At 59.9% G+C, this 54,996-nt stretch carries 59 protein-coding genes (2 of these 59 only partly in view); 37 read left to right on the top strand and 22 right to left on the bottom strand.

Features of this window, described 5'->3' with window-relative positions; translation table 11 throughout:
* The 6 genes from J2Y90_RS06620 to J2Y90_RS06595 form a co-directional block, all read left to right on the top strand.
* A protein-coding gene (locus tag J2Y90_RS06620) for an acetyl-CoA hydrolase/transferase family protein (RefSeq protein ID WP_253497691.1) crosses the window boundary here: on the top strand, window positions 1-1,202 show its 3' portion. It extends 292 nt beyond the left edge of the window; 1,202 of the gene's 1,494 nt are visible here — the last part of the coding sequence; the start codon falls outside the window, past its left edge; it ends in the stop codon at window positions 1,200-1,202.
* A 320-nt stretch (window positions 1,203-1,522) separates the two neighbouring features.
* Window positions 1,523-1,738: a DUF1127 domain-containing protein gene (locus J2Y90_RS06615; RefSeq protein ID WP_007911656.1), complete on the top strand. Its 216-nt coding sequence runs from the start codon at window positions 1,523-1,525 to the stop codon at window positions 1,736-1,738.
* Window positions 1,739-2,071: 333 nt separating this feature from the next.
* Entirely contained in the window at window positions 2,072-2,389 is a 318-nt protein-coding gene (locus J2Y90_RS06610) for a DUF2388 domain-containing protein (RefSeq protein WP_253497688.1), read from the top strand.
* 108 nt (window positions 2,390-2,497) lie between these two features.
* Entirely contained in the window at window positions 2,498-2,815 is a 318-nt protein-coding gene (locus J2Y90_RS06605; protein ID WP_253497685.1) for a DUF2388 domain-containing protein, read from the top strand.
* 27 nt (window positions 2,816-2,842) lie between these two features.
* Window positions 2,843-3,163 (top strand): DUF2388 domain-containing protein, encoded by a 321-nt coding sequence (locus J2Y90_RS06600; protein WP_253497682.1) that lies wholly within the window; start codon window positions 2,843-2,845, stop codon window positions 3,161-3,163.
* Window positions 3,160-5,121, top strand: coding sequence for a DUF7844 domain-containing protein (locus tag J2Y90_RS06595; protein WP_253497679.1), 1,962 nt, complete (start codon window positions 3,160-3,162; stop codon window positions 5,119-5,121). The genes J2Y90_RS06600 and J2Y90_RS06595 overlap by 4 nt, the downstream gene beginning before the upstream one ends.
* A gap of 57 nt (window positions 5,122-5,178) precedes the next feature.
* On the opposite strand, the gene trpA is transcribed toward J2Y90_RS06595, so the two are convergent.
* Both trpA and trpB read right to left on the bottom strand, forming a co-directional pair.
* On the bottom strand, window positions 5,179-5,988 hold the full coding sequence (gene trpA / locus J2Y90_RS06590; protein WP_253497677.1) for a tryptophan synthase subunit alpha: 810 nt from the start codon (window positions 5,986-5,988) through the stop codon (window positions 5,179-5,181).
* Entirely contained in the window at window positions 5,988-7,220 is a 1,233-nt protein-coding gene (gene trpB / locus J2Y90_RS06585; RefSeq protein ID WP_253497674.1) for a tryptophan synthase subunit beta, read from the bottom strand. Before trpB ends, trpA begins: the two co-directional genes overlap by 1 nt.
* Window positions 7,221-7,333: 113 nt before the next feature.
* Here trpB and J2Y90_RS06580 point away from each other — a divergent pair, with 113 nt between their 5' ends.
* Complete coding sequence (locus tag J2Y90_RS06580) at window positions 7,334-8,251, top strand: LysR family transcriptional regulator (RefSeq protein ID WP_253497671.1); 918 nt, start codon at window positions 7,334-7,336, stop codon at window positions 8,249-8,251.
* On the opposite strand, the gene J2Y90_RS06575 is transcribed toward J2Y90_RS06580, so the two are convergent.
* Window positions 8,224-8,550, bottom strand: a complete 327-nt coding sequence (locus J2Y90_RS06575) for a DUF883 family protein (protein ID WP_039757078.1) — start codon at window positions 8,548-8,550, stop codon at window positions 8,224-8,226. The genes J2Y90_RS06580 and J2Y90_RS06575 overlap by 28 nt on opposite strands.
* Before the next feature lie 166 nt (window positions 8,551-8,716).
* Here J2Y90_RS06575 and J2Y90_RS06570 point away from each other — a divergent pair, with 166 nt between their 5' ends.
* Both J2Y90_RS06570 and J2Y90_RS06565 read left to right on the top strand, forming a co-directional pair.
* Window positions 8,717-8,932 carry a dodecin gene (locus tag J2Y90_RS06570; protein ID WP_039757080.1) on the top strand — a complete coding sequence of 72 codons (216 nt, stop codon included), beginning with the start codon at window positions 8,717-8,719 and terminating at the stop codon, window positions 8,930-8,932.
* Between the two features lie 129 nt (window positions 8,933-9,061).
* Complete coding sequence (locus tag J2Y90_RS06565; RefSeq protein WP_042608985.1) at window positions 9,062-9,286, top strand: DUF1161 domain-containing protein; 225 nt, start codon at window positions 9,062-9,064, stop codon at window positions 9,284-9,286.
* A 164-nt stretch (window positions 9,287-9,450) separates the two neighbouring features.
* Here J2Y90_RS06565 and J2Y90_RS06560 read toward each other — a convergent pair whose 3' ends face one another.
* Window positions 9,451-10,452, bottom strand: coding sequence for an LLM class flavin-dependent oxidoreductase (locus J2Y90_RS06560; RefSeq protein WP_056791299.1), 1,002 nt, complete (start codon window positions 10,450-10,452; stop codon window positions 9,451-9,453).
* A 240-nt stretch (window positions 10,453-10,692) separates the two neighbouring features.
* On the opposite strand from J2Y90_RS06560, the gene J2Y90_RS06555 reads away from it, so the two are divergent.
* The gene (locus tag J2Y90_RS06555) at window positions 10,693-11,124 is read left to right on the top strand and encodes an OsmC family protein (RefSeq protein ID WP_101159624.1); all 432 of its coding nucleotides are present in this window, start codon (window positions 10,693-10,695) and stop codon (window positions 11,122-11,124) included.
* A gap of 234 nt (window positions 11,125-11,358) precedes the next feature.
* A complete protein-coding gene (locus J2Y90_RS06550) occupies window positions 11,359-11,598 on the top strand; it encodes a DUF1161 domain-containing protein (protein WP_253497667.1) in 240 nt (79 codons plus the stop codon).
* Window positions 11,599-11,602: 4 nt separating this feature from the next.
* Here the strand turns inward: J2Y90_RS06550 and J2Y90_RS06545 are convergent, their stop codons facing one another.
* Together J2Y90_RS06545 and J2Y90_RS06540 are read right to left on the bottom strand one after the other, a co-directional pair.
* On the bottom strand, window positions 11,603-12,022 hold the full coding sequence (locus tag J2Y90_RS06545) for a hypothetical protein (RefSeq protein ID WP_253497664.1): 420 nt from the start codon (window positions 12,020-12,022) through the stop codon (window positions 11,603-11,605).
* Between the two features lie 40 nt (window positions 12,023-12,062).
* On the bottom strand, window positions 12,063-12,485 hold the full coding sequence (locus tag J2Y90_RS06540; protein WP_253497662.1) for a hypothetical protein: 423 nt from the start codon (window positions 12,483-12,485) through the stop codon (window positions 12,063-12,065).
* A 58-nt stretch (window positions 12,486-12,543) separates the two neighbouring features.
* Here J2Y90_RS06540 and J2Y90_RS06535 point away from each other — a divergent pair, with 58 nt between their 5' ends.
* Window positions 12,544-13,620 carry an aminopeptidase gene (locus J2Y90_RS06535; protein ID WP_253497659.1) on the top strand — a complete coding sequence of 359 codons (1,077 nt, stop codon included), beginning with the start codon at window positions 12,544-12,546 and terminating at the stop codon, window positions 13,618-13,620.
* A gap of 99 nt (window positions 13,621-13,719) precedes the next feature.
* Here J2Y90_RS06535 and J2Y90_RS06530 read toward each other — a convergent pair whose 3' ends face one another.
* A complete protein-coding gene (locus J2Y90_RS06530; protein WP_253497656.1) occupies window positions 13,720-14,370 on the bottom strand; it encodes an HAD family hydrolase in 651 nt (216 codons plus the stop codon).
* 28 nt (window positions 14,371-14,398) lie between these two features.
* A complete protein-coding gene (locus tag J2Y90_RS06525) occupies window positions 14,399-14,944 on the bottom strand; it encodes a gamma carbonic anhydrase family protein (RefSeq protein WP_253497654.1) in 546 nt (181 codons plus the stop codon).
* An 89-nt stretch (window positions 14,945-15,033) separates the two neighbouring features.
* Between J2Y90_RS06525 and prlC the strand changes: the two genes are divergently transcribed.
* The 3 genes from prlC to J2Y90_RS06510 all read left to right on the top strand — a co-directional run bounded on the left by prlC (window position 15,034) and on the right by J2Y90_RS06510 (window position 19,513).
* Window positions 15,034-17,085, top strand: coding sequence for an oligopeptidase A (gene prlC, locus J2Y90_RS06520; RefSeq protein ID WP_253497651.1), 2,052 nt, complete (start codon window positions 15,034-15,036; stop codon window positions 17,083-17,085).
* The gene (locus J2Y90_RS06515; protein ID WP_016772316.1) at window positions 17,082-17,372 is read left to right on the top strand and encodes a YheV family putative zinc ribbon protein; all 291 of its coding nucleotides are present in this window, start codon (window positions 17,082-17,084) and stop codon (window positions 17,370-17,372) included. Before prlC ends, J2Y90_RS06515 begins: the two co-directional genes overlap by 4 nt.
* 113 nt (window positions 17,373-17,485) lie before the next feature.
* Window positions 17,486-19,513 (top strand): M3 family metallopeptidase, encoded by a 2,028-nt coding sequence (locus J2Y90_RS06510; protein ID WP_253497649.1) that lies wholly within the window; start codon window positions 17,486-17,488, stop codon window positions 19,511-19,513.
* A gap of 5 nt (window positions 19,514-19,518) precedes the next feature.
* Here the strand turns inward: J2Y90_RS06510 and J2Y90_RS06505 are convergent, their stop codons facing one another.
* Window positions 19,519-20,166 (bottom strand): phosphatase domain-containing protein, encoded by a 648-nt coding sequence (locus J2Y90_RS06505; protein ID WP_253497646.1) that lies wholly within the window; start codon window positions 20,164-20,166, stop codon window positions 19,519-19,521.
* A 278-nt stretch (window positions 20,167-20,444) separates the two neighbouring features.
* Between J2Y90_RS06505 and J2Y90_RS06500 the strand changes: the two genes are divergently transcribed.
* From J2Y90_RS06500 to J2Y90_RS06490, 3 genes are read left to right on the top strand one after another with little or no spacing between them, the layout of a single operon-like run.
* On the top strand, window positions 20,445-21,191 hold the full coding sequence (locus tag J2Y90_RS06500) for a gluconate 2-dehydrogenase subunit 3 family protein (RefSeq protein WP_253497642.1): 747 nt from the start codon (window positions 20,445-20,447) through the stop codon (window positions 21,189-21,191).
* A 2-nt stretch (window positions 21,192-21,193) separates the two neighbouring features.
* Entirely contained in the window at window positions 21,194-22,978 is a 1,785-nt protein-coding gene (locus J2Y90_RS06495) for a GMC family oxidoreductase (protein ID WP_253497639.1), read from the top strand.
* A 12-nt stretch (window positions 22,979-22,990) separates the two neighbouring features.
* Window positions 22,991-24,292: a c-type cytochrome gene (locus J2Y90_RS06490; RefSeq protein ID WP_253497636.1), complete on the top strand. Its 1,302-nt coding sequence runs from the start codon at window positions 22,991-22,993 to the stop codon at window positions 24,290-24,292.
* 80 nt (window positions 24,293-24,372) lie between these two features.
* On the opposite strand, the gene J2Y90_RS06485 is transcribed toward J2Y90_RS06490, so the two are convergent.
* Window positions 24,373-24,675 (bottom strand): hypothetical protein, encoded by a 303-nt coding sequence (locus J2Y90_RS06485; protein WP_253497633.1) that lies wholly within the window; start codon window positions 24,673-24,675, stop codon window positions 24,373-24,375.
* Window positions 24,676-25,183: 508 nt separating this feature from the next.
* Here J2Y90_RS06485 and J2Y90_RS06480 point away from each other — a divergent pair.
* The 6 genes from J2Y90_RS06480 to J2Y90_RS06460 all read left to right on the top strand — a co-directional run bounded on the left by J2Y90_RS06480 (window position 25,184) and on the right by J2Y90_RS06460 (window position 30,580).
* A complete protein-coding gene (locus J2Y90_RS06480; protein ID WP_253505082.1) occupies window positions 25,184-26,176 on the top strand; it encodes a colicin E3/pyocin S6 family cytotoxin in 993 nt (330 codons plus the stop codon).
* 14 nt (window positions 26,177-26,190) lie between these two features.
* Window positions 26,191-26,430, top strand: a complete 240-nt coding sequence (locus J2Y90_RS06475; RefSeq protein ID WP_253497630.1) for a pyocin S6 family toxin immunity protein — start codon at window positions 26,191-26,193, stop codon at window positions 26,428-26,430.
* A 103-nt stretch (window positions 26,431-26,533) separates the two neighbouring features.
* The gene (locus J2Y90_RS26590) at window positions 26,534-26,767 is read left to right on the top strand and encodes a pyocin S6 family toxin immunity protein (RefSeq protein ID WP_367399435.1); all 234 of its coding nucleotides are present in this window, start codon (window positions 26,534-26,536) and stop codon (window positions 26,765-26,767) included.
* Window positions 26,768-26,937: 170 nt separating this feature from the next.
* Window positions 26,938-27,996 (top strand): PA0069 family radical SAM protein, encoded by a 1,059-nt coding sequence (locus J2Y90_RS06470; protein ID WP_253497627.1) that lies wholly within the window; start codon window positions 26,938-26,940, stop codon window positions 27,994-27,996.
* Window positions 27,997-28,234: 238 nt separating this feature from the next.
* A complete protein-coding gene (locus J2Y90_RS06465; RefSeq protein WP_064365244.1) occupies window positions 28,235-28,963 on the top strand; it encodes a carbonic anhydrase in 729 nt (242 codons plus the stop codon).
* 90 nt (window positions 28,964-29,053) lie between these two features.
* On the top strand, window positions 29,054-30,580 hold the full coding sequence (locus J2Y90_RS06460) for a SulP family inorganic anion transporter (protein WP_253497624.1): 1,527 nt from the start codon (window positions 29,054-29,056) through the stop codon (window positions 30,578-30,580).
* Window positions 30,581-30,715: 135 nt separating this feature from the next.
* Here the strand turns inward: J2Y90_RS06460 and J2Y90_RS06455 are convergent, their stop codons facing one another.
* The gene (locus tag J2Y90_RS06455) at window positions 30,716-31,366 is read right to left on the bottom strand and encodes a hypothetical protein (protein ID WP_253497621.1); all 651 of its coding nucleotides are present in this window, start codon (window positions 31,364-31,366) and stop codon (window positions 30,716-30,718) included.
* 369 nt (window positions 31,367-31,735) lie between these two features.
* On the opposite strand from J2Y90_RS06455, the gene coxB reads away from it, so the two are divergent.
* From coxB to J2Y90_RS06435, 4 genes are all read left to right on the top strand, one after another.
* A complete protein-coding gene (coxB, locus tag J2Y90_RS06450; RefSeq protein ID WP_076564850.1) occupies window positions 31,736-32,863 on the top strand; it encodes a cytochrome c oxidase subunit II in 1,128 nt (375 codons plus the stop codon).
* Between the two features lie 82 nt (window positions 32,864-32,945).
* Window positions 32,946-34,532: a cytochrome c oxidase subunit I gene (gene ctaD, locus J2Y90_RS06445; protein ID WP_253497618.1), complete on the top strand. Its 1,587-nt coding sequence runs from the start codon at window positions 32,946-32,948 to the stop codon at window positions 34,530-34,532.
* 117 nt (window positions 34,533-34,649) lie between these two features.
* Window positions 34,650-35,201 carry a cytochrome c oxidase assembly protein gene (locus J2Y90_RS06440; protein WP_039757111.1) on the top strand — a complete coding sequence of 184 codons (552 nt, stop codon included), beginning with the start codon at window positions 34,650-34,652 and terminating at the stop codon, window positions 35,199-35,201.
* Window positions 35,202-35,226: 25 nt separating this feature from the next.
* Complete coding sequence (locus J2Y90_RS06435; RefSeq protein ID WP_253497614.1) at window positions 35,227-36,114, top strand: cytochrome c oxidase subunit 3; 888 nt, start codon at window positions 35,227-35,229, stop codon at window positions 36,112-36,114.
* Between the two features lie 9 nt (window positions 36,115-36,123).
* Here the strand turns inward: J2Y90_RS06435 and J2Y90_RS06430 are convergent, their stop codons facing one another.
* Complete coding sequence (locus J2Y90_RS06430) at window positions 36,124-36,327, bottom strand: twin transmembrane helix small protein (RefSeq protein WP_016772330.1); 204 nt, start codon at window positions 36,325-36,327, stop codon at window positions 36,124-36,126.
* Between the two features lie 70 nt (window positions 36,328-36,397).
* On the opposite strand from J2Y90_RS06430, the gene J2Y90_RS06425 reads away from it, so the two are divergent.
* The 5 genes from J2Y90_RS06425 to J2Y90_RS06405 are packed head-to-tail and all read left to right on the top strand — an operon-like array spanning window position 36,398 to window position 40,306.
* Window positions 36,398-37,138 carry an SURF1 family protein gene (locus J2Y90_RS06425; protein ID WP_253497612.1) on the top strand — a complete coding sequence of 247 codons (741 nt, stop codon included), beginning with the start codon at window positions 36,398-36,400 and terminating at the stop codon, window positions 37,136-37,138.
* Window positions 37,104-37,697, top strand: coding sequence for a hypothetical protein (locus tag J2Y90_RS06420; RefSeq protein WP_065616461.1), 594 nt, complete (start codon window positions 37,104-37,106; stop codon window positions 37,695-37,697). Before J2Y90_RS06425 ends, J2Y90_RS06420 begins: the two co-directional genes overlap by 35 nt.
* A 10-nt stretch (window positions 37,698-37,707) precedes the next feature.
* Window positions 37,708-38,787, top strand: a complete 1,080-nt coding sequence (locus J2Y90_RS06415; RefSeq protein WP_253497609.1) for a COX15/CtaA family protein — start codon at window positions 37,708-37,710, stop codon at window positions 38,785-38,787.
* Window positions 38,775-39,674, top strand: a complete 900-nt coding sequence (cyoE, locus tag J2Y90_RS06410; RefSeq protein ID WP_253497606.1) for a heme o synthase — start codon at window positions 38,775-38,777, stop codon at window positions 39,672-39,674. Before J2Y90_RS06415 ends, cyoE begins: the two co-directional genes overlap by 13 nt.
* Window positions 39,671-40,306 (top strand): SCO family protein, encoded by a 636-nt coding sequence (locus tag J2Y90_RS06405; RefSeq protein ID WP_253497603.1) that lies wholly within the window; start codon window positions 39,671-39,673, stop codon window positions 40,304-40,306. Before cyoE ends, J2Y90_RS06405 begins: the two co-directional genes overlap by 4 nt.
* Window positions 40,307-40,587: 281 nt before the next feature.
* Here the strand turns inward: J2Y90_RS06405 and J2Y90_RS06400 are convergent, their stop codons facing one another.
* The 3 genes from J2Y90_RS06400 to J2Y90_RS06390 form a co-directional block, all read right to left on the bottom strand.
* A complete protein-coding gene (locus J2Y90_RS06400; protein WP_253497600.1) occupies window positions 40,588-41,358 on the bottom strand; it encodes a MetQ/NlpA family ABC transporter substrate-binding protein in 771 nt (256 codons plus the stop codon).
* 65 nt (window positions 41,359-41,423) lie between these two features.
* On the bottom strand, window positions 41,424-42,134 hold the full coding sequence (locus J2Y90_RS06395; RefSeq protein ID WP_253505079.1) for a methionine ABC transporter permease: 711 nt from the start codon (window positions 42,132-42,134) through the stop codon (window positions 41,424-41,426).
* 5 nt (window positions 42,135-42,139) lie between these two features.
* Window positions 42,140-43,147, bottom strand: a complete 1,008-nt coding sequence (locus J2Y90_RS06390; RefSeq protein WP_016772338.1) for a methionine ABC transporter ATP-binding protein — start codon at window positions 43,145-43,147, stop codon at window positions 42,140-42,142.
* 262 nt (window positions 43,148-43,409) lie between these two features.
* On the opposite strand from J2Y90_RS06390, the gene katE reads away from it, so the two are divergent.
* The gene (gene katE, locus J2Y90_RS06385) at window positions 43,410-45,551 is read left to right on the top strand and encodes a catalase HPII (RefSeq protein ID WP_253497597.1); all 2,142 of its coding nucleotides are present in this window, start codon (window positions 43,410-43,412) and stop codon (window positions 45,549-45,551) included.
* Window positions 45,552-45,631: 80 nt separating this feature from the next.
* Here katE and J2Y90_RS06380 read toward each other — a convergent pair whose 3' ends face one another.
* From J2Y90_RS06380 to J2Y90_RS06365, 4 genes are read right to left on the bottom strand one after another with little or no spacing between them, the layout of a single operon-like run.
* On the bottom strand, window positions 45,632-46,345 hold the full coding sequence (locus J2Y90_RS06380; RefSeq protein WP_253497594.1) for a PA5502 family lipoprotein: 714 nt from the start codon (window positions 46,343-46,345) through the stop codon (window positions 45,632-45,634).
* Window positions 46,346-46,382: 37 nt separating this feature from the next.
* Entirely contained in the window at window positions 46,383-47,171 is a 789-nt protein-coding gene (gene znuB, locus J2Y90_RS06375; protein WP_016772340.1) for a zinc ABC transporter permease subunit ZnuB, read from the bottom strand.
* A complete protein-coding gene (gene znuC / locus J2Y90_RS06370; RefSeq protein ID WP_101159662.1) occupies window positions 47,164-47,949 on the bottom strand; it encodes a zinc ABC transporter ATP-binding protein ZnuC in 786 nt (261 codons plus the stop codon). The genes znuB and znuC overlap by 8 nt, the downstream gene beginning before the upstream one ends.
* Window positions 47,949-48,431, bottom strand: coding sequence for a Fur family transcriptional regulator (locus tag J2Y90_RS06365; protein ID WP_042608298.1), 483 nt, complete (start codon window positions 48,429-48,431; stop codon window positions 47,949-47,951). Before J2Y90_RS06365 ends, znuC begins: the two co-directional genes overlap by 1 nt.
* A 66-nt stretch (window positions 48,432-48,497) precedes the next feature.
* Between J2Y90_RS06365 and J2Y90_RS06360 the strand changes: the two genes are divergently transcribed.
* Window positions 48,498-49,418, top strand: a complete 921-nt coding sequence (locus J2Y90_RS06360) for a zinc ABC transporter substrate-binding protein (protein ID WP_253497591.1) — start codon at window positions 48,498-48,500, stop codon at window positions 49,416-49,418.
* 91 nt (window positions 49,419-49,509) lie between these two features.
* On the opposite strand, the gene J2Y90_RS06355 is transcribed toward J2Y90_RS06360, so the two are convergent.
* Together J2Y90_RS06355 and J2Y90_RS06350 are read right to left on the bottom strand one after the other, a co-directional pair.
* Window positions 49,510-50,463 (bottom strand): homoserine kinase, encoded by a 954-nt coding sequence (locus tag J2Y90_RS06355; RefSeq protein WP_253497588.1) that lies wholly within the window; start codon window positions 50,461-50,463, stop codon window positions 49,510-49,512.
* 53 nt (window positions 50,464-50,516) lie between these two features.
* A complete protein-coding gene (locus J2Y90_RS06350; RefSeq protein ID WP_253497586.1) occupies window positions 50,517-50,807 on the bottom strand; it encodes a DUF2782 domain-containing protein in 291 nt (96 codons plus the stop codon).
* A 74-nt stretch (window positions 50,808-50,881) separates the two neighbouring features.
* Here J2Y90_RS06350 and polA point away from each other — a divergent pair, with 74 nt between their 5' ends.
* Window positions 50,882-53,686 (top strand): DNA polymerase I, encoded by a 2,805-nt coding sequence (gene polA / locus J2Y90_RS06345; protein ID WP_253497583.1) that lies wholly within the window; start codon window positions 50,882-50,884, stop codon window positions 53,684-53,686.
* Between the two features lie 407 nt (window positions 53,687-54,093).
* Here the strand turns inward: polA and yihA are convergent, their stop codons facing one another.
* Entirely contained in the window at window positions 54,094-54,738 is a 645-nt protein-coding gene (gene yihA, locus J2Y90_RS06340; protein ID WP_253497580.1) for a ribosome biogenesis GTP-binding protein YihA/YsxC, read from the bottom strand.
* Between the two features lie 191 nt (window positions 54,739-54,929).
* On the opposite strand from yihA, the gene J2Y90_RS06335 reads away from it, so the two are divergent.
* Window positions 54,930-54,996: the start of a c-type cytochrome gene (locus J2Y90_RS06335; RefSeq protein ID WP_253497577.1), read on the top strand. 239 nt of this gene lie beyond the right edge of the window; only the first 67 of its 306 coding nucleotides appear in the window; the start codon lies at window positions 54,930-54,932; its stop codon lies beyond the right edge, outside the window.

Here is a 54,996-nt window from a genome sequence, read left to right as displayed (position 1 = left end):
TCAACGCCGGCGAAGTGATGTTCATCGACCAGCATCTCTCGGAAACGGTCGAGCAGTTGCGCAACCAGCAATTGAAGCTGCCGGACATCGCCGTCATCGAGGCAGTCGCCATCACCGAGCAAGGCCATATCGTGCCGACCACGTCGGTAGGCAACTCGGCCAGCTTCGCGATCTTCGCCAAACAAGTGATCGTCGAGATCAACCTGGCGCACAACGCCAACCTCGAGGGCCTGCATGACATCTATATCCCGACGTATCGCCCGACGCGGACGCCAATTCCGCTGGTAAAAGTCGATGATCGCATCGGCAGCACGGCAATTCCGATTCCGCCGGAGAAGATCGTTGCGATTGTCATCACTCAGCAGTCGGACTCGCCGTCCACGGTGTCAGTACCGGATGTCGACACTAATGCGATCGCTGAGCACTTGATTACCTTCTTCAAGCAGGAGGTCGCGGCCGGGCGCATGACCAACAAGCTCGGCCCGCTGCAGGCCGGGATCGGCAATATCGCCAACGCGGTGATGTGTGGCTTGATCGACTCGCCGTTCGAAGACCTGACCATGTACTCCGAGGTGCTGCAGGACTCGACCTTCGACCTGATCGATGCCGGCAAGCTGAGCTTCGCCTCGGGCAGCTCGATCACCCTGTCCGAGCGGCGCAACAGTGATGTGTTCGGCAACCTGGAGAAATACAAGGACAAACTGATCCTGCGCCCGCAGGAGATTTCCAATCACCCGGAAGTGGTGCGACGCCTGGGTATTATCGGCATCAACACTGCGCTGGAGTTCGACATCTACGGCAACGTCAACTCTACCCATGTCTGCGGTACGCGGATGATGAACGGCATCGGCGGCTCCGGCGATTTTGCGCGCAATGCGCACTTGGCGGTATTCGTGACCAAGTCGATCGCCAAGGGTGGCGCTATTTCCAGTGTGGTTCCGATGGTCAGCCACGTCGACCATACCGAGCATGACGTCGACATTCTGGTGACCGAGGTCGGGCTCGCCGATTTACGCGGCCTGGCGCCACGGGAGCGTGCGCGGGTGATCATCGACAACTGCGTGCATCCGGACTTTCGCCAGGCACTGAATGATTACTTCAGCGCGGCTTGCGCAATTGGCGGTCATACCCCGCATATTCTGCGCGAAGCACTGAGCTGGCATATGAAGCTGGAAGAAACCGGGCGCATGCTTGCGGTGTAACTCATACAGATAATCACCGATGTAAACACAGTTTGCATCGGCGGGTATCTGCAAGGCGCCGGATCGACAAAAACTGTACTGCTGTACCGGTCATTTCCTACAGGAAATCCTTACTTACAACCGATTTACGAGGCGAAATGCACCAATCAAGTGCAGACAGGTACAGTTTGCCCGATTTCGACCCGTACACCATTCATAAACAGTTAACTGGTCACTCACAATACAGGTGAACTGTATCTACAGAGGCTAGGCAAACGAGAGGATCATGGGCACCAGTCAAACCACTACCTGATCCCGCCACAAGCGGAAGGATGTCAACCATGGAACGTACACTCAGTTCCGAACTGTTCTTCGAAGACAAAGCTGTAAACACCCAGGCTTCCCTGCCTCTGCGCGTTATCGCCAACCTGATGCTGTGGCAGCGCCGCATCTCCAGCCGCCATCAACTGGCCCGTCTGGATTCGCGTCTACTGGCTGACGCCGGTATCAGCGAAGCACAACGCTACGAAGAGCTGAGCAAGCCGTTCTGGCGCTAAGCAGCGTCGCTGGCTCTGGTCGTCAGACCCACCGCCAGCAACCCGAATTGCACAAACAGAACCCGTCGTGGGAAACCTCGACGGGTTTTGTCGTTTAAGGGGCCACAAACGCCCTAAACCGCATAACTCTACGATGACCGGTACAATTTACAAAATCATCAAAAACAACCAGTACAGCTATCCAGAACCGTTCGAGCTCAGTGGCCACCACTGGGCGAACCGCATTTGGCAGCCTAATATCCATGGAGAACGTGGCGAACGTTGCGCAACAGGCGTCTGACTCCTCAGATACCGAGCCACCTCTCACTACGGTTTATCCAAAGGAGTTACATCATGATCCGTCTTCGTCTGCTCAGTGCCGCCGCCCTGCTGGCCGTGGCTGCCAACGCCAGCGCTACCAGCTTCATCGTCACCACCGACTCGATTGTCGGCGCGCTGAAAGCTTCATCCGACGCCACTTCCGATGTGACCTCCTCGTTCCGTGACGACAAGATCGTACTTGCCGCCCGTGACGACGCCGCCAGCTTCGTGGCCAGCGAAGGTGATATCCGTGGTGTGAAACTGGAAAGCGCGCTGGATCACATCCGCCATCAGGTGCCACAACTCAATGCCACCGACGCTCAATTGGCTCAAGCGATTCTGACCCTCTGATCGCCGGCTGCATTGCGGGACACGGCAGCCGTGTCCCGATGTTTCAACGCTGGCTCTGGTCCGGGCATTTGCGCTAGCCTTCAGGCTCGTTAACAGTTGTCGAGTCCCATGCGCTTTCTTCCAAATCTGCTCATCTGTTCTGCTTTATTCACTGCCTGCTGGGCGATGTCTGCCAACGCCTTCGATGCTTTCAATGCTTCGACCCAAGGCACGGTCGTCAGTGGTTACGCCACCAGCATGGTGTCTTCTGCGCCGTTCGACCGTAAACTGCTGCTCGCCGCCCATGACGACGCGGCCGCCTTCGTCGCCAGTGACGGTGAATGGCGAGGGGCACGGCTGGAATCGGCGCTGCATTACCTGCGCAAAACCCGGCCGAAACTTCATGCCAGCGACCTTGAACTGGCAGAGGCAATTCTCGTCCAATAGTTATCCTTTTCCTTCCGGAGTCGTTCCATGCGTAGCCCGCTGATTGCTGCCGCCCTTGGCCTGTTTGTGTTGGCCGACATGGCCCAGGCGCACACCCTGGTAGCCACCAGTAACATCATCGTTCGTGCCTCCCAGCGCACCATCGATTTCACCTCCGATACCACCACGTCGATTCGCGATTCGAAAATCATCCGCGAGGCCCACGACGACGCCGCCAGTTTCGTCGCCAGCAACGGCGACATCCGTGGCGCGCACCTCGAAGCTGCCCTTAACACCTTGCGTACTCGCGTGCCGGAAGCCCGCGACGCCAGCGATCAGGTACTCGCCGAAGCCATCCTCGCACTGTGAGGTCCGTTGGCGCCTGGCTGCTGGCCGGGGCGTTGTTGCTGCTTGGCAACAGCGCCCACGCCAGCCTGCAATTGCGGCTCAAGACCGACGGTCTGAGCCCGGCTCAACAACAGGCCAGTCAGGCGCTGATCGATGAGGCCATGCAGAAGCTGCCGCCGAGTTTCATCGAGCGGCTGGATCGGCGCATTAATGTCGGCTGGACCGACGACATGCCTGCCAACGCGTACGGGCAGGCGACGCTGGTTGCCGAGCTCGATCTGAATCGCAAGCTGCTCGCCGGTCTCACCGACGGCAGCGCGGCCAAAGAAAAAACCAATCGCCCCCACGGCACTGTGCGCCAGGAACTGCTGGCCACGGTGCTGCACGAAATCACTCATATCTACGACCGCGCGCGTTTATGGCCTACTGCCGAACGCACGTTGATCCAACGCTGCACCCGACGCTTCAACAGTGCCGGGCTGATTGGCATACCCGACGAGTGTCGCGGGCAGAATGGTCGGCGCTTCACCCTCAGCGACGACCCGCGCCTGCTCGATCTGGCCGGGTGGCAGCAATACGTCGGCCGCCGTGGCGAGCGTGAACAACAAAACCGCCAGATCGCCCGCAGCCCGGACCTTTACGAAATTTCCAGCCCCAAGGAATTCGTAGCGGTCAACATGGAGTACTTCCTCCTCGACCCGAGCTACGCCTGCCGCCGCCCGGCGCTGTATCGCTACTACAAGGAACATTTCGGTTGGGCGCCCCCCGCGCAGGACACCTGCAGCAAGAGTTTCGCCTTTCTCAATGCGGGCAATGACTTCGCCAAGCAGCCTCTGGGGCAAGTCGATCCGGAACGGGTCTACGCTGTCGATTACCTGCTGGCCGAGGCCAACCAGAACTGGGTGAGCCGCTGGGGCCACAGCATGTTGCGTTTGGTGATCTGCGCCCCCGGTCGTCCGCGCGGCCCTGATTGCCGTCTCGACCTCGATCAGCACCTGGTCCTGTCCTATCGCGCCTTCGTTGGCGACGTGCAGCTGTCGAGCTGGGACGGACTGGTCGGCAAATACCCGTCGCGGCTGTTCGTGCTGCCGCTGGCGCAAGTGATCGACGAATACACCAAGACCGAGCTTCGCAGCCTCGCTTCGGTGCCGCTGAACCTGTCTCGCGAGGAAATCGAAGGCGTCGTCGAACATGCCGCCGAGATGCACTGGAGCTACGACGGCAACTACTTCTTCCTCTCCAACAACTGCGCGGTCGAAGGCTTGAAACTGTTGCGCAGCGGCAGCAATAACAACCAGCTCGTCGGCCTCGACAGCATCATGCCCAACGGTTTGCTGGAAGTGCTCAAGGGCCGGGGCCTGGCCGATACCAGCGTGCTCGACGATCCGAAAGAAGCCTTGCGTCTGGGTTATCGCTTCGACTCGTTCCGCGATCGCTATCAGGCGATGTTCGATGTGCTGAAGAAGCAGCTGCCAATCAAGCAGACCACTGTCGAAGAATGGCTGTCACTCAGCGCTGAACAACGCCGCGAATGGTTCGATCGCGCCGACCTGCGCACCAGTGCGGCGCTGTTGCTGCTCGAGCAAGCCAGTTTCCGCCGGCAGTTGCTGCTGGCCCAGGACGAGGTCAAACAACGCTACCTCGGCGCCCGCGAGCTGGAAAACGGCGGCATGGACAAGGCCAACGCGACCTTGCAGGAGATCCTCGCCAACAGTGGTTTCCTCAGCCGCCCGGCGGAACTGCTCGACTCCAAGGGTTACGGACTGCCCCAGCCGAGCGAGTTTGGCCGACTGGAAGCGGAAAGCAGCCAGCGGCAGAAGAAGCTGCTGGCCCTGTCCGGCGATCTCGATACCGAGGTGCGCAAGCTGCTTGAACCCAAGCGGGCGGCCGAGATTGCCGCCAGCGAGGCCAACGTCAAGCAGATTGGCGAGCATTTGCGCAAACTGCACAAGGCTTCGGGCGGACTGCAATTGCCCTGAGCACAAAAAAAGGCTTCAGAACGTCTGTTCTGGAGCCTTTTTTTATTCCCTTCGGCTTTAACCGCGAGCGTTGCGCACGCCTTGCGACAGCGCTGAACACAGACTCAACACGCCATCGATCGCCTGCTCAGGCGTATCGGCGCTGGCGATGTGATCGATCAATGCTGACCCCACCACCACACCGTCGGCAAGACGCGCGATGGCAGCAGCCTGCTCCGGCGTACGGATACCAAAACCGATACTGATCGGCAGATCGGTATGCCGACGCAGACGCGCAACTGCTTCTTCCACATGTTCCAGGGTCGCCGCACCGGCGCCAGTGACACCGGCCACCGACACGTAATAGACAAAACCGGAGCTGCCGTTCAGCACGCGCGGCAAACGCGCGTCATCGGTGGTCGGCGTGGTCAGGCGGATGAAGTCCAGACCGGCAGCCTGCGCCGGGTCGCACAGTTCTTCGTTGTGCTCTGGCGGCATGTCGACCACGATCAAGCCATCGACGCCAGCCTCTTTGGCGTCGGCAATAAAGCGCGGCACGCCGTACATGTGAATCGGGTTGAAATAGCCCATCAATACCAACGGCGTGTCGCTGTTCCCTTCACGGAACTCGCGAACCATTTGCAGGGTTTTCGCCAGATTCTGTTTGGCGCCCAGGGCGCGAATGTTGGCCAACTGAATCGCCGGGCCATCGGCCATCGGATCGGTGAACGGCATGCCCAGTTCGATCACGTCGGCACCCGCCGCCGGCAAGCCTTTGAGAATTGCCAGCGAAGTGTCGTAGTCAGGATCACCGGCGGTGACAAAGGTCACCAGCGCGGCGCGGTTCTGTTGCTTGAGGTCGGCAAAGCGGGTTTGCAGGCGGCTCATCAGTGTTTCTCCTGCTGCGACTGTTGCATATGGTGCATCACGGTTTGCATATCCTTGTCGCCACGACCCGAGAGGTTGACCACCATCAGGTGATCCTTCGGCAGCTGCGGTGCGCGTTTGAACACTTCGGCCAGGGCGTGGGCGCTTTCCAGCGCAGGGATGATCCCTTCCAGACGGCAGCATTTGTGGAACGCCTCAAGGGCTTCGTCGTCAGTCACCGAGGTGTACTGGACGCGGCCGATGTCGTGCAACCACGCGTGTTCAGGGCCGATACCCGGATAGTCGAGGCCGGCGGAGATCGAGTGGGCGTCGATGATCTGACCATCGTCGTCCTGCAGCAGGAAGGTGCGGTTACCGTGCAGCACACCCGGCACGCCGCCGTTGAGGCTGGCCGCATGCTTGCCGGTTTCGATGCCGTAACCGGCCGCTTCGACGCCGATGATTTCCACGCTCTGGTCGTCGAGGAACGGGTGGAACAGGCCCATGGCGTTGGAGCCACCACCGATGCACGCCACCAGACTGTCCGGCAGACGACCTTCCTGAGCCTGCAACTGATCGCGGGTTTCCTTGCCGATGACGGCCTGGAAGTCGCGGACCATTGCTGGATAAGGGTGTGGGCCGGCCACGGTGCCGATCAGGTAGAAGGTGTTGTCGACGTTGGTCACCCAGTCCCGCAGGGCTTCGTTCATCGCGTCTTTCAGGGTGCCGGTGCCGGCCACTACCGGGATCACTTCAGCGCCCAACAGCTTCATGCGGAAGACGTTGGCCTGCTGACGTTCGATGTCGGTGGTGCCCATGTAGATCACGCAGTCCAGACCGAAACGCGCAGCGACAGTGGCCGTGGCCACGCCGTGCATGCCGGCACCGGTCTCGGCGATGATGCGCTTCTTGCCCATGCGCCGCGCCAGCAGGATCTGGCCGATGCAGTTGTTGATCTTGTGCGCGCCGGTGTGGTTCAGCTCTTCACGCTTGAGATAGATCTTCGCGCCACCGCAGAACTCGGTCAGGCGTTCGGCGAAATACAGCGGGCTCGGACGTCCGACGTAGTCGCGCTGGAAGTAGGCCAATTCTTCTGTGAAGGCCGGATCTTCCTTGGCCGCTTCGTACTCGCGGGCCAGGTCGAGGATCAACGGCATCAGGGTTTCCGCGACATAACGGCCACCGAACGCACCGAACAGGCCGTTGGCGTCAGGGCCGTTACGCAGATCAGAGGTGTTCGAAGTCTGGGTCATGGGTCGCTCCAGGTGAATTCGGTGAGAAGACAATGACGTCCACTCTACCCCTGACGTTCTGGACTGAAAACCGATAAGATCGCCACAACCTGTCAGGAAAACTCACAGATACCATGAGCCACGACCTTCCCCCGCTTAACGCCTTGCGCGCGTTCGAGGCCACCGCCCGCCTGAGTAGCGTCAGTCAGGCTGCCGAGCAGTTGCATGTCACCCACGGCGCAGTCAGCCGCCAGCTCAAGGTGCTCGAAGAGCATCTCGGCGTGAGCCTGTTCGTCAAGGACGGACGTGGCTTGAAACTCACAGATGCCGGCGTGCGCCTGCGTGATGCCAGCGGTGAGGCGTTCGATCGGTTGCGCAGTGTTTGTGCGGAATTGACCCAAAACACTGCCGATGCGCCGTTCGTGCTCGGGTGTTCGGGGAGCCTGTTGGCGCGCTGGTTTATTCCGCGCTTGGGTCGGCTGAATGCCGATCTGCCGGATTTGCGTTTGCACCTGTCTGCCGGTGAAGGCGATCTCGATCCTCGACGCCCGGGACTGGATGCCTTGTTACTGTTCGCCGAGCCGCCGTGGCCGGCCGACATGCAAGTCTATGAACTCGCAGCGGAGCGCATCGGCCCGGTCATGAGCCCGTTGTTCAGCGGTTATCGAAAGCTGCAAACCGCTCCGGCCGCAAAACTGCTCGACGAACCGTTGCTGCACACCACTTCTCGCCCGCAGGCCTGGCCCAGTTGGGCGCAGCAGTACGGCCTCGACGCCAAGGCGTTGAAGCTCGGGCAAGGATTCGAGCATTTGTATTATTTGCTGGAAGCAGCTGTTGCAGGTCTCGGCGTAGCGATCGCGCCGGAGCCGTTGGTAATCGAAGATCTGAAGGCGGGTCGCCTGGTTGCGCCGTGGGGCTTCTGCGAAACCCCGGCGCAACTGGCGTTGTGGCTACCCAAGCGCGCCGCAGACGGGCGCGCCCGGCAACTGGCGCAGTGGCTCAAAAACGAGCTGCGCCAGCCTGATCACTCGCCGCGTTTGAACAAAAAGTAGGCAGCGAGCAGACCAATTGCACCAACAGCCACGCCGGCTGTGGTCCATGGGTGTTCCTGCGCGTAGTCACGAGTGGCAATGCCGGTCTCGCGGGTTTTCACTTTGACTTCTTCGTACGCGTCGCTGAGCAGATGACGGGAATGTTTCAGTGCACTTTCGGCATTGCTTTTCAGCGCCTTGAGGGTCTTGCGCGACTCGTCCGAAGCATCGTCTTTCAAGCTTTCCAACGATTTGAGCAGACTCTCGATCTCGGCTTCCATGCTTTGCAACGAGGCTTTACGTAAAGAGGTGTTGGCCATGGTGGCTCTCCTGCATTGGTGATGAGTGGCGTGTGTTGGTTGGGACTTCAGCACTTCGAGAAAGTGCAGAAATTCTGAACTTCGGCAGCGCAGCGGCGCCGAAATCAACAGTGCAATTGCCTGCCAGGTTCAATTTCACACGCCATTCCAACCCAAGGAGATCGCCATGAGTGACCATCACACGTACAAGAAAGTCGAGCTGGTCGGTTCGTCCACCACCAGCATTGAAGACGCAATCAACAATGCGCTGGCCGAAGCCAACAAAACCCTGCGCAATCTGGAATGGTTCGAAGTGACCGAAACCCGTGGCCACATCGAAAACGGCCAGGTGGCGCATTTTCAGGTAACGCTGAAGGTGGGCTTCAAGATTGTCGCCAGTTGAGTTTGATCCAGTCTTCTGAACTTGCGCGCTGGCCGAGTGCCATAGGGAATGGCAAAGCGCTACAAGGTGAGCGCATCGGGTGGATGACCCGATGCCCGCCTCTTTCAATCCGACCAGGGAGTGCGACCGATGAAGAAGTTCATGTTGGCAGTAGGTTTGTTGAGCCTTGCGGGTGGTGCGTTTGCAGCCGGCAAGCCCTGTGAAGAGCTGAAAAGTGAAATCGCAGCGAAGCTCGACGCCAAAGGCGTTTCCGGTTATTCGCTGGAAGTTGTCGACAAGGGTGCGGCGGCTGATGGCGAAGTAGTAGGCACCTGCGAAGGTGGCAGCAAGGAAATCGTCTACAAGCGCGGTTGATCGCGCCTGAAATACAAAAGCCGACGTGGATGCGTCGGCTTTTTTTTGGGCGATGATTTTCCCTGTAGGAGCTGCGGCACGCTGCGATCTTTTGATCTTGATTTCAAATCACGATCAAGAGATCGCAGCCTCGTTTCACTCGACAGCTCCTACAAGGGTGCGCGTTATCCCTTCATGACTTGCGCAAGCAGTTCGTAGGAATGGATGCGATCGGCGTGCTCATACAAATCACTGGTGAAAATCAGCTCGTCCGCCTGGGTTTGCTCGATCAGCACTTCAAGCTTGGCGCGGATCTTCTGTGGGCCGCCGACCATGGCAAGACCAAGGAAATCGCCCACCGCTTCACGCTCATGGGGCAGCCACAGGCCGTCCATGGTTTTCACCGGCGGACGCTGCACCAGACTCTGCCCACGCATCAGGGCAAGAATGCGCTGGTACACCGACGTGGCCAGATAATCGGCTTGCTCATCGGTATCAGCGGCCACCAGCGGCACGCCGAGCATCACGTAGGGCTTGTCGAGCACCGCCGACGGCTTGAAGTGATTGCGGTAGATGCGAATCGCCTCGTGCATGAAGCGCGGCGCGAAGTGCGAGGCGAAGGCATAAGGCAAGCCCCGCTCACCTGCCAGCTGTGCACTGAACAGACTCGAACCGAGCAGCCAGACAGGCACATTGGTGCCGGTGCCGGGCATGGCGATCACCCGTTGTTCCGGGGTGCGCGGGCCGAGATAGCGCATCAGTTCGGCGACATCTTCAGGGAAGTCATCAGCGCTGCCGGAGCGTTCGCGGCGCAAGGCGCGGGCGGTCATCTGGTCGGAGCCCGGCGCACGGCCCAGTCCCAGGTCGATCCGTCCCGGGTACAGGCTCTCAAGGGTGCCGAACTGCTCGGCAATCACCAGCGGCGCATGGTTAGGCAGCATCACCCCGCCGGAACCCACACGGATCGTCGAAGTGCCACCGGCCAGATAGCCGAGCAAGACCGAGGTGGCGGAACTGGCGATGCCGTCCATGTTGTGGTGTTCGGCAACCCAAAAGCGTGTGTAGCCGAATTTCTCGGCATGTTGCGCCAGGTCCAGCGAGTTGCGCAGCGATTGCGCCGCGCTGCCGTTTTCGCGCACCGGCACCAGGTCGAGGGTGGAAAATTTAACGTCGGACAGTTTTTTCATGAGCCTGCATCTCCGGGTGGGGAGGCAGGTTTTTCTTGCGAACGAAAACCTGCCAAATCCATAAGCGTGTTTTATGGAATGAGGGCATATACCCGAGATTCAATAGTAGCGACGAAATTTCCTACTAAAAAAGTCAACGATTCAGCCAGGCTGAACTTTGTTCCGCCGTCTATCCTCAGAAGCCTTGCTAGTAAAAACCGCGAAGGCGCGGCGTTCCGCGCCACATTTGAGGAGGCAGACATGGCTATCGTGAAAAAGGCATCGGCGCATTGGGAAGGCGACCTGAAAACCGGTCTCGGCTCGATCTCCACCGAAACCGGCGTACTCCGGGAAGCGCCGTACGGCTTCAAGGCACGCTTTGAAGGCGGCAAGGGCACCAACCCGGAAGAACTGATCGGCGCGGCCCACGCCGGCTGCTTCTCCATGGCGTTTTCGATGATTCTCGGCGATGCCGGCCTGAAGGCAGACAGCATCGACACCAACGCCGAAGTCACCCTCGATCAGGTTGAGGGCGGCTTCGCGATCACCGCAGTGAAGCTGATTCTCAAGGCGAAAATCCCGGGCGCGACTCAGCAGCAGTTTGAAGAGCTGAGCAACAAGGCCAAGGAAGGTTGCCCGGTTTCCAAGGTCCTGAATGCGAAGATCACCCTCGAGGCTTCGCTGGTCAGCTGATTCGGCGTTTGCTGGGCTGACGCTTTCGCGAGCAGGCTCGCTCCCACAGGGAATTGCATTTATTCAGATGGATGCGATCAACTATAGGAGTGAGCCTGCTCGCGATGGCAATCTCGACATCACACAAATCCGAACATGTGAGCAAAGTCAGAACCCGCTCCGCAGAAATGTGGTCGAATAATCGACAGCAGCCTCAGCGCACGCCCGTGCGCGCTGCCTCAAGGAGCTTCATCGATGAAACGTATTGGCTTGGCGATCCTTTGCAGTGCACTGGCCACGTCCGCTTTCGCAGCCCCCAAGGACTGTGAAGAGCTCAGAAAGGAAATCGAGATCAAGATTCAGGCGAAAGCAATTCCTTCCTACACCCTGGAAATCATTACGGCGGAAGAGGCGAAGCAGCACGACTCAGCCATGATCGTCGGTTCTTGCGAGTACGGCACCAAGCGAATCATCTACCAGAGAAACGACAGCTGAACCGCTAGATGATGCAGTGGAACTCGCGGTCTTCAGCAACGATTTCGCGCTTGGCATTGTACAAACGCGCGCTCGGCGTGAACGCCAACGAACGCCCTTCCAGCAGATAACGCTGGCCGGCCTCGAAGTGGTCATAGCGGATCGTCAGATAACACAGACGCTCCACTGGTCCCGTCAGCAGACTGCCACCGCCGCCAAACACTTCGAAGTCGAAACGCACCCGCAGCTCATGGCTGCCGGGGGTCACCTGGAAAAATCGGCCGTCGTTCAACCGCTGGTTGTCGAGACGTTCGGCCATCAGCAGTTTGCCGCCAGGGCTTGGCGTGGAGAAGTCGACCCAGGCCATTTGCGGGTCAACCGGGGGCAACGGCGTCTGGCAACCGGCGACAAGGCCGACAACGAGCAACAGCAGCAACGTACGCATGATGGATATCCACAGATCTGAACAGCCAGCATAGCGCCGATCAACTGCTCTGACAGCCCGCCGGTGTGCCCTGACCGACTACCTTGCGCTGTTCATCATAGAGCTTGGCCCAAGGCCGGAAGCCGATGCTGCCCGCCTGCAACTGATAGCGCTGGCCGGCGTTGAAATCCTTGAATTTCACGCTCATCTGGCAATCGCGCCACAGCGGTTCGGCATTCGGGCCGATATTGGTGGCCTCGACCGGAAATTGATAGCGCACCTTCAGTTCGTGGCTGCCGGGCTGCACTTCGAAATAGCGTTTATCGATGGCATGGGTGGCATCGACTTGCACGGCTTGCAGCGCCGTGTCGTGTTGGCGGGCGTCGAGATCGATCCAGGCTTGCGAAGGGTCGGGATCGGGCATTCCGAATCCGGCACAACCGGCCAGCGTCAGCAGGCCTCCTGTCAGCATCAACATGCGCATAGCGGTGCTCCTTGAGGCGGGATAGTCTTGGGGCAGACTTTCCGGGGAATTTCTTATTTTGATCAGGCCGTTTTCCAGCCTTGGGTTACTTGATCGCGTTTTTCCGATTTTGTTTCCGGGTGTGTTGTTTTTGTTGCTCAACGGTTGCGCCAGCGTCAGCTACTACAGCCAGCTCGCCAGCGGACAATTGCAATTGCTGCGCGCGCGGGAGCCGGTGGAGAAAGTCATTGCCGACCCGAGCCGCGACGCCAGATTGCGCGCGCACCTGGCCCAATCACAACAGGCCCGCACGTTCGCCAGTGAGCATCTGCACCTGCCGGACAACCGAAGCTATCGCCTGTACGCCGACATCGGCCGCCCGTTCGTGGTGTGGAACGTCTTCGCCACCGCAGAGTTTTCTCTCACGCCGCAAAATCACTGTTTCCCGATTGCCGGCTGCGTGGCCTATCGCGGCTACTACAGCCAGAGCGCCGCCCGTGGCGAAGCGGCGATTCAGCGCCTGCAGGGCATGGACGTGTCGATCGGCGGGGTCGAGGCGTACTCGACGCTTGGCTGGTTCAATGACCCGATCCTCAACTCGATGATGGGCTGGGGCGATGAGCGTCTGGCCACACTGATTTTTCATGAACTGGCGCACCAGCGCTTCTATGTGAAGGACGACACCGAGTTCAACGAGTCATTCGCCACGTTTGTCGAGCAGGAAGGCACGCGGCAATGGCGCGCCTTTCGCGGCTTGCCGGCGGAATCCGATGCCAGGCTCAAGCAGCGTGACCAGTTCATCGGCCTGGTGCTCGACACCCGCTCACGGTTGGAGAAGCTCTATGCGCAACCGCTGTCCGCCGAGCAGATGCGCGCGCGCAAAGCGGCCGAGTTCGAGCGCTTGCGCCGGGACTATCGGGTAATGCGCGACAGCCAGTGGGCCGGGGACAAACGCTATGACGCCTGGGTCAATGCGCCGCTGAACAATGCGCGATTGTTACCGTTCGGGCTGTATGACCAGTGGGTGCCGGCGTTTGCTGCGCTGTTCAGGCAGGTGGGTGGGGATTGGTTGAGGTTTTATGCCGAGGTTGAGCGGTTGGGGAAGTTGCCGGTTGATGAGCGCAAGGCGGCGCTGAAAACGTTGGCCAGGTTCTAAGGAATGCGGGGGCATAACGGCCCTTTCGCGAGCAGGCTCGCTCCCACATTGGATAGCGATGCCCCTGTGGGAGCGAGCCTGCTCGCGAAGGCTATTTCATCAGCGCTGCAAAAACGCCTGATGCAACGCATCCAGAGTTTCAAAGTGATAAGCCGGCGCCTCGGCATTCAACTCCTCGAAACTGCCAAACCCATAGCCCACCGCCGCCGCATCGATGCCATTGCTGCGCGCACCGATCAGGTCATGCTTGCGATCACCGATCATCAGGGTCTGCGCCGGATCCAGGCGTTCTTCCTCGAGCAGATGCGCAATCAGCTCAACCTTGTCGGTCCGCGTGCCGTCCAGCTCGCTGCCGTAGATCACTTTGAAATGCCGGGCAAAATCAAAATGCCGGGCGATTTCGCGGGCGAACACCCACGGCTTGGACGTCGCGATGTACAACTGCCGTCCCTGCCCGCTCAAGGTTTCCAGTAGCGGCGTCACCCCGTCGAACACTCGATTTTCGTAAAGTCCGGTGACCTTGAAGCGCTCGCGGTAGAAATTCACCGCTTCCCAGGCCTTGGCCTCCTCGAAATCGTAGAACTGCATGAACGCTTGCAACAGCGGAGGGCCGATGAAGTGTTCCAGTTTGCTCAGGTCCGGTTCGTCGATGCCAAGCTTGGCCAACGCAAATTGAATTGAGCGAGTGATGCCCTCACGCGGGTCGGTCAGGGTGCCATCGAGGTCGAACAGTACAGTCTGGTAATGCATGAGAATTCCTGAGCAGGTGTAGGGCAATTCAGAGCTGGTCGTAGCCTTCGGCCAGATGCAGGTCCTTGAGCTTGACGTAGTTCGCCGCGCTGTAAGTGAAGAAGGCATTTTCCTTGTCGGTCAACGCTCGCACCTGTTTCACCGGACTACCGACATAGAGGAAGCCGCTTTGCAGGCGCTTGCCTGGTGGCACCAGGCTGCCGGCGCCGATAATCACATCGTCTTCGATCACGGCGCCGTCCATGACGATACTGCCCATGCCGATCAACACGCGGCTGCCGACGGTGCAGCCATGCAGCATGACCTTGTGGGCGATGGTCACGTCATCGCCGATCAGCAAGGGAAAACCGTCCGGGTTGAACGGGCCGGCGTGGGTGATGTGCAACACGCAGCCGTCCTGCACGCTGGTGCGTGTACCGATGCGGATGCGGTGCATGTCGCCACGGATCACCGTCAGCGGCCAGACCGAGCTGTCTTCGCCGATTTCAACGTCGCCGATCACCACCGCCGAACCATCGACGAATGCGCCTTTGCTCAAACGGGGGGTGTGATTCTGATAGTTGCGAAGGGACACGATTAGTTCTCTCTCTGTCGCCGATAGCTGCGGTGAGTGTCGATTGTAATTAAGATGGGCGCATGTTTCTTCCAGCCAAGGTGCCAACCGTGAGCGTGAACAACCCTCTTTTGCAGTCCTATGACCTGCCACCGTTCTCCACGATCCGTGCCGAACACGTCCTGCCCGCCATCGAAACCATCCTCGCGGACAACCGCGCCGCCATCGCCGAGATCCTCAAGACCCAGGGCAAGAACCCGACCTGGGCCGGTCTGGTGCTGGCGATGGACGAACTCAACGATCGCCTCGGTGCGGCGTGGAGCCCGGTCAGCCATCTGAACGCCGTGTGCAACAGCGCCGAACTGCGTGAAGCCTACGAGTCGTGCCTGCCGGCCCTGAGCGCCTACTCCACCGAAATGGGCCAGAACCGCGAACTGTTCCAGGCCTATGAAGCGTTGGCCAACAGTCAAGAAGCTGCCAGTTTCGACGTCGCGCAAAAAACCATTCTGGAACACGCCCTGCGCGATTTCCGCCTGTCGGGTATCGACCTGCCGGAAGCCGAGCAGAAACGTTACGCCGAAGTGCAGAGCAAGCTGTCCGAGCTCGGCAGCCGCTTCTCCAACCAATTGCTCGACGCCACTCAGGCGTGGACCAAACACATTACCGATGAAGCCGCCCTCGCCGGCCTGACCGATTCGGCCAAGGCGCAAATGGCTGCTGCCGCCCAAGCCAAAGGCCTCGATGGCTGGCTGATCACTCTGGAATTCCCCAGCTACTACGCCGTGATGACCTATGCGCAGGACCGCGCACTGCGCGAAGAAGTCTACGCCGCCTACTGCACCCGCGCCTCGGACCAGGGCCCGAATGCAGGGCAGAACGACAACGGCCCGGTGATGGAAGAGATCCTCGACCTGCGCCAGGAATTGGCCCGACTACTGGGCTTCGGCAGTTTCGCCGAGCTGAGCCTGGCGACAAAAATGGCCGAATCCAGCGATCAGGTGCTGAGCTTCCTGCGTGATCTGGCCCAGCGCAGCAAGCCGTTCGCCGCCCAGGATCTGCAACAGTTGCGTGCATACGCCGCCGAACAGGGCTGCGCCGATCTGCAAAGCTGGGACAGTGGCTTCTACGGCGAAAAACTCCGCGAGCAACGTTACAGCGTCGCTCAGGAAACCCTGCGTGCCTACTTCCCGATCGATAAAGTCCTGAGCGGCCTGTTCGCTATCGTCCAGCGTTTGTACGGTATCGAGATCGCCGAGCAGAAAGGCTTCGACACTTGGCACCCCGACGTGCGGCTGTTCGAAATCAAGGAAAACGGCCAGCACGTCGGCCGCTTCTTCTTCGACCTGTATGCCCGCGCCAACAAGCGTGGCGGCGCGTGGATGGATGGCGCCCGCGACCGTCGCCGCACCGTCGACGGTGTGCTGCAAAGCCCGGTGGCCAATCTGGTGTGCAACTTCACCCCGGCCGACAGCGGCAAACCGGCGCTGCTGACCCACGATGAAGTCACCACCCTGTTCCACGAATTCGGCCATGGCCTGCATCACTTGCTGACCCGCGTCGAGCACGCTGGCGTGTCCGGTATCAACGGCGTGGCATGGGATGCAGTCGAGTTGCCAAGCCAGTTCATGGAAAACTGGTGCTGGGAGCCGGAAGGCCTGGCGCTGATCTCCGGCCACTACGAGACTGGCGAGCCACTGCCGCAGGATCTGCTGGAAAAAATGCTCGCGGCGAAGAACTTCCAGTCCGGTCTGATGATGGTGCGGCAGCTGGAGTTCTCGCTGTTCGACTTCGAACTGCACGCCACCCACGGCGATGGCCGCAGCGTGGCGCAAGTGCTGGAGGGCGTGCGTGACGAAGTGTCGGTGATGCGTCCACCGGCTTACAACCGCTTCCCCAACAGCTTCGCGCACATCTTCGCCGGTGGTTACGCGGCCGGTTACTACAGCTACAAGTGGGCCGAAGTGTTGTCCGCCGATGCTTTCTCCAAGTTTGAAGAGGACGGCGTGCTCAACGCTGACACCGGTCGGGCGTTCCGCGAAGCGATTCTGGCGCGCGGCGGCTCGCAGGCACCGATGGTGCTGTTCGTCGACTTCCGTGGCCGTGAACCGTCGATCGACGCGCTGTTGCGCCACAGCGGTCTGAGTGAGGACGCGGCAGCATGAGCGACGGCCCTGTGATCACCAAGAAACGCTTTATCGCCGGGGCGGTCTGCCCGGCGTGCAGCGAGCCGGACAAGTTGATGATGTGGAACGAGGACGGCGTGCCGCACCGCGAATGCGTGGCCTGCGGTTATTCCGACACCCTCAACGAGCAGGGCCTGTCGGTGCCCAAGGAGCTGGGCACACGGGTCAATACCAGCGCGCTGAAGCCTGCCGCCGATAAAAAGGTCCAGGCCGTGCAGTTCTTCCCGAACCCGAAGCTGAAGAAAAAGCCTGACGAACAACAGTGACTGCTACTGCCATCTGCCGATGATCGTCGGCAGGTGGCGGTAACTATCTACCACCTCGCCCCCGCGCTTCGTGATTAGGCTGACCCATTCAGCCCTCTCTCACGGAAGACGCCATGCCTGACACCAATCCGCTTTTACAACACTGGCAATTGCCGCCCTGGTCAGCGGTGCGCGCCCGGCATCTGATGCCGGCGATCGACCAGATTGTTGCTGACAACCAACAGATTATCGAAAACGTCATCGCCACTCAGGTCGATCATCCCAACTGGGACGATCTGGTCATCGCCATCGATGAGGCGGGCGCGCGCCTGGATGAAACCATCGCGGTCATCGAGTTCCTGACAGTAATTCATTCCGAGGATCCCGACTGGATACAGCAGAGCGCCTTGAGCAGCGTAGTCGCAGAGCAATTTTTGGCCGCAAAGCGCAGAAATCCGGCGTTGCTACAGACCTATCAGCGCCTGGCAAGCAGTTCGATAGCGGGCAGTTTCAGTGATGCACGCAAAGCCTCATTGGCGAAAACCCTGCGCGGATTCCACATGGCGGGAGCCGGGTTGCCCAACGCTCAAAGCGAAAAGCTGGCGCAATTGAACACAGAGATCGACCTCATGGAGAAACTGTTCATGAGCAATCTCAAAACTGCCAGCGCCGCCTGGAGCAAGCACATTGTCGACGTTACGTTGCTGGCGGGGCTGAGGCCCGACGTGCAGGAGCATCTGGCTGCCAATGCAAGACAGGCGGGACTCCCTGGCTGGCGACTGACACTGGAACAAAACACCTACCAGCAGATCATGACCCATGCGCAGAATCGCGCGCTGCGCGAGGAATGTTACCGAGCGTATTGCACACGTGCCTCGGATCAGGGGGCTGATGCCGGACAGTTCGACAATGAGCCGGTACTGATGGTGTTGCTGTTCTTGCGTCACGAAAAAGCCCGGACGCTGGGCTTCGACAATTTCGCCCAATTGCGCTTGCACGATCGTATGGCTACAGACACCTCGCAGGTCAGTGCATTCCTGCGTCGGCAAATAGCCCTCAACGCAGCGGCGCTGGCCGAGGAAACCGAGGAACTGCGGACTTTTGCCCGCACGCAGGGTATCGAGCAGCTCGAGCCATGGGATCAGGATTTTCTGGCGGAACAACTTCGTCGACAACACGCGGACGGCGCGCTGGATGACCTGCGCCAGTATTTCCCGTTGAACACTGCGTTGCGCAGCCTCTTGCGCTTCAGCGAGCATCTGCTCGGGATCAGAATCAGCGAACAAGCGCAGCGCGACCCCTTCGACGACCAGGTCCGACTGTTCGAAGTCAGCGAGCATGGTCAACCGATCGGCTACGTGTATATCGACCTGTTCCACCGCGAAGCTGGCAATGACTTTGCGTGGTCGGGTGTGTTGCGCAACCGTCGGGTCAATGCCGAAGGCCGGCGAACATTGCCGATTGCCTCGCTTCACAGCAACTTTACCGCCGCAGTCGCCGGCCAGGAAAACCTGCTTTCACACCAGGATCTGCGCGTACTGCTGCATGAGTTCGGACACTGCCTGCATCACGTCCTGAGCCGTTCGCCGCATTACAACCTGTCCGGCATCTCGCAGTTGAGCCGCGACGCTGCCGAATTTATCGGGCAGTTGTTTGAACAATGGGCGCACTCAGCCGAGTTTCTACGCTGGATGGCCATCCATCACAAAACCGCCGAGCGGCTGTCCGAAAACCGGATAAACGCAGCGTTGTCCGCCCTTGATGCACAACGAAGCCGGGAAACGGCCATCTTGTTGATGAGCGCGCTATTCGATTTAGAGCTACATCGCTGTCACGGTGACGGTCGCAGCATTCAGCAGGTGTTCAATGATGTGCAGCGCGAGTTTGCCCACCTGCCGATACCCGACTACTGCCGGTTCGCCAACAGTTTCGATTTTCTGGCGACCGGGTATGAGGCTTCGGTGTATGCCTATAAATGGTCCGGCGTGATGGCCAGCGAGGCGTTCAAACGCTTCGAGCGCGAGGGTGTGTTCAATGCGCAAACGGGCCGGGATCTGCGCGAGATACTGTTTTCGGGTGACATGCAGTCACTGCCCGCGGCGCTGCAAGCCTTCCTCGGTCAGCCGATCGACCCTCAGCTTTTTGCCGCGCCGCCGGGTTGAGCCGATCAGCGCTGGACATGCGCCGAGTCGAACCAGTTCTTCATGGAACACATGGCGAATGCACTGGTGCTGCATTCGCCATTGATCAAGGCTTCATGCAACCGGTCGACGTCGGCCTGCATCACGTAGCGCACGCTGTCGTGAAAGTGCTGGCTGTCGCCAAAACCGCCCTCGGTCATTTCCTTCAGGGCCTGCTCTTTGCTCCAGCCTTGCACCACCACCCGGTACATCGCCGCCATCAATCCGGTGCGGTCGGAGCCGTGCTTGCAGTGCATCAGCACCGGGCCGTCAGCCTCGGCGGACTGAATCGAGCGCAGGGCCTTGAGCACATCGCTGTCATCGACGTGATTGGTGCGATACGGCAACTGCACCTGCTTGATCGCGGGGTCAGACAGCCAGTCGCTGTCGGCTTCCGGGAGGAAATTGATCACGGTGACGACGTGCAGATGATTCAGCAGCGGCACCGCGCCACGGCTGGGCAAGGCGCTGCGATACAGGGTCGGCGACATGCGGAACAAGTTGAATCGCGCTTCGACCGGCTGCGCCCACTCGGCCGGGCGAAGTGGTGTTGCGTCGGCCGCCCGGGCGGCAATGCCATGCAACAGCGCGACAAGCGAAAAACACAAAGCGGAGAAAAATCGCACTCGAGACATGCTGGGCTGACCGTTTCGGGAGTCTTTGTTGAAGGAGTTGCAGCTTCGCCGCTCAGCGGTCAAGGCCCCGTGAGCCGGCCGTCAAAGAATCGTGAATCGTCGTCTCCCGGTGCTTTTTTCCGCTTAAGCGGTTTTTCTTGATGCTTAGCCTGCTACCATTTGTCACATGATGTTGCAGACGTGGCGCCTTTTACCGGGCCTGACCTCCGTGATCGCGACGCAAAATTCCTCGAGCTGCTCGCAGAAGCGGCTGACCTTAATGCCTGATGAGGTGCCCCATGTCTGATCAAGATCGAGACAATCCGCGGCGTGAGTTCCTGCGCAAATCCCTGACCCTGATTCCGGTGGTTACCCTCGCCGGTACCGGCCTGGGCAGCAGCGTACTGCAAGCTGCACCAGCAAGCGCACCGGCGCCTGCGGCGGCAAAACCGGCCCCTGCCGGTGCTGGTGATTATCAGCCGAGCTTTTTCACCGCCGAAGAATGGGCGTTCGTCAATGCCGCCGTCGCGCAGTTGATCCCCAGCGATGCGCAAGGCCCCGGCGCCCTCGAGGCCGGCGTGCCGGAATACATCGACCGGCAGATGAACACCCCGTACGCCGCTGGCGCGCTGTGGTACATGCAAGGCCCGTTCAATGCCGACGCTGCGCCGGAAATGGGCTGGCAGAGCAAACTGGTGCCCAAAGACATCTACCGCCTCGGCATCGCCGCCACGGATCAGTGGGTAAAAGGTCTCAGCGGAAAAACATTTGCCGAGCAAGACAGCGCTACCCGAGACGACTTGCTCAAGCAACTTGAAGCCGGCAAGCCGCAATTCGACGCCGTCCCGGCGAAGATTTTCTTCAATCTGCTGCTGCAAAACACCAAGGAAGGTTTCTTCTGCGACCCGATCCACGGTGGCAATAAAGGCATGGTCGGCTGGACCATGATCGGTTTCCCCGGCGCGCGCGCCGATTTCATGGATTGGGTGGAACGCAACGAGCAATACCCCTTCCCGGCAGTGTCGATTCGCGGCGAGAGGGCGTAAGCATGGCAACGGTAATGAAGAAGGTTGATGCGGTCATCGTCGGTTTCGGCTGGACCGGCGCGATCATGGCCAAGGAACTCACCGAAGCGGGTCTCAACGTGCTGGCGCTGGAGCGCGGGCCGATGCAAGACACTTATCCCGACGGCAACTATCCGCAGGTGATCGACGAACTCACCTACAGCGTGCGCAAAAAACTCTTTCAGGACATCTCCAAAGAGACGGTGACCATTCGCCACAGCGTCAACGATATCGCCCTGCCCAACCGCCAGTTGGGCGCGTTCCTGCCGGGCAATGGCGTCGGCGGCGCCGGTCTGCACTGGTCGGGCGTGCACTTTCGGGTCGATCCGATCGAGTTGCGCATGCGCAGCCATTACGAAGAGCGCTACGGTAAAAGTTTCATCCCCAAGGACATGACCATCCAGGACTTCGGCGTCAGCTATGAAGAGCTGGAGCCGTTTTTCGACTTCGCGGAAAAAGTCTTCGGCACCTCTGGCCAGGCCTGGACCGTGAAGGGCCAATTGGTCGGTCAGGGCAAGGGCGGCAATCCGTATGCGGCGGATCGCTCCAATCCATTCCCGCTTGAAGCGCAGAAAAACACCGTGTCCGCCCAGCTGTTCGGCAAAGCGGCTACAGAAGTCGGTTACAAACCCTACAACCTGCCTTCGGCAAATACTTCCGGGCCATACACCAATCCCTACGGCGCGCAGATGGGCCCGTGCAACTTCTGCGGCTTCTGCAGCGGCTACGTCTGCTACATGTATTCCAAGGCCTCGCCGAACGTGAACATTCTGCCGGCGCTCAAGCCGCTGGCGAATTTCGAGCTGCGACCCAACTCACATGTGCTGCGGGTCAATCTCGACAGCAGCAAATCCAAAGCCACCGGGGTCACCTACATCGACGGCCAGGGCCGGGAGATCGAGCAGCCAGCGGATCTGGTGATCCTCGGCGCGTTCCAGTTGCACAACGTACGTCTGATGCTGCTTTCCGGGATCGGCAAACCTTACGATCCGATCAGCGACGAAGGCGTGGTCGGGCGTAACTTCGCCTACCAGAACATGGCGACCATCAAGGCCTTCTTCGACAAGGACACCCACACCAACAACTTCATCGGCGCCGGCGGCAACGGCGTGGCGGTGGACGATTTCAACGCCGACAACTTCGATCACGGCCCGCACGGTTTCGTCGGCGGCTCGCCGATGTGGGTCAACCAGGCCGGCAGTCGACCGATTGCCGGCACCTCTAACCCGCCGGGCACCCCGGCCTGGGGCAGTGCGTGGAAACGCGCCACTGCCGATTACTACACCCATCAGGTGTCGATGGATGCCCACGGCGCGCATCAGTCCTACCGTGGCAACTATCTCGATCTCGATCCGGTGTACCGCGACGCCTACGGTTTGCCGCTGCTGCGCATGACCTTCGACTGGCAGGAAAACGACATCAAGATGAACCGTTTCATGGTCGAGAAAATGGGCAAGATCGCCGAAGCCATGGGCCCGAAAGCCATCGCGGTTATCGGCAAGCAAGTGGGCGACCACTTCAACACCGCCTCGTACCAGACCACCCACCTCAATGGTGGCGCGATCATGGGCACCGATTCGAAGACCAGCGCGCTGAACCGTTACCTGCAGAGCTGGGACGTGCACAACGTGTTCGTTCCGGGCGCTTCGGCCTTCCCGCAAGGACTGGGTTACAACCCGACCGGTCTGGTCGCGGCGTTGACCTACTGGTCGGCGAAAGCGATCCGCGAGCAATACCTGAAAAACCCCGGCCCGCTGGTGCAGGCTTAAGGAGCGATGACCATGAAGACTCTCGTTATCGCCACTCTCGCCGTGCTTGGCAGCGCTTCAGTTCATGCGGCTGAAGTTGATCAGAATCTGATCAAACAAGGCCAATACCTCGCCCGCGCGGGTGACTGCGTGGCCTGCCACACGGCCAAGGGCGGCAAGCCGTTCGCCGGCGGGCTGCCGATGGAAACGCCGATCGGTACGATCTACTCGACCAACATCACCCCGGACAAAACCGGCCTCGGCGATTACAGCTTCGAAGATTTCGATCAGGCCGTACGCCACGGCGTGGCCAAAAACGGCAGCACGTTGTACCCGGCGATGCCATATCCGTCCTACGCCCGTGTCAGCCAAAGCGACATGCAAGCGCTGTATGCGTACTTCATGCACGGCGTCGAACCGGTGGCGCAGGAGAACAAGGCCAGCGACATTCCATGGCCGTTGAGCATGCGCTGGCCGCTGATGGGCTGGCGCTGGCTGTTTGCACCGAAGGTCGAGGACTACCAGGCCACGGGCGACGATGCGGTGATCAATCGCGGCGCTTATCTGGTCGAAGGCCTCGGCCACTGCGGCGCCTGCCACACCCCGCGCGCGCTGACCATGCAGGAAAAAGCCCTGAGCGCGGCGGACGGTGAACATTTTCTTGCCGGCAGTGCACCGCTGGAAGGCTGGATCGCCAAGAGCCTGCGCGGCGATCACAAGGATGGTCTGGGCAGTTGGAGTGAAGAGCAACTGGTGCAATTTCTCAAGACCGGACGCAGTGATCGCAGTGCGGTGTTCGGTGGCATGAGCGATGTGGTTACGCACAGCATGCAATACATGAGCGACGCCGACCTCACCGCGATTGCCCGCTATCTCAAATCACTGCCGGCGAATGATCCAGCGGACCAGCCGCATCAGTACGACGAGAAAGCGGCGAAAGCCTTGTGGAACGGCGATGACAGTCAACGTGGCGCGTCGGTGTACATCGACAACTGCGCGGCGTGCCATCGCACCGATGGCCACGGCTATACCCGGGTGTTTCCGGCGCTGGCGGGCAACCCGGTGCTGCAGACGGACGATCCGACTTCGCTGATCCACATCGTGCTCAAGGGCGGAACCTTGCCAGCTACGCACACGGCGCCATCGACGTTCACCATGCCCGGCTTCGCCTGGCGCCTGTCGGATCAGGAAGTCGCGGACGTGGTGAGCTTCATTCGTGGCAGTTGGGGCAACAAGGGCGCACCGGTCTCGGCCAAAGACGTTGCTGGACTGCGCACCGACGATATGAAAACAACATCGGGTGATGATCTTGGCCAAGTAACTGGCCACAACTAAAAGCATAAAACCCTGCATGAATCAGTCATGCAGGGTTTTTGTTGCAAAGCGTCGTGATGACAGCTGTTTCACGCACCCATTCAAGGGTTGACGATATTCACATAAGCCTTGGCCAATGCCGCCAACTTGGCTTTGTCATCACTATCAATATCACCATCGCCGTCCACATCCTTCTTGTCAGTGCGGATGGTGAAGGACTCGCCACGATCGCTGGACACTGCGAGGACATAAATCGAATCGACCAAGGACTCGGTCGACAGTTGTTCTTCAGCGTCCCAGCCCAGTTCCTTACGAGCAAGTTGCATCGAAACAATGGTATTGGGTTCCGATGGCCCCGGCAGCATCATTTGCAGAAAAACACCGCGTTGATTGAGAAACGACACAAGTTAAATCCTTTTAAATTAATAAACAGGCGTCGATGCCTGGAAGTTGCGAAGACTATATTTGATAACTTTCATTCACAACGGCACATATGTTTCTCCGATTGTACCTTGCCCCAGCGACCAACCACGCAACAATCCGGACCACTGCGAACTTGGTTGACTGTATTGAGCAACTAATATGAAAACGCGAAAACAGTGCATCATTGTTCAGCGCACACCAACCGTCTCTCCTTCATCTCCAGCAAATGGCATGGAATATAAGGAATATTCAGCATTGCTTTTAGGATCCTTCCTACAACCCGAGTTTTGAACCGTGCATTAGGCTGACCGCTAATTATCGAAGTACGGACGTTTAGTTATGTGTAGCTGTCCAATTTGCAGACCTCGCAAACTCACAGCGGACGACATTCGTCGCCAACAAGCAGAAATCCTTCGGTATGAACAAGGGTTGGCTCGCGATGAAGCAAGAAGAAACGAAGTACTAAAAAAACCCGCAGCAAATGCACCAATGTACGGCTGTGTATTCGCCAAGAGCTGCAACCTCCCCGACGGTGTAATCAATCACATCAACCCAGCGGGGTTTGTGCCGGTTGAAAAACTGACCGACTACGGCCTCTGGGCTGTGCTCGGAACCGGTTCGGCAATCACCCCCCAAGGCACACTGCTGCAACGGGTGGGCGGATCCGCAACTGGCCGTGCAATTGCCGAACGCCTTGGCGGTTCACTCGCGCTCACTTTGCTCGAAAGTTCAAGCGTCGTTGCCACCGGCGCGGCATTAGGCACTGTTGCGTTACTGATTCCGAACACCAGCATTTCTCCGGACAGTGCTTTCTACACGAACGATCAGTACGCAATGCTGGATGCTGGTCGCACGCGTGTACGCGTCAACACGAAGACCTTGCCGGATGGCTCAGTAACTATCTACGGGTTCTACACGGGTGGTAAATCGGACTGGGAAAATGTCCCCGTCATAAGGGCCAGAAAAGAAGGCGAGACATACGTCGCTGACATCGGCAACGGCATTGGCCTGACTTGGACGCCAGCGGCAAACCCTGACGATGTGTTGGGTATTCCTGCATTGGAAGGCGCCCCGCCGCTATCCCCTGCGTGGGTGTATCCGCCGACGGAGCAGACTGACAAGATGCTGGCCAATCCACAGCATCCGCCCGATTACCAAGACGCGATCATTACGTTCCCCAACACCGGCATTCAGCCGATCTATATTTCGCTGAGTGTCACGGGAGACCATGGCTATCATCCGGCGCCTAAAGGCTTGACGGCTTTTCCAGATGCTACGAAAGATAAATCAAAAAGCAGTGTGCAGCGGGGAGGAAAAAAACGTGCACGCTGGAAGGATTCCAAAGGTCGTATTTACGAGTGGGACAGCCAGCATGGAGCGGTTGAAATGTACGACAGACAAGGGAAGCATCTGGGTGAGTATAATCCTGAAACTGGGGAGCAGACCAAACCCGCAAAGCCAGGGCGAACCACTCCTAAGTAGACTGAGAGGTATTTATGTACTTATGTATCACAGGTTTTTTACCCGATAACTTTGAGGATAGTTCGCTAAAATATGAGCTGGACATAAAATCCGAATTTGAAAGTAAGGTAATGGAAATACTGGGATGGGAGAGTCTTGAATCCGAGGCCGATGGTGAGTTACCGCTGAATGACCAGCAAACGAGACAGATTGCTTTCGCCATTAAAGAATCCTTACCTGACAATCTCGATTTGTTTATTGGTGTTGTGGCATAGCGTCATGGTCCCACTAAACCAAATAACTCCTACTGAAAGTTCCGTCACAAGCCCTCAAAGCGGCGGGACTTTGCCTAAATAGATAAGCAGTATTTATGGTTTTATGTATCGAAGGTTTTTTCCAGACGGTCACGAGAATCAGTTTCTGCAGTTTGAGTTAGACGTCGCACCAGAATTCAATCAAAAAATTCTGGAACTAGTTGGCTGGAAGTCCCTTCAAGATGGCGTGAACTATGGCGTTCTAGAACTAACAGAAAAACAAGTTCGGGGAATTGAAGACATTCTCGGCAAATCAATACCAAGCGAACTGGACCTCTGTATCAGTGTCTTTGCGTAGTGGGTCAGTGCATTCAAATTTTTCATTGGTGTCCAGGATTAGCCTCACAGGATTGCTGGGATGGCAATCCTGACAAGGATGCCGTTAGAGGACGGGTAAGGTGCCGAGCGGTGCTGGCATGAGAACCCAACTCGATATACTGTACATGCAAACAGTATTGAGGCGCTTTAATGTCTTTCCCTCTCCCCCCACGCGGTCGCGGGACCGCGACCAACCCGCACAACCGCTTCGCACCGAACCGCTCGGTGGCCGAGGACGACGGCTGGTATCAGGAAGTGCCCGAAACGCAGAACACCGAGGTGATGATCGAAACCGCAAAAACCATCATCACCCGCAACACCTCGCCTGACCTGCCGTTTGATCGCTCGCTCAATCCCTATCGCGGCTGCGAGCACGGCTGCATCTATTGCTACGCACGCCCCAGCCACGCCTACTGGGACATGTCGCCAGGCCTCGACTTCGAAACCCGGCTGATCGCCAAGACCAACGCCGCGCAGATCCTGGAAGAACAGCTGAGCAAACCCGGCTATCAATGCGCGCCGATCAATCTCGGTTCCAACACCGACCCGTATCAGCCGATCGAGCGCGAATACCAGATCACCCGACAGACCCTGGAAGTGCTGCTGCGCTATCGCCATCCGGTGACCATCGTCACCAAGGGTTCGCTGATTCTGCGCGATCTCGATTTGCTCACCGAACTGGCACAGCAGCGGCTGGTGACGGTGATGATCAGCCTGACCACCCTGAACGACGAGCTCAAACGCATCCTCGAACCGCGCGCCGCGGCGCCCAAGGCACGCCTGCGCGCGATCCGGGTGATGCGCGAAGCGGGCATTCCGGTCGGCGTGCTGTGTTCGCCGATGATTCCGATGATCAATGACAGCGAGATCGAAAGCCTGCTCACCGAGGCTCATGCTGCCGGTGCGCAAAGTGCCGCCTACATGATGTTGCGCCTGCCGCTGGAAGTCGCGCCGCTGTTCGAGGAGTGGCTGCAGGCGCACTATCCACAACGTGCCGCGCATGTGCTGAGCCTGATTCGCCAGAGTCGCGGCGGCGAGCTGTATGACAGCCGTTTCGGCGCGCGGATGCGCGGTGAAGGGCCGTTTGCCGACCTGCTTGCGCAGCGCTTCGCCAAGGCCATCAAAAAAGTCGGGCTGAATAGACGCGAGGGCTATAACCTCGACTGCACGGCCTTCTGTCCGCCGGGTCGCCAGATGTCGTTGATTTAGCGACAATTGGTTTGGGTTGACGGGTCGGACTCCTTCCGCCGAAACACGCCGGTCACATTTTTTGTGACCTGGAACACACGTTCTAGAGCGCTTGATTCAGTTTCAGTTAAGTTTCGGCGGCTACCTTGTTCATCGAGTGACTGCCGGGTCGGGATGACCCGGATGGTTTAAAAACAGCCACTGGCTTCATACCGGAATACCGGGGAAGACTCCCTGAATCCGCACAAGAGGATGAATCATGAGTGACAAGGATAAACAGTCGTTGGCTGCCTCGGCGCAAAGCCCTGAAGCACAATCCGCCGATGCAGCACTGCGACAGATCGTTGATGGCTTTTTACGCTTTCACCATGACGTTTTTCCGCAGCAGGAAGAACTGTTCAAGAAGCTCGCCACCGCACAGGCGCCGAAGGCGATGTTCATCACCTGCGCCGACTCGCGCATCGTTCCCGAGCTGATTACCCAGAGCTCGCCGGGCGATCTGTTCGTCACCCGTAACGTCGGCAACGTGGTTCCGCCCTACGGTCAGATGAACGGCGGCGTCTCCACCGCTATCGAGTACGCGGTACTGGCACTGGGCGTGCAGCACATCATCATTTGCGGCCACTCCGATTGCGGCGCCATGCGGGCGGTACTGAACCCCGACAGCCTGGAAAAAATGCCGACGGTCAAAGCCTGGCTGCGCCACGCCGAAGTCGCGAAAACCATGGTGCACGACAACTGCAACTGCACCGACGAAAAAGAAAGCATGCCGATCCTCACCGAGGAAAACGTCATCGCCCAACTGCAGCACTTGCGTACCCATCCTTCGGTAGCCTCGCGCATGGCGAACGGTCATCTGTTCATCCATGGCTGGGTCTACAACATCGAAACCAGCGAAATCAAAGCTTACGACGCGGACCAGGGTCGTTTCCTGCCTCTCGACGGCAGCCATCCGATTCCTGTGGCGACGCCCAAAGCGCGCTTCTAAATCTTCCCAACAATCTGTGTGGTATGACGCCGGCCGCTGATTCAGCGGCCCGGCCTCGCCACGCCTGAAGAAAACTTCGGGAGAATCGCCATGCGTGCGGCTCAATTGAAAGCTGTTTTGCCACGGGAGCTGCTCGCTTCCGTGGTTGTGTTTCTGGTCGCCCTGCCGCTGTGCATGGGCATCGCGATTGCGTCAGGGCTGCCGCCGGCCAAGGGTCTGATCACCGGCATCATTGGCGGTCTGGTGGTCGGTTGGCTGGCAGGTTCGCCATTGCAGGTCAGCGGTCCGGCGGCGGGGCTGGCGGTGCTGGTTTTCGAACTGGTACGCCAGCACGGCATCGAGATGCTCGGGCCGATTCTGCTGCTCGCCGGATTTCTGCAACTGATCGCCGGGCGACTGAAGCTTGGCTGCTGGTTCCGGGTGACGGCGCCAGCGGTGGTCTACGGCATGCTGGCGGGGATTGGCGTGTTGATTGTGCTCTCGCAAATCCACGTGATGCTCGATGCCAAGCCGCAACCGTCAGGTCTGGACAACCTCACGGCGTTCCCGGCAGCCGTGGCGCAAGCCTTGCCGTCGTTCGGCTGGCAGGCGGGTCTGCTCGGCTTGTCGACGATTGCGGTGATGTGGCTGTGGGAAAAATTCCGCCCGCATTCGCTGCGCTTCATCCCTGGCGCATTGCTCGGTGTGGGTCTGGCGACCGTGGCGAGTCTGATGCTGGCGTTGCAGGTCAAACGCGTTGAAGTACCGGCGAACCTGGCCGAAGCCATCGATTGGCTGAAACCTGCCGACCTGATGAGTCTGGCCGACCCGACACTGCTGATTGCCGCGTTCGCCGTGGCGTTTATCGCCAGTGCCGAAACGCTATTGTCCGCCGCAGCGGTGGATCGCATGCACAGCGGTGTGCGTTCGGATTTCGACCGTGAGCTGTCGGCGCAAGGTGTCGGCAACATGCTCTGCGGTCTGGTCGGCGCGTTGCCGATGACTGGGGTGATCGTGCGCAGCTCTGCCAACGTTCAGGCCGGTGCCACCACGCGTTACTCGACGATTTTCCATGGCCTGTGGCTGCTGGCGTTCGTGCTGTTGCTGTCGAGCGTGCTGCAGAGTATTCCAGTGGCGAGCCTGGCGGGCGTGCTGGTGTATACCGGTTTCAAACTGGTCGACCTCAAGGCTTTCCGTGGTCTCGGCCGTTACGGGCGGATGCCGATGTTCACCTACGCCGCTACAGCGCTGGCGATTATCTTCACCGACCTGCTCACTGGCGTGCTGATCGGTTTCGGCCTGACCATGTTGAAACTGGCATTCAAGGCTTCGCGCCTGAAGATCAGCCTGATCGACCTGCCGCAGGACGGTGAGATGGAGTTGCGCCTGGTCGGTGCGGCGACGTTCCTCAAAGTGCCGGCGCTGACGCAGGTGCTGGGCAGCATCCCTCACGGCACCACGGTGCATGTGCCGCTGAACAACCTGAGCTACATCGACCATTCGTGCCTGGAATTGCTGGAAGAATGGGGTCGGGCGAATGCGGCGAAGGGTTCGAAGCTGTTGATCGAATCGCGCGGGTTGAAGCGCAGACTCGAAGGCAGGGTGCGGACCAATACCGGGATTGGTGCGGCAGGCTAGATCTTCCTGCCTGAGCACAAACCCTGTGGGAGCGAGCTTGCTCGCGAAAGCGGTGGACCAGTCAACCATGATGTTGAATGACACATTGCATTCGCGAGCAAGCTCGCTCCCACATTGGAATGAGGTGTTTGAGGGTTATGCCGCAGGCTGATCCAGCTCCAGCCCCACACCCAACCGGCGGCTCATGCACGGCCAGCGTTTCCACGCCGCGCCGGTGTCCGGGCTGCTGAGTTTCTCGCGGTAGGCTTCCACCGACTCCAAAGCAAAACTCTCTTCGTTGAGCATCTCGTCAATCGCGTGATGCACCGCCTCGTCCAGTTGGTTGGCAAATTCCTCACCGATCAACTGGTGAGCAATCAGGTTGGCGACCGTCATGTCCAAGGGGATCAGTGGCTGGCCGAAATGCTTGATGTACAGGTCGTTGACCTCTTCGACAAAACGGTGCGCCAGATAGGCCTCGTCGAGCAGGCCATCCAGGCCAACGTGTCCGGCCATGATCGCCGGCGGCTGGAGGAAATACTGCTCGGCGATTTTCAGCACCGGTTTGATCTGCGATTCGATGCCCGCTTCCCTGGCGACTTCATTGGCTGCGTCCAGCAGGTCGGGTACTTCATCGATGTAGGCGGCGACAAAACGCGTCAGCACACCTTGGGCGTCGGCTTCCGGCAACTGGATCGCCGGGTGCAGGTGAGGCAGCTTGCTTTCCAGCTGACGGGTCAGCAGGCCGGTGTCTTTTTCGTGCTGTTGGGCTTTTTGGATCTGCTCGCGCAATGCGGCGGTGTTCATGAAAACTCCAGGAAACAAGGCAATGAAATAGGGAAGACATAACTTAGCTGGCTTACGAAAAACGCTAAGACGCATTTGTCATAATTATTTCATCCTTGATGCAGCTGCGTTATATCCATTTGCCACCACTCGTCTGCATCCTTCTCCAATCGGGCACTTGAACGCAAGCGCCGGTTGTTTCAGCTCATTTACGTGCGCGGGTTGCATTTCCCGGGCGCTGTCTATACTCGCCAATGAATGGAGTTAGCTGATGACGCCCGACTGCACCCGCAGCAAGGCCCGGCGATTCAAGTTCGTAGTCTGATGCAGCCGCTCCCTTGCCGCAGGCGAAAGCCGGCGGGATAACAAGAACGATAAGGGGAACCCGCAATGATGCGACATCCACATGTCTGGATGGGCCTCCTGTTGTGGTCGATTTTCAGCCCGGCCAACGCGGCGTGGACTGTGAATATGGCGCCTGGAGCGACTGAAATCAGTCACGCAGTATTCGACCTGCACATGACCATTTTCTGGATCTGTGTGGTGATCGGGATCATCGTCTTCGGCGCCATGTTCTGGTCGATGATGGTGCACCGCCGCTCTACCGGCCAGGTCGCGGCGAAATTCCATGAAAGCACCGGCGTCGAGATCATGTGGACCATCGTGCCGCTGCTGATTCTGGTGGCCATGGCCGTTCCCGCCACCGCGACGCTGATCAAGATGTACGACACCAGCGAACCGGACATCGATATCCAGATAACGGGTTATCAGTGGAAGTGGCACTACAAATACCTGGGCCAGGACGTCGAGTTCTTCAGCAACCTGGCCACCCCCGCCGAGCAGATCCACAACAAGGAAGCCAAGGGCGAGCATTACCTGCTCGAAGTCGACAAGCCGTTGGTGCTGCCGATCGGCGCCAAGGTGCGCTTTCTGGTGACCTCGGCTGACGTCATTCACTCATGGTGGGTGCCGGCGTTTGCGGTCAAGCGCGATGCGATCCCCGGGTTCGTCAACGAAGCGTGGACGCGCATCGACAAGCCCGGTCTCTACCGTGGCCAGTGCGCCGAATTGTGCGGCAAGGATCACGGTTTCATGCCGATCGTGGTTGAGGTCAAGGAGCAGGCCGATTACGAAAAATGGCTCGCCGAGCGCAAGGCCGAGGCGGCGCAACTCAAAGAACTGACCAGCAAGGAATGGACCCTCGACGAGCTCAAGGAGCGCGGCGACAAGGTCTATCACACCACTTGCGTGGCCTGCCACCAGGCTGAAGGCCAGGGCCTGCCGCCGATGTTCCCGGCACTCAAGGGCTCGAAAATCGCCACCGGGCCGATCAAGGATCACTTGGGCATTGTCTTCCACGGCAAACCCGGCACCGCCATGGCGGCGTTCGGCAAGCAGTTGTCGGAAGTCGATATCGCAGCGGTGGTGACCTACGAACGTAACGCCTGGGGCAACAACAAGGGCGACATGGTCACGCCAAAAGAAGTGCTGGAGCTGAAACAGGCGGAAAGCAAATGAGCCGGTCAATTGCGTACTCAGTGAACCGGTCGGGGCAACGCGCCCCGGCCTGCCCCGCCCACTTTTGTGAAGGAGACCGGCCATGAGCGCTGTCATCGATGACCACGGTCACGCCGACCACGCCCACGGCCCCGCCAAAGGCCTGATGCGCTGGGTGCTGACCACCAACCACAAGGACATCGGCACGCTGTACCTGTGGTTCGCGTTCTGCATGTTCCTGCTCGGCGGCTCGTTCGCCATGGTTATTCGTGCCGAGCTGTTCCAGCCCGGCCTGCAGATCGTGCAGCCGGAATTCTTCAATCAGATGACCACCATGCACGGTCTGGTGATGGTGTTCGGTGCGGTGATGCCGGCGTTCGTCGGCCTCGCCAACTGGATGATCCCGCTGATGGTCGGCGCGCCGGACATGGCGCTGCCACGGATGAACAACTTCAGCTTCTGGCTGTTGCCGGCGGCATTTCTGCTGCTGGTGTCGACGCTGTTCACGCCGGGTGGCGGGCCGAATTTCGGCTGGACCTTTTACGCGCCGCTGTCGACGACCTATGCGCCGGAAAGCGTGACGTTCTTCATCTTCGCCATTCACTTGATGGGCATCAGTTCGATCATGGGCGCGATCAACGTGGTCGCGACCATCCTCAACCTGCGCGCGCCCGGCATGACCCTGATGAAAATGCCGCTGTTCGTCTGGACCTGGCTGATCACCGCGTTCCTGTTGATCGCTGTAATGCCAGTGCTCGCCGGGTGCGTGACGATGATGCTCATGGACATTCACTTCGGCACCAGTTTCTTCAGCGCTGCCGGCGGCGGCGACCCGGTGCTGTTCCAGCATGTGTTCTGGTTCTTCGGCCACCCCGAGGTGTACATCATGATCCTGCCGGCATTCGGCGCGGTCAGCCAGATCATCCCGACCTTCGCGCGCAAACCACTGTTCGGCTACACCTCGATGGTCTACGCCACGGCGAGCATTGCCTTCCTGTCGTTCATCGTCTGGGCGCACCACATGTTCGTGGTCGGCATTCCGCTGGTGGGCGAGTTGTTCTTCATGTACGCGACGATGCTGATCGCCGTACCGACCGGGGTGAAAGTCTTCAACTGGGCGAGCACCATGTGGCAAGGCTCGATGACCTTCGAGACGCCGATGCTGTTCGCCGTGGCGTTCGTGATCCTGTTCTCGATCGGTGGTTTCTCCGGGCTGATGCTTGCCATCGCTCCGGCGGACTTCCAGTATCAGGACACCTATTTCGTCGTCGCGCATTTCCACTATGTGCTGGTGCCCGGAGCGATCTTCGGCATCTTCGCCTCGGTCTATTACTGGCTGCCGAAGTGGACCGGGCACATGTACGACGAAACCCTCGGCAAGCTGCATTTCTGGCTGTCGTTCGTCGGCATGAACCTGACCTTCTTCCCGATGCACTTCGTCGGGCTGGCCGGGATGCCACGGCGGATCCCGGATTACAACCTGCAGTTCGCCGACTTCAACATGGTCTCGTCGATCGGCGCGTTCATGTTCGGCGCCACGCAGATCTTCTTCCTGTTCATCGTGATCAAGACCATCCGTGGCGGCGAGCCGGCCCCGGCCAAACCGTGGGACGGCGCCGAAGGGCTGGAGTGGAGCGTGCCGTCGCCGGCGCCATATCACACCTTCACCACACCACCGGAAGTGAAATGAAACGCATGGCTTCTGTAGGAGTGAGCCTGCTCGCGATGGATTCGCTGCGGTGTGTCAGATACACCGCTATCGCGAGCAGGCTCACTCCTACAGGGTTGGGTGTAGAGGCTGAAAATCATGGCTGACTCGATCTCGCTGAAGAAACTGGTCACCCGCCTGCTCTTGGTCGTAGTGGCGATGTTCGTCTTCGGTTTCGCCCTGGTGCCGATCTACGACGTGATGTGCAAAGCCTTCGGCATCAACGGCAAGACCGGCGGCCAGTACGAGGGCGAGCAAGTCGTAGACACCTCGCGCCAGGTGCGTGTGCAGTTCCTGTCGACCAACACCGCCGACATGCCCTGGGACTTCTACCCGAAACACGACGAGCTGACCGCCAACCCCGGCGCGGTCAACGAGATGGTGTTCATCGCGCGCAACCCCACCGACAAACCGATGAGCGCGCAAGCGGTGCCCAGCATAGCGCCGAGCAATGCGGCGGCGTTTTTCCACAAGACCGAATGCTTCTGCTTTACCCAGCAGGTGCTGCAGCCCGGTGAACAGATCGAGATGCCGGTGCGTTTCATCGTTGACCGCGACATGCCCAAGGAAGTGAAGCACCTGACGCTGTCCTACACGCTGTTCGATATCACCGCCCGACATCCGCCGGTGGCTGTAAACACTGGCGGTTGAGCGTGCCCGATAAGGAGAACAATAAATGGCAACTCATGAGCATTATTACGTCCCGGCCCAAAGCAAATGGCCGATCATCGCCACGCTCGGGATGTTCGTCACCGTGTACGGCCTCGCCACCTGGTTCAACGATCTGAAGGCAGCCCGCCCGGATTCCCACGGCCCGCTGATCTTTTTCGTCGGCGGCCTGCTGCTGGCGTACATGCTGTTCGGCTGGTTCGGTGCGGTGATCAAGGAAAGTCGCGCGGGGTTGTACAGCCCACAACTGGACCGCTCCTTTCGCTGGGGCATGAGCTGGTTCATCTTTTCCGAAGTGATGTTTTTCGTGGCCTTCTTCGGCGCGCTGTTCTATATCCGCGTGGTTTCCGCGCCCGGGCTGGCCGGTGAAGGTCCCAAGGGCCTGTCGGAAATGCTCTGGCCCAACTTCGAATACGTCTGGCCACTGCTCAACAATCCGGACCCGAAACTGTTCCCGCCGCCCAAGGACGTCATTAGCCCCTGGGGCCTGCCGCTGCTGAACACGATCCTGCTGGTCAGCTCCAGCGTGACCATCACCATCGCCCACCATGCGCTGAAGAAAGGCCATCGCGGCGCACTGAAACTGTGGCTGGCGATCACCGTGCTGCTGGGCGTCGCGTTTTTAGGCTTCCAGGCCGAGGAATACATCCATGCCTACAAAGAGCTGGGCCTGACCCTCGGCTCGGGCATCTACGGCGCGACGTTCTTCATGCTCACCGGATTCCACGGCGCCCACGTGACCATCGGCACGATCATTCTGTTCGTGATGCTGATGCGGATCATGAAGGGCCACTTCGACAACGAGCACCAGTTCGGTTTCGAAGCGGCGAGCTGGTATTGGCACTTCGTCGACGTCGTGTGGATCGGCTTGTTCTTCTTCGTTTACGTCCTCTGATCGCGGACGCTACCAGGGTGCATGCGAGACCAACTGGCCGCTGTAGAAACCCCAGGCCATCAGGCCGACGGTGACCACGGCCAGTGCCACCCGGACACTCAGGGCGATGACCAGCCGATTGGAGCTGCTGTCGTCCTTGACCAGGAAAAACAGGCCGCTGAACAGGCTGACGACCGTGGCAATCAGCATCAGGACGATCGCTGCTTTGAACATGGCAAGACTCCGGGGGACAGGCGATGCACTTGAGTATAGCGATCGCGATGACTGACTTTATGGCGTGCCCATGAAGCGCTTTCGCCCGGGCGTGATTCCCACTGTGGTGGTGGCGTTGTTGCTGCCGCTGATGGTTGCGCTGGGCTTCTGGCAACTGGGCCGGGGCGCAGAGAAAACCGCGCTGCTGGCCAGTTATGCCGAACGTCGCGTGGCCGAACCGATGGCCAGCGGCGAGTTGCTCGGCAGCGCCGACCCGGCTTATCGCCGTGTGCATCTGCAGGGTCAGTTCGACCCTGCCCACACGCTGTTGCTCGACAACCGCCAGCGGGGCGGCAAGGTCGGCGTCGAGTTGCTGCAACCGTTTCAGGACCAACGCAGCGGTCTGTGGCTGCTGGTCAATCGCGGCTGGTTGCCTTGGCCCGACCGGCGTGTGCCGCCGCAATTCAGCACGCCGGTCGAGACGCTGACATTTGAAGCCTGGGTCTATGTCGCCCCCGGCGCGACGTTTCAGTTGCACGCCGACCCGGTCAGCCATGTCTGGCCGCAAACCATCACTGCCGTCGAGCCGGGCAAGTTGTGGCAAACCCTGGAGCGCGACGGCTTCGCCTACGAATTACGCGCCGAACCTGGCCCGGCCAGCTACCAGACCGATTGGCCGGTAGTCGCGATGGGGCCGGAAAAACACCTCGGCTATGCCGTGCAATGGTTCGCCATGGCCACGGCGTTGCTCGGTCTCTACCTCTACTTGGGCTGGCACCACGCAAAGGAGAAACGCCATGGGAAGCGCCATGAATCCACCCAGCATGTCTGAGGCCAAACCTGCCCCCAGCCGCCGGCGCGGGCGTATTCAGTTGCTGTTGATTGTGCTTGGCGTGGTCGGGCCGATGCTGCTCGCCACCGGCATGTACAAATTGCAGTTCTGGGTGCCGGAAGGACGCAGCTACCACGGCGAACTGATCGGCAACGGCCAGACCCGCGCCGACCTTGGCGTGCAGGCCGATGAGCAGCGCTGGCAGATTCTGGTCACGGCGCCGAAGGACTGCGCCGTGGATTGCCAGCAACTGGTGTACCTGGCGCGGCAGATCCAGATCAGCCTCGGCCGCGAAGCCGGACGCGCCAGCCACGCCCTCGCCGCCGCGCAACCGTTAAGTACCGACTACGCCGCCAAGCTCGACCGTGAATACCCGCAACTGCAGCGTTACCCACTGGATGCTGGCGTGTTTGCCAGGACCACCGGCGACAAAGCCGTGCCGCAGCTATGGATCGTCGACCCGCACGGCAATCTGGTGCTGCGTTACGAGCCGAATGTGAAGGGCAAGGATCTGCTTAACGACCTGCGGCATCTGCTGAAACTGTCGAACATCGGATAAGGGCATCGTCATGGCCAAACCTGGATTTCGCCTCGCGCTGTTTGCCACCCTGCTGGCACTGATTGTCGTGCTGCTCGGCGCCTATACGCGCCTGACCCACGCTGGCCTAGGCTGCCCGGACTGGCCGGGCTGCTACGGGTTTATCAGCGTGCCGAAAAGCGAGGCGCAACTGGCCCATGCCGAACTGCATTTCCCTGATGCGCCGGTGGAAGCGCACAAGGGCTGGAACGAGATGATCCACCGTTACTTTGCCGGCACGCTGGGTTTGCTGATTTCAGTATTGGCCGGGCGCGCGTGGGTCAATCGTCGCCATCCGGGGCAACCGTTGAAACTGCCGCTGTTTCTGCTGGCGGTGGTCATCGCCCAGGCGGCGTTCGGCATGTGGACGGTAACGCTCAAGCTCTGGCCGCAAGTGGTCACCGGGCATTTGCTCGGCGGTTTTGCCACGTTGAGCCTGCTGTTCCTGCTGACGCTGAGATTGTCCGGCGTGCTGCCGGCGCTGACGGTACCGAAACGCCTGCAATATTGGGCGACGGCGGGGCTGTTGCTGGTGATCGGCCAGATCGCATTGGGCGGCTGGGTCAGTTCCAACTATGCAGCGGTGGCCTGCATCGACTTTCCCACCTGCCATGGCCAATGGCTGCCGCCAGCGGACTTCGCCAATGGTTTTCACCTGACTCAGCATATCGGCCCGAATTATCTCGGCGGCCAACTGGATAGCGATGCGCGCACGGCGATTCATCTGACCCACCGCATCGGCGCTATGTTGGTGACGGTCGTGCTGCTGGGTCTGGCCTGGCAGTTGAAAATGGTGGGCATGACCCGGCTGGCGGGGTTGCTGCTGATCGCCCTCGCCGCGCAGATCACCCTCGGCATCAGCAACGTGCTGTTTCACCTGCCGCTGCCAGTGGCCGTCGCGCACAACGCCGGCGGGGCGGCGCTGTTGCTGACGCTGGTGCTGGTCAATTATCACGCGCGCACCAGTCTGCTGCGGGTGTCCCAACCGGTGCTGGCGCGCTGGCGCTTCAGCGCGAACAAACCTGCCGTCGCACCCATCGCATTGAAAGGAGAAACGCCATGGCGAGTCTGATCGGCGAGCGTGCGGCGCAAGCGCTGTGGCGCGATTATCTGGAGCTGACCAAACCGAAAGTCGTGGTGCTGATGCTGATCACTTCGCTGGTCGGCATGTTCCTCGCCACCCGCGCGGGCGTGCCGTGGACGGTGCTGGTGTTCGGCAATCTGGGCATCGCCCTGTGCGCCGGCGGCGCGGCGGCGGTCAATCATGTGGTCGACCGGCGCATCGATGCAGTGATGGCGCGCACGCACAAACGCCCACTGGCCGAAGGCCGGGTTTCACCGGCGGCGGCGCTGACCTTCGCTCTGGTGCTGGCATTGCTCGGCCAGGCGCTGCTGCTGACCTTCACCAATCAACTGACCGCGTGGCTGACCCTCGCCTCGCTGCTCGGTTACGCCGTGGTCTACACCGGCTTTCTCAAACGTGCGACGCCGCAGAACATCGTCATCGGCGGCCTCGCGGGCGCAGCCCCACCGCTGCTCGGCTGGACCGCCGCCACCGGCCATGTCAGCGCCGAACCGCTGTTGCTGGTGCTGATCATCTTCGCCTGGACCCCGCCGCATTTCTGGGCGCTGGCGATTCATCGCAAGGAGGAATACGCCAAGGCCGACATTCCGATGCTGCCGGTCACTCACGGCGAGCACTACACCAAAGTGCACATTCTGCTGTACACCTTTGCGTTGCTGGCAGTGAGCCTCTTGCCCTACGTGATTCACATGAGCGGCGTGCTGTATCTGGTCAGTGCGCTGGCGTTGGGCGCAAGGTTTCTGCAATGGGCCGTGGTGCTGTACCGTGGCACTCGGCCGCACGCGGCGATCAACACCTTCAAGTACTCTATTTATTACTTGTTCCTGTTGTTCATCGCCCTGCTCGTAGACCACTACTTACTGTTGAACCTATGACCCGAACCCAGAAAACCGTCTTCATCCTCGTCGCAGTGATCGCGTTGATCCTCGGGCTTACCGTCAACAAGGTGCTGAGCGGCAAAGGCCAGGGCGACCCGACTGCACTGATCGACGCCGGGATCATCCTGCTGCCGCAGAGCCGTAACCTGCCGGACGTGACCATGACCGATCAGGACGGCAAACCGGTGGCGATCGATGAGTTGAAAGGCAAATGGAGCCTGTTGTTCTTTGGCTACACCTTCTGCCCGGACATCTGCCCGACCACGCTGGCACAACTGCGGCAGATCAAGAGTGAATTGCCGAAAGAGGCTGTGGACAAGTTGCAGATCGTGTTGGTCAGCGTTGACCCCAACCGCGACACGCCGAAACAGTTGAAGCAGTACCTGGGCTACTTCGATCCGCAGTTCATTGGCCTGACGCCTTCATCTATCGAAGAGCTGCAGAAGGTCGCGAACGCGGTGAGCATTCCGTTCATTCCGGCCGATACCAGCAAGCCGAATTACACCGTTGATCACAGCGGCAACCTTGCGGTGATCGGCCCGGACGGCACGCAGCGCGGGTTTATTCGGGCGCCGTTGAACAACGCCAAACTGGTGGCGCAACTGCCGGGGATGCTTGAGCGCAAGTGACAGCTTAAAAGCCAAGAGCCCCTCACCCTAGCCCTCTCCCGGAGGGAGAGGGGACTGATTGGGGGATGGTGAAGAAATACGCCAACCTGTAAGTCCTGTGCCGAATCCATAATCGATTCGATCTTTCAGATCGATGCATGACGCAAGACACCTCGATCGGCCCCCTCTCCCTCGGGAGAGGGCTGGGGTGAGGGGCCGCTTCACCGCAGGTCCACAGCCAAACACCAGACACAAAAAAGGGGACGCTCATGGCGTCCCCTTTTTCATTGCAGCAACCGGAATCAGAACGCCGGCAACACCGCGCCTTTGTACTTCTCGGTAATGAATTGCTTCACTTGCGGGCTGTGCAGGGCAGCCGCCAGTTTCTTCATCGCGTCGCTGTCCTTGTTGTCCTGGCGAGACACGAGGATGTTCACGTACGGCGAGTCGTTGCCTTCGATCACCAGCGCGTCCTTGGACGGATCGAGCTTGGCTTCCAGCGCGTAGTTGGTGTTGATCAGCGCCAGATCGACCTGGGTCAGAACGCGCGGGATGGTCGCGGCTTCCAGCTCACGGAACTTCAGGTCTTTCGGGTTCGTCGCGATGTCCTTGAGGGTCGAAAGGATATTGGTCGGGTCCTTGAGGGTGATCACGCCCGCCTTGGCCAGCAGCATCAGTGCACGGCCGCCGTTGGTGGCGTCGTTCGGGATTACCACGTTCGCACCGCTAGGCAGCTCTTCGATTTTTTTAAGCTTGCTTGAGTATGCACCCAGCGGTTCCAGGTGCACGCCGGTCACAGCGACCAGATCAGTGCCCTTGGCCTTATTGAACTCATCAAGGTACGGCTGGTGCTGGAAGAAGTTCGCGTCGAGGCGCTTTTCCGCGACTTGGACGTTTGGCTGAATGTAGTCGGTGAAGACCTTGACCTTAAGATCCACGCCTTCTTTGGCCAGGGCCGGTTTGACGAACTCGAGGATTTCCGCGTGCGGCACCGGGGTGGCGGCGACGGTCAGGGTTTCGGCGTGGGCCGAAAACGCAGCAACGGCAGCGAAAGCAGCGATCAGTTTTTTCATTCAGCTAACTCCTGTTCAGGGCGCCCGCCATCTTGGCCAGCGCCTCTCTAGATGATCGAAACCAGTTATTTGCGCGAGAAATGCACGACCAGACGGTCGCCGACCATTTGCAGCACCTGCACCAGAATCAACAGCAGCACCACGGTGACGATCATCACGTCGGTCTGGAAACGCTGGTAGCCGAAACGGATCGCCAGGTCGCCCAGACCACCGGCGCCGACCACACCGGCCATCGCCGTGTAGGACACCAGTGTAATCGCTGTCACCGTAATCGCTGCGAAGATGCCCGGACGTGCTTCCGGCAGCAAGGCGTTCATGATGATCTGCCGCGTGGTCGCGCCCATCGACTGGGTCGCTTCGATGATGCCGCGATCGACTTCGCGCAGCGCGGTTTCCACCAGACGTGCGAAGAACGGTGTGGCACCCACCACCAGTGGTGGGATCGCACCGGCCACACCCAGCGAGGTGCCGGTGATCAGCACGGTGAACGGGATCATCACGATCAGCAGAATGATGAACGGCAGCGAACGCAAGATGTTCACCATCACCGACAGGACCGCGTAGAGGACCCGGTTCTCCAGCAACTGACGCGGGCTGCAGAGAAACAGCAGCACGCCCAGCGGCAGACCGAGCAGAACGGTGAACAACAGCGAGCCACCGAGCATCAGCATGGTGTCGTTGGTGGCCAGGCCGATTTCGAGCCAGTCAATGTTCTGGAAGAACAGTTTGATGGCTTCTATCGCAGCGTCGTACTGCTTGATTGCAGCGTCAAACATTTCCATTAGCGCAACACCTCCATGTGAACGTCAGCGGCGGTGAAGCGGGCGAACGCCGCCTCCATGTCGCCACCGGTGACAGCGAGGGTCAGTTGCCCGTACGGAATGTCTTTGATGCGGTCGATGCGACCGGCGAGGATGCTGTAGTCGACGCCGGTCTCCCGGGCGACGGTGCCGAGCAACGGCGCGTAGGTCGCTTCGCCCTGGAAGGTCAGACGCACGATACGACCCGGCACGTGAGCGAAATCGTCACGCTGTTCGCTTTCGTCGATCTGCTCGCTTTCCTGGACGAAACGCTTGGTGGTCGGGTGCTGCGGATGCAGGAACACATCGGCCACTGGCCCCTGCTCGACGATCACGCCGGCGTCCATCACCGCGACCTGGTCGCAGACGCGACGGATCACGTCCATCTCGTGGGTGATCAGGACGATGGTCAGTTTCAATTCGCGGTTGATTTCCGCCAGCAGCTGCAGGACCGACGCGGTGGTCTGCGGATCGAGGGCGCTGGTGGCCTCGTCGCACAGCAGAATCTTCGGTTTGGTCGCCAGCGCACGGGCGATGCCGACGCGCTGTTTCTGGCCGCCGGACAATTGCGCCGGGTACTTTTTCGCGTGGTCGGACAAACCGACACGCGCCAGCAACTCGGCCACGCGCTGGTTGATTTCACTACTCGACAGCTCACCGGCCAGGGTCAGCGGCAAGGCAACGTTGTCGGCCACTGTCTTGGAGGCGAGCAGGTTGAAGTGCTGGAAGATCATCCCGACCTGCTGGCGGAAACGGCGCAGGCCGTTGGCGTCCAGTGCGGTGACTTCTTCGCCGTCGACGATGATCTTGCCGCCACTGGAGTCTTCCAGGCGATTGATCAGACGCAGCAGGGTACTTTTGCCCGCACCGGAATGGCCAATCAGGCCGAACACCTGGCCGTTCTCGATGGCGAGACTGGTCGGGTGCAGCGCGGGAATATCCTTACCGGCGACGCGGTAAGTCTTGTGGACGTTTTGAAACTCGATCACGTAGCGAACCTTGTGGGGCGCGTTGGAAAAGGATCAGCGGTTAGCCGGGCGCGCATTTTAGCCTGTCCGTATAGAGGTTCTTAGCATTTATTTCGCAATTATCCTTCGTTTTGGCAATAACGCGATCAAAGGTCAGATAAACGGAACGGCTGAAACGCTCATCAGTCACTACTTAAGCGACTTGAAACCCTGGGTGCCGTGCCCGGGAATCACTCAAGGGTCTGCGGAAGGCATCCGGGGCCAAACGAGGAGTTTACGTCTGATGAGCATCAAAAAGCCTGCACCCGATAAAAGCGAAATGGCCGGGACCGATACCCCGGATCGCGCCAACACCAACGCCAAGCTCGACAGCCTGGAAGAATTCCGTTCCGACGCCACCGGTCAGGCACTGCGCACCAACCAGGGCGTGAAGATCGCAGACAACCAGAACACTCTGAAAGCCGGGCCGCGCGGGCCTTCGCTGCTGGAAGATTTCATCATGCGTGAAAAGATCACGCACTTTGACCATGAGCGGATTCCAGAGCGCATCGTCCATGCGCGCGGCACCGGCGCGCACGGTTTCTTTCAGACTTACGAGAACCATGCAGCGCTGACCAAGGCTGGTTTCCTACAGGACCCGGGCAAGAAAACCCCGGTGTTCGTGCGCTTTTCCACCGTGCAAGGGCCACGTGGTTCCGGCGACACCGTGCGTGACGTGCGCGGCTTTGCGGTGAAATTCTTTACCGACGAGGGCAACTTCGACCTGGTCGGCAACAACATGCCGGTGTTCTTCATTCAGGACGCGATCAAGTTTCCTGACTTCGTACACGCGGTGAAACCCGAGCCGCACAACGAAATCCCGACCGGCGGCTCGGCTCACGACACGTTCTGGGATTTCGTTTCGCTGGTGCCGGAATCGGCGCACATGGTCATCTGGGCGATGTCCGACCGGGCGATCCCGAAAAGCCTGCGCAGCATGCAGGGTTTCGGCGTGCACACCTTCCGCCTGATCAATGCCGAAGGCAAATCGCGCTTCGTCAAATTCCATTGGCGCCCGACTGCCGGCACCTGCTCGCTGGTGTGGGACGAGGCGCAGAAGCTCGCCGGTAAAGATACCGACTACCACCGTCGCGACCTGTGGGAAGCGATCGAGATGGGTGATTACCCGGAATGGGAACTGGGCGTGCAGATCGTCGAAGAAGAGAACGAACACGACTTCGACTTCGACATCCTCGACCCGACCAAGATCATTCCCGAAGAAATCGTGCCGATCACGCCGCTGGGCAAAATGACCCTGAACCGCAACCCGGACAACTTCTTCGCGGAAACCGAGCAGGTCGCCTTCTGCCCGGGCCACATCGTGCCGGGTATCGACTTCTCCAACGATCCGCTGCTGCAAGGTCGGCTGTTTTCCTACACCGACACGCAGATCAGCCGACTCGGTGGGCCGAACTTCCATGAGCTGCCGATCAACCGTCCGGTGGCGCCGTTCCATAACGGCCAGCGCGATGCACAACACCGCACCACCATCGACAAGGGCCGCGCTTCCTACGAGCCGAACTCGATCGACGGTGGCTGGCCGAAAGAGACCCCGCCGGCGGCACAGGACGGTGGTTTCGAGAGCTATCCAGAGCGCATCGACGCGGCGAAGATCCGTCAGCGCAGCGAATCGTTCAGCGATCACTTCTCCCAGGCCCGTTTGTTCTTCAACAGCATGAGCGAGCACGAGAAAGAGCACATCATTGCCGCCTACAGCTTCGAGCTGGGCAAGGTCGAGCGTGAATTCATTCGTGCCCGTGAGGTGAACGAGATCCTCGCCAATATCGACCTGACCCTGGCCAAACGCGTGGCGGAGAACCTCGGTTTGCCGGCGCCAGCCAAAGGCACGGTCGAAGTACGCAAGACCTCGCTGGACCAATCACCAGCGCTGAGCCAGGCCAACCTGCTGCCGGGCAATATCAAGACGCGCAAAGTGGCGATCCTTGCTGCCAACGGCGTTGATGCTGCAGCCATCGATGCGATGAAACAGGCGCTGGAAGCGCAAGGCGCCCATGCGAAACTGCTCGGCCCGACCTCGGCACCAGTGAAAACCGCTGATGGCAAGGCATTGCCGGTGGATGCGTCGATGGAAGGCATGCCTTCAATTGCGTTCGACGCCGTGTTCGTGCCGGGTGGCGCAGCGTCGATTACCGCGTTGAGCGGTGACGGTGTGGCGCTGCATTACCTGCTCGAGGCGTACAAGCACCTGAAGGCGATCGTACTGCACGGCGAGGCCAAGCAACTGCAGGACTTGTTGAAGCTGGATGCGGATGCGGGGTTGTTGCAGGGCGCTGATGTCGGCGCGTTGACCAAGCCGTTCTTTGCCGCGATCGGCGAGCATCGTGTCTGGGCGCGGGAGCCTAAGGCCAAGGCGATTCCAGCGTAAAAGCAAAAGAGCGCAGCCTTCGGCAGCTCCTACAGGATGTACTCGATCCCATGTAGGAGCTGCCGGAGGCTGCGATCTTTTTACGGTTTACGCGGGCTCAACACCATCTGCGCCGGCACCGTGCGCAAGATCTGCTTCTCGATTTGCAAATCAAACTCAGGATCGAGCTTCTTCACTCGCTTGGTCAGCAAGGTCGCCAGCCACGGATAATCCGCGGTACGCGGGGCCTGGATGCTGACGGCGCACTCATAATTCACCACATCGGCGGCGATCGCATCGAGCTGTCGCTGCAGCTTGTGAATATCGCCGATGTTCAACGCAACCGTGGTGCTTTCAGCAGTCGGGTCGATGACCCTGGCTTTCGTCCGGGCTTCGGCAGCCAGCAGCGCCGCTTCAGCCTTTTCCAGCTCGGCCTTGCGCGCTTCGGTGATCGCACCGTTGACGCCGCCAGTCAGTGCGGGCGCCTTAGGCATCAGGGCGCGGGCACGGCTCAATGCAGTGGCGGCAGCGTTGACATCGCCTTTCTGCAGGACGATCTGGCTGCGGCGCAGATACGCCTCGGCCAATTGCCGTTGGTATTGCTCGAGGGATTGATCGTTGGGGGTTGCGGCCTGCAACGCGGCCAACTGGTCTTCGGCGGTGGCCAGTTCGCTGCTGGCCAGGCTTTGCTCCAGCTGTGCGATGGCCGTAGCCCGCGCATCCGGGACTTCAGCCACCGGCGGCGTACTTTGGCAGGCGCCCAGCAGCACTGAAAATGCGACAAGGAGCAGATAACGGGAGGCGAACGGCTTCATTCCTGCGACTCTCTAATTGCGCAAAAAGCGGCCAAGTCTACACCCCACGACGGGGCAGAACAAAACTCAACAGAAACAGCGCGGCCGCCGTCACCACGATCGACGGCCCCGCCGGGGTGTCCTTGAACCATGACAATGCCAGCCCGCCGCACACCGCGAGCATGCCCAGCAGGCTCGCGCCCAGGGCCATCTGCTCCGGCGAACGGGCGTGACGCTGTGCCGCAGCGGCCGGAATGATCAGCAGCGAAGTGATCAACAATACCCCGACGATTTTCATCGCCACCGCGATCACCACCGCGATCAACAGCATCAGCGCCAAGCGTAAACCCGCAACCGGCAGGCCCTCGACCCGCGCCAGCTCTTCGTGCACGGTGACCGCCAGCAGTGGCCGCCATAGCGTCACCAGCAACACCAGCACCGCCGCGGTGCCGCCGAGGATCCACGCCAGGTCGCTCGGACTGATCGCCAGCAGATCGCCAAACAGATAGGCCATCAGGTCGATCCGCACTTCATGCATGAAGCTTAGTACCACCAGGCCGAGAGAGAGCGTGCTCGGCGCAAGAATTCCCAACAGCGTGTCGGACGCCAGTGGCTGGCGCTGTTGCAGCGTCACCAGCAGCACCGCCAGCAGCAGGCAACCGACCGTCACCGCTACCGTCGGGCTGACATCCAGCAGAAAGCCCAAGGCCACGCCGAGCAGCGCGGCGTGGGACAGGGTGTCGCCGAAATAGGCCATGCGCCGCCACACCACAAACGAGCCGAGCGGTCCGGCCACCAGCGCCAGCGCCAGACCTGCAAGCAGGGCATACAAGAGAAAATCAGCCATGCTTGCAGCCGTCTCCATGAACGTGAGGTTGCCCGCCCAGCGGGCCTTTGACCACCGAACCGTGCAGGTCGTGGGCGTGGTCGTGATGGTGGTGATAGATCGCCAGGCTCGGCGCATTCTTGCCGAACAGCTCGACGAATGCCGGATCACCGCTGACCTGCTCGGGATGCCCGGAGCAGCAGACGTGACGGTTGAGGCAGACCACCTGATCGGTGGTGCTCATCACCAGATGCAAATCGTGGGACACCATCAGCACGCCGCAACCGTGGCGGTCGCGCAGACGGGTGATCAGGCTGTACAGCTCGGCCTGCCCAGCCACGTCGACGCCCTGCACCGGTTCGTCGAGCACCAGCAGCTCCGGCTCACGCAGCAGGGCCCGCGCCAGCAGCACGCGCTGCATTTCGCCGCCGGAAACGCTCTGCACCGGGCTGTCGATCACGTGTTCGGCGCCGACTTCCTTCAGCGCGGCCAAGGCGCGGGGACGATCGACGCCGGGCACCAGGCGCAGAAAGCGCAGCACTGACAGCGGCAGGGTCGGATCGACGTGCAGCTTCTGCGGCATGTAGCCGACGCGCAGCTTCGGCTTGCGCCAGACGCTGCCGCTGTTCGGCTTCAACAGCCCGAGCACGGCGCGCACCAGCGTGGTCTTGCCGGCGCCGTTGGGGCCGATCAGAGTGACGATCTGCCCCGGCTCGACGCTCAGCTCGATGTTGTCCAGCACAGTCTGCCCGGCAAACGTGACGGCGACCTGCTCCAGACGGATCAGCGCGTTGCTCATCAGGCCCCCTGGCAACCGGCGCACAGGCCGACCACTTCGACCGTCTGCGCTTCGACGATGAATCCGACGTCTTTGGCGCTGCTGATGATCGCGTCACTGATCACTTTTTGCTCGAGTTCGATAGCGGCGTGGCAGTCGCGGCAGATCAGGAACTGACCCTGATGCGCGTGTTCAGGATGCACGCAGCCAACGAAGGCGTTGAGCGACGAGATGCGATGGACCAGGCCGTTTTCCAGGAGGAAATCCAGTGCGCGGTACACCGTAGGCGGCGCGGCGCGGCGGCCGTCCTGCTCGCTGAGCACAGCGAGGATGTCGTAGGCACCCAGCGGCTTGTGGCTCTGCCAGACCAGTTCCAGCACGCGGCGGCGCAGGGCGGTCAGACGCAAACCTTTTTGCGCGCACAAGGTATCGGCCTCGGACAGAGCGCTGTGCACGCAATGGGAGTGGTCGTGGGGACGGCTGGCAATCGGTGTAATAGGCATGAGCGGCGACGAGATTTGCTGGAGACGTTATTATGTTACCCGTTCTCGCTTCCTTGAGTGGTCATCGTGTCCCGACTTTTTTCTGTTTTTGTGGCCTTTGTTGCCGTTTTTCTGCTGACCGGTACGGCTCAGGCCGAGGTCAAAGTCCTCACCAGCATCAAACCGTTGCAGCTGATTGCCGCTGCCGTGCAGGACGGCGTGGCGATTCCCGAGGTGCTGTTGCCACCGGGCGCCTCGCCGCACAATTACGCCCTGCGCCCCTCCGACGTACGGAAGGTGCAGTCGGTCGATCTGCTTTACTGGATCGGCCCGGACATGGAAGGCTTCCTCCCGCGGGTGCTCAACGGTCGCAGCCTGCCGAGTGTCGCGGTGCAGGATCTGCCGGGGCTGAAATTGCGCCATTTCGGCGCAGACAACCATTCCCATGCCGAAGAAGCCGACGAGCATGATCACGATCATCGCCCCGGCTCGCTGGATGCGCACTTGTGGCTTTCGCCGGTCAATGCGCGGGTAATCGCCGACAAAATGGCCGCCGACCTCAGCGCCGCCGACCCGGCCAATGCCCAGCGTTATCAGAGCAACGCCAAAGCCTTCGATGAACGTCTGGATGCGCTGGATCTGCGCTTGAAGAAGCGCCTGGCCAATGTCGAAGGCAAGCCGTATTTCGTCTTTCACGAGGCCTTTGATTATTTCGAAGACGCTTATGGCCTGAAGCACGCCGGGGTCTTCGCCGTCGCTGCTGAAGTGCAGCCCGGCGCTCAGCATGTGGCGGCGATGCGCCAGCGCTTGCAGGAAGTGGGCAAGACCTGTGTGTTCAGCGAACCGCCGTTGCGTCCGCGTCTGGCGGAAACGCTGGTGGCTGGCCTGCCGGTGAAGCTGGCGGAACTGGATGCGTTGGGCGGGTACACCCCGGCGACGGCTCAGGGCTATGAGCAGGTGTTGGAAAAGTTGGGCAATGATTTGGCGGGATGCCTGGAGTCTCTGTAACCCCATAGAAAAAGATCGCAGCCTTCGGCAGCTCCTACAGGGTGTACATCAATCCCTTGTAGGAGCTGCCGAAGGCTGCGATCTTTTGATCTTAAAGGGCGAAAGGCAACGGTGTGTGAACCTTCTGCCGCTGTGCCAGACGCTGCTCGAACTCCCGCGGATCATGAATCAACACATCCTGCCCGGCGAACTGCTCGGCGGCGATCAAGCGTGACAGCCAGAACCGTACACAAGCCACGCGCAGCATCGTCGGCCACAGTTCAGCTTCCGCCGCCGTGAATGGGCGCAGCGCGGCGTAGGCACCGAGAAACGCTCGGGCCCGCGGGCCATCGATCACGCCCGCTTCATCCGAGCACCAGTCGTTCAACGCGATTGCCACGTCATACAGCATCGGCCCCGAGCAGGCGTTGTAGAAGTCGATCAGCCCGGTCAGGTGCGTGCCTTCGAACATCGCATTGTCGCGGAACAGATCCGCGTGGATGTTCGCCCTCGGCAGCGCGAGGATCTTGTCTTTGCGCTCAGAGATTTCATCCAGCGCGCTTTGCAACAGCGCGCGCGGCTCATCGCTCAGGTGCGAGAGAAATTCACAACCCTCTTCCAGCATCCAGTCCAGACCGCGATCGGTCTTGCGCTTGATCATGCGCTCGCCCTGGGTCGCTAGGTGCAGATGTGCCTGCAATTCGCCGACCTGGGCGCAATGCTGGGCATTGGCGACCTTGATGTGCTTGCCCGACAGACGCGGTTGCAGCAGCGCTGGCTTGCCTTTTAGTTCACGCAGCGCCACGCCGTCAGTGGTGCGCAGGGCATAAGGCACCGGCAGATCGGCTTCGTGCAGCACGTCGAGCAGGTCGATGAAGAACGGCATCTCCTGCACCGGGCCGCGTTCGACCAGGGTGAGGACAAACTCGCCCTGCTCCAGGCTGATGAAGAAATTGGTGTTTTCGCTGCCGGCGGCGATCCCCTGGAAATCAAGCAGGCGGCCGAGCCCGTAAGGGGCGAGAAAGGTTTCCAGCTCGAGCCGAGCCAGGGGAGTGAACACAGACATGTCTTAACTGCCAGTACGGGCGCCGCGACTGCGGCGGCGGGTGAATTGAAAACCTACTTCCATTCGAAAATCTTCCATGACGGAATCAGCATATCCGGCTGATCCGAGCGGATGAAATTGGCATCCGTACCGTCGGCGCGCACCAGAAAATAAGGTTTCCCATTCTTTGGCGTGACCTTTATCGCATACAGGAAACCGTTCTGACGGTACTCCTGAATGGTCTTGTCGCCCTCCGTGCGGATAGTGACATCGGGGTCGCCGCCCGGCGCATCATCCGCCGCCATCGCGGCCAGTGGTGAGACAGCGATCAACCCGACCAGCAGCAAGCGATTTAACGTACGCATGATAACCTTGTCCCTTTGTCGTCAACGGTCCCGCTATTCTAGCCCCGGACCCGCCGAAAAGGTTGATCCTGCTCATGAGCCAAGCCCCCCTCGTCCTGGTGGACGGTTCGTCTTACCTGTACCGCGCCTTTCATGCACTGCCACCACTGACCACGTCCAAAGGCCTGCCGACCGGTGCGGTCAAAGGCGTGCTGAACATGCTCAAGAGTCTGCGCAAGCAGTACCCGGACAGCCCGTTCGCCGTGGTGTTCGACGCCAAGGGCGGGACATTTCGCGATGAGATGTACGCCGAATACAAGGCCAACCGCCCGAGCATGCCCGATGACATGCGCGTGCAGATCGAGCCGCTGCACCAGAGCGTGATCGCCCTCGGCTTCCCGCTGCTGTGCGTGGACGGCGTCGAGGCCGACGATGTGATCGGCACCCTCGCCCGCAGCAGCGCGGCGGCGGACCGTCCGGTGATCATCTCCACCGGCGACAAGGACATGGCGCAACTGGTCGACGGCCACATTACCTTGGTCAACACCATGTCCGGTAGTTCGATGGATGTGGAGGGCGTTAAAGAGAAATTTGGCGTCGCACCGGAGCAGATCATCGATTACCTGGCGCTGATGGGCGATTCCTCCGACAACATTCCGGGCGTGCCGGGCATCGGCCCGAAGACGGCGTCCGGCCTGCTGGTCGGCGTCAACGGCGGTCTGACCGAGCTGTACGCCAACCTCGACATCGTGCCGACCCTGCCGATTCGTGGGGCGAAAACCCTGGTGGCCAAGCTCGAAGAGCACAAGGAAATGGCTTTCCTCTCCTATCAACTGGCAACCATCAAGATCGATGTGCCGCTGGATATCGGCCTCGACGATCTGCAGATGGGTCAGGAAGATCCGGCCAAACTCTACGAGCTCTACACACTGCTGGAATTCAAGAGCTGGCTCAGTGATCTGGATCGCGACGCCAAGCGTCTGGAACTGAACGCCGCGGCTGAACCCGCGCCAGCCCATGATCTGTTCAGCGCCCCACAAGCCGAGGCGGCCGCTGCCCCTGCCGAAGCCGTGTACGAAACCATCCTCGATCAGGCACGCTTTGATGTCTGGCTGGAAAAACTGCGCAACGCCGAGCTGATCGCCTTCGACACCGAAACCACCGGCATCGACGCGCAGCGGGCACAACTGGTCGGTCTGTCGTTCGCCGTACAGGCCAACGAAGCCGCGTACATTCCGCTGACCCACTCCTACATCGGCGTACCGGAGCAACTGGATCGCGACACCGTGCTGCGCGCACTCAAGCCGATCCTGGAAGACCCGAACAAGCTCAAGGTCGGCCAGCACGCCAAGTTCGACATGAACATTCTGGCCAACTGCGCCATCGGCGGCGATCAGAGTGAAGGCATCACAGTGCGCGGCATCGCCTTCGACACCATGCTTGAATCCTACGTACTCAACTCCACCGCGACCCGTCACGACATGGACAGCCTCGCGCAGAAGTACCTCGACCACACCACGGTGAGCTTCCAGGACATCGCCGGCAAAGGGGCCAAGCAACTGACCTTCGACCAGATCGCTCTGGAACAGGCCGGGCCATACGCCGCCGAAGATGCCGACATCACCCTGCGCTTGCACCAGGCTCTGTTCGAAAAACTCAGCGCGATTCCGAGCCTGGCCAGCGTGCTGACCGACATCGAGATTCCGCTGGTACCGGTACTGGCGCGCATCGAACGTCAGGGCGCGTTCGTTGATGCCGAGCTGCTCGGTATCCAGAGCATCGAGCTGGGCAACAAAATGGTTGCGCTCGAGCGTGAAGCCTTCGAGATTGCCGGGGAGGAATTCAACCTCGGCTCGCCGAAGCAACTGGGCGTGATTCTCTATGAAAAGCTTGGTTTGCCGGTGCTGAAGAAAACCGCCAAAGGCCAGCCGTCCACGGCTGAAGAAGTGCTGGCCAAGCTCGCCGAAGACGATCACCGCTTGCCGAAAGTGCTGATGGAGCACCGCTCGATGAGCAAACTGAAAAGCACCTATACCGATCGGCTGCCGGAGCAGATCAACCCGCGCACCGGGCGCATCCACACGTCCTATCATCAAGCCGTGGCCTCGACCGGGCGCTTGTCCTCCAGTGATCCGAACCTGCAGAACATTCCGGTGCGTACCGCCGAAGGCCGACGCATTCGTCAGGCGTTCGTCGCGCCGAAGGGCTATAAGCTGCTGGCGGCGGACTACTCGCAGATCGAACTGCGCATCATGGCCCACCTGTCCCGCGACGAAGGCCTGATGAATGCCTTCCGCAACAACCTCGACGTGCACACCGCGACCGCTGCCGAAGTGTTCAAGGTCGAGCTTGAGCAAGTGACCTCGGACCAGCGCCGCAGCGCCAAGGCGATCAACTTCGGTCTGATCTACGGCATGGGTGCGCAGAAGCTTGGCAAGGACATCGGCGTCGACACCAAGACTGCCAAGGCTTATATCGATACCTACTTCGCCCGTTATCCAGGCGTTCGTGAGTACATGGAGCGCACCCGAGCGCAGGCGGCGGATCAGGGTTACGTCGAAACCTTCTTCGGTCGTCGTCTGTACCTGCCGGAGATCAACTCGAACAAGCCGCAGGAACGCGCCGCCGCAGAACGCACGGCGATCAACGCGCCGATGCAGGGCACGGCGGCGGACATCATCAAGAAAGCCATGGTGGCTGTGGATAACTGGCTAGCGACGTCGGGGCTGGATGCGCGGGTCATCCTGCAGGTGCACGATGAACTGGTGCTGGAGGTTCGCGAGGATCTGGTCGAGCAGGTCAGTGCCGAAATTCGTACGCACATGAGCGAAGCGGCAAAACTGGATGTGCCGCTATTGGTAGAAGTTGGCGTGGGCAATAACTGGGATGAGGCGCACTGAGCCATTTTTTAGGCATCGCCGCGACCTGCTGCCGCGGCGAGCCCGATGAAACGGGCTTAGACCGATAAATGCTTGAGCCTATTCCAAAGCTTTTTGAAAAAAATCTGAACTAATCTGCCGATGAAACACTCAGAGGTACTGAATGGCTGGTGAAGCCCTTCGATGCTCCTATGTTGTGTTAAGTGTTGGCAGATATCTGAACCCCGCCCTAGCGGTTCGGAACTTAAACCCCGGAACTTCTCCCTCCCCAATGAAGTCCGGGGCTTTTTTTGCCCCAAAACTGGCTGTGATGCCGTCATGCTGCGTTAAAAGCACCGCTAAAAATGCTCATTTAGGTACCCTAAACTCCGCTTTTTAGCGGTGCTTTCGCCTTGCCTGACAGCACCACAGTCAGTTTTGAAATTGTCTTACTCGGCTGCCACCTCGGCGCCTTTGTCTGCGAGTTCCATCCAGTCGGCCAATACGGTGTAGGCCTCTTCCAGGCCCATGCGTTTTGGTGCAGAGAACAGTTGGATGGTGATCGAGTCGCCCCAGCCTTTGCGGATTTCCGACTGCACTTTCAGCAGGGTGTTCTTGGCTGCGCCGTAGGTGAGCTTGTCGGCTTTGGTCAGCAGGATGTGCATCGGCATGCCGGCGGCGACGGCCCAGTCGAGCATCAGCAGGTCGAAGTCGGTCATCGGATGGCGGATGTCCATCATCAGAATCAAACCCTTCAGACTCTCCCGACCACCGAGGTAAGCCTCGAGGTGGCGCTGCCAGTGTTGCTTGAGCGGGATCGGTACTTTTGCATAACCGTAGCCCGGCAGGTCGACCAGACGGCGATCATCGTCTAGCTTGAAGAAGTTCAACAGCTGTGTGCGACCCGGAGTTTTCGAGGTGCGCGCCAGGCTGGCGTGGGTCAGGGTGTTCAGCGCGCTGGATTTGCCAGCGTTGGAACGACCGGCAAACGCCACTTCGAAGCCTTCGTCGTCAGGGCATTGATCGACTTTGGCGGCACTGAGCATGAATGTGGACTGTTGGCACAGGCCGAGGATGGGATTCTTGAGTTGCATGGGATTTCCGATGTGGGCGGCGCCGGGAATGGGCGCGGAACGCGGTGTCGCTTCCGTTTCAGTGACGCCAGTATATAATGCCGCAGATTTTGTGTGTGCTTTGTCCCAGCGAAGGATGAAGTTCACGAGAGCGCCAGACTTTGATTGCGCATTAGAACGCAGAACGCTCTCAACCCTGAAAAGGTCGTTTTATGACGAAATGGCTGCTGGCTGCCGGAGTCTTGGTGCCGCTTTACAGCGCACAGGCTACACAGGATC

Origin of the sequence: Pseudomonas koreensis, assembly GCF_024169245.1 — a bacterium.
Taxonomy (GTDB): Bacteria; Pseudomonadota; Gammaproteobacteria; order Pseudomonadales; family Pseudomonadaceae; genus Aquipseudomonas; species Aquipseudomonas koreensis_F.
This window is presented reverse-complemented; position numbering and strand designations above follow the sequence as displayed.

Coding starts and splice junctions, on each gene's coding strand:
- J2Y90_RS26590 (WP_367399435.1), top strand. CDS start 26,534: ATGTATCGAAGGTTTTTTCCAGACGGTCACGAGAATCAGTTTCTGCAG.
- J2Y90_RS06470 (WP_253497627.1), top strand. CDS start 26,938: ATGTCTTTCCCTCTCCCCCCACGCGGTCGCGGGACCGCGACCAACCCG.
- J2Y90_RS06380 (WP_253497594.1), bottom strand. CDS start 46,345: ATGAAGCCGTTCGCCTCCCGTTATCTGCTCCTTGTCGCATTTTCAGTG.
- J2Y90_RS06580 (WP_253497671.1), top strand. CDS start 7,334: ATGAGCCACGACCTTCCCCCGCTTAACGCCTTGCGCGCGTTCGAGGCC.
- J2Y90_RS06570 (WP_039757080.1), top strand. CDS start 8,717: ATGAGTGACCATCACACGTACAAGAAAGTCGAGCTGGTCGGTTCGTCC.
- J2Y90_RS06565 (WP_042608985.1), top strand. CDS start 9,062: ATGAAGAAGTTCATGTTGGCAGTAGGTTTGTTGAGCCTTGCGGGTGGT.
- J2Y90_RS06350 (WP_253497586.1), bottom strand. CDS start 50,807: ATGCGTACGTTAAATCGCTTGCTGCTGGTCGGGTTGATCGCTGTCTCA.
- J2Y90_RS06425 (WP_253497612.1), top strand. CDS start 36,398: ATGAAGCGCTTTCGCCCGGGCGTGATTCCCACTGTGGTGGTGGCGTTG.
- J2Y90_RS06605 (WP_253497685.1), top strand. CDS start 2,498: ATGCGCTTTCTTCCAAATCTGCTCATCTGTTCTGCTTTATTCACTGCC.
- J2Y90_RS06365 (WP_042608298.1), bottom strand. CDS start 48,431: ATGCCTATTACACCGATTGCCAGCCGTCCCCACGACCACTCCCATTGC.
- J2Y90_RS06400 (WP_253497600.1), bottom strand. CDS start 41,358: ATGAAAAAACTGATCGCTGCTTTCGCTGCCGTTGCTGCGTTTTCGGCC.
- coxB (WP_076564850.1), top strand. CDS start 31,736: ATGATGCGACATCCACATGTCTGGATGGGCCTCCTGTTGTGGTCGATT.
- J2Y90_RS06540 (WP_253497662.1), bottom strand. CDS start 12,485: ATGCGCATGTTGATGCTGACAGGAGGCCTGCTGACGCTGGCCGGTTGT.
- J2Y90_RS06480 (WP_253505082.1), top strand. CDS start 25,184: ATGTACGGCTGTGTATTCGCCAAGAGCTGCAACCTCCCCGACGGTGTA.
- J2Y90_RS06355 (WP_253497588.1), bottom strand. CDS start 50,463: ATGTCTGTGTTCACTCCCCTGGCTCGGCTCGAGCTGGAAACCTTTCTC.
- J2Y90_RS06395 (WP_253505079.1), bottom strand. CDS start 42,134: ATGTTTGACGCTGCAATCAAGCAGTACGACGCTGCGATAGAAGCCATC.
- J2Y90_RS06495 (WP_253497639.1), top strand. CDS start 21,194: ATGGCAACGGTAATGAAGAAGGTTGATGCGGTCATCGTCGGTTTCGGC.
- J2Y90_RS06465 (WP_064365244.1), top strand. CDS start 28,235: ATGAGTGACAAGGATAAACAGTCGTTGGCTGCCTCGGCGCAAAGCCCT.
- polA (WP_253497583.1), top strand. CDS start 50,882: ATGAGCCAAGCCCCCCTCGTCCTGGTGGACGGTTCGTCTTACCTGTAC.
- J2Y90_RS06600 (WP_253497682.1), top strand. CDS start 2,843: ATGCGTAGCCCGCTGATTGCTGCCGCCCTTGGCCTGTTTGTGTTGGCC.
- J2Y90_RS06415 (WP_253497609.1), top strand. CDS start 37,708: ATGGCCAAACCTGGATTTCGCCTCGCGCTGTTTGCCACCCTGCTGGCA.
- J2Y90_RS06475 (WP_253497630.1), top strand. CDS start 26,191: ATGTACTTATGTATCACAGGTTTTTTACCCGATAACTTTGAGGATAGT.
- J2Y90_RS06530 (WP_253497656.1), bottom strand. CDS start 14,370: ATGCATTACCAGACTGTACTGTTCGACCTCGATGGCACCCTGACCGAC.
- J2Y90_RS06455 (WP_253497621.1), bottom strand. CDS start 31,366: ATGAACACCGCCGCATTGCGCGAGCAGATCCAAAAAGCCCAACAGCAC.
- J2Y90_RS06550 (WP_253497667.1), top strand. CDS start 11,359: ATGAAACGTATTGGCTTGGCGATCCTTTGCAGTGCACTGGCCACGTCC.
- J2Y90_RS06490 (WP_253497636.1), top strand. CDS start 22,991: ATGAAGACTCTCGTTATCGCCACTCTCGCCGTGCTTGGCAGCGCTTCA.
- J2Y90_RS06560 (WP_056791299.1), bottom strand. CDS start 10,452: ATGAAAAAACTGTCCGACGTTAAATTTTCCACCCTCGACCTGGTGCCG.
- trpA (WP_253497677.1), bottom strand. CDS start 5,988: ATGAGCCGCCTGCAAACCCGCTTTGCCGACCTCAAGCAACAGAACCGC.
- katE (WP_253497597.1), top strand. CDS start 43,410: ATGAGCATCAAAAAGCCTGCACCCGATAAAAGCGAAATGGCCGGGACC.
- cyoE (WP_253497606.1), top strand. CDS start 38,775: ATGGCGAGTCTGATCGGCGAGCGTGCGGCGCAAGCGCTGTGGCGCGAT.
- J2Y90_RS06405 (WP_253497603.1), top strand. CDS start 39,671: ATGACCCGAACCCAGAAAACCGTCTTCATCCTCGTCGCAGTGATCGCG.
- J2Y90_RS06460 (WP_253497624.1), top strand. CDS start 29,054: ATGCGTGCGGCTCAATTGAAAGCTGTTTTGCCACGGGAGCTGCTCGCT.
- J2Y90_RS06555 (WP_101159624.1), top strand. CDS start 10,693: ATGGCTATCGTGAAAAAGGCATCGGCGCATTGGGAAGGCGACCTGAAA.
- J2Y90_RS06510 (WP_253497649.1), top strand. CDS start 17,486: ATGCCTGACACCAATCCGCTTTTACAACACTGGCAATTGCCGCCCTGG.
- J2Y90_RS06420 (WP_065616461.1), top strand. CDS start 37,104: ATGGGAAGCGCCATGAATCCACCCAGCATGTCTGAGGCCAAACCTGCC.
- J2Y90_RS06435 (WP_253497614.1), top strand. CDS start 35,227: ATGGCAACTCATGAGCATTATTACGTCCCGGCCCAAAGCAAATGGCCG.
- J2Y90_RS06515 (WP_016772316.1), top strand. CDS start 17,082: ATGAGCGACGGCCCTGTGATCACCAAGAAACGCTTTATCGCCGGGGCG.
- J2Y90_RS06575 (WP_039757078.1), bottom strand. CDS start 8,550: ATGGCCAACACCTCTTTACGTAAAGCCTCGTTGCAAAGCATGGAAGCC.
- znuB (WP_016772340.1), bottom strand. CDS start 47,171: ATGGCTGATTTTCTCTTGTATGCCCTGCTTGCAGGTCTGGCGCTGGCG.
- J2Y90_RS06545 (WP_253497664.1), bottom strand. CDS start 12,022: ATGCGTACGTTGCTGCTGTTGCTCGTTGTCGGCCTTGTCGCCGGTTGC.
- trpB (WP_253497674.1), bottom strand. CDS start 7,220: ATGACCCAGACTTCGAACACCTCTGATCTGCGTAACGGCCCTGACGCC.
- J2Y90_RS06430 (WP_016772330.1), bottom strand. CDS start 36,327: ATGTTCAAAGCAGCGATCGTCCTGATGCTGATTGCCACGGTCGTCAGC.
- J2Y90_RS06440 (WP_039757111.1), top strand. CDS start 34,650: ATGGCTGACTCGATCTCGCTGAAGAAACTGGTCACCCGCCTGCTCTTG.
- ctaD (WP_253497618.1), top strand. CDS start 32,946: ATGAGCGCTGTCATCGATGACCACGGTCACGCCGACCACGCCCACGGC.
- yihA (WP_253497580.1), bottom strand. CDS start 54,738: ATGCAACTCAAGAATCCCATCCTCGGCCTGTGCCAACAGTCCACATTC.
- J2Y90_RS06505 (WP_253497646.1), bottom strand. CDS start 20,166: ATGTCTCGAGTGCGATTTTTCTCCGCTTTGTGTTTTTCGCTTGTCGCG.
- znuC (WP_101159662.1), bottom strand. CDS start 47,949: ATGAGCAACGCGCTGATCCGTCTGGAGCAGGTCGCCGTCACGTTTGCC.
- J2Y90_RS06610 (WP_253497688.1), top strand. CDS start 2,072: ATGATCCGTCTTCGTCTGCTCAGTGCCGCCGCCCTGCTGGCCGTGGCT.
- J2Y90_RS06500 (WP_253497642.1), top strand. CDS start 20,445: ATGTCTGATCAAGATCGAGACAATCCGCGGCGTGAGTTCCTGCGCAAA.
- J2Y90_RS06615 (WP_007911656.1), top strand. CDS start 1,523: ATGGAACGTACACTCAGTTCCGAACTGTTCTTCGAAGACAAAGCTGTA.